The organism is Streptomyces sp. NPDC059255 (genome assembly GCF_042752355.1).
Taxonomy (GTDB): Bacteria; Actinomycetota; Actinomycetes; order Streptomycetales; family Streptomycetaceae; genus Streptomyces.
This window is the reverse complement of the sequence record NZ_JBHYZP010000042.1, coordinates 28,884-83,725: the sequence shown is the minus strand read 5'-3', so window position 1 is coordinate 83,725 and position 54,842 is coordinate 28,884. Positions and strand designations below refer to the sequence as shown.

General features: G+C 72.1%; 49 protein-coding genes and 1 pseudogene. 23 read left to right on the top strand and 27 right to left on the bottom strand.

The annotated features are described in order from the left end of the window. Positions 1-97: 97 nt before the first annotated feature. From ACFXKG_RS35060 to ACFXKG_RS35050, 3 genes are all read right to left on the bottom strand, one after another. A complete protein-coding gene (locus ACFXKG_RS35060; RefSeq protein ID WP_384847626.1) occupies positions 98-1,441 on the bottom strand; it encodes an ABC transporter substrate-binding protein in 1,344 nt (447 codons plus the stop codon). A 69-nt stretch (positions 1,442-1,510) separates the two neighbouring features. Continuing rightward, complete coding sequence (locus tag ACFXKG_RS35055) at positions 1,511-2,458, bottom strand: carbohydrate ABC transporter permease (protein ID WP_384847623.1); 948 nt, start codon at positions 2,456-2,458, stop codon at positions 1,511-1,513. A gap of 2 nt (positions 2,459-2,460) precedes the next feature. After that, the gene (locus ACFXKG_RS35050) at positions 2,461-3,384 is read right to left on the bottom strand and encodes a carbohydrate ABC transporter permease (protein WP_384847620.1); all 924 of its coding nucleotides are present in this window, start codon (positions 3,382-3,384) and stop codon (positions 2,461-2,463) included. A 320-nt stretch (positions 3,385-3,704) separates the two neighbouring features. Between ACFXKG_RS35050 and ACFXKG_RS35045 the strand changes: the two genes are divergently transcribed. Both ACFXKG_RS35045 and ACFXKG_RS35040 read left to right on the top strand, forming a co-directional pair. Then, positions 3,705-4,700, top strand: coding sequence for a LacI family DNA-binding transcriptional regulator (locus ACFXKG_RS35045; RefSeq protein ID WP_384847641.1), 996 nt, complete (start codon positions 3,705-3,707; stop codon positions 4,698-4,700). A 503-nt stretch (positions 4,701-5,203) separates the two neighbouring features. Further along, a complete protein-coding gene (locus ACFXKG_RS35040) occupies positions 5,204-6,061 on the top strand; it encodes an SMP-30/gluconolactonase/LRE family protein (RefSeq protein ID WP_384847617.1) in 858 nt (285 codons plus the stop codon). Positions 6,062-6,110: 49 nt separating this feature from the next. Here ACFXKG_RS35040 and ACFXKG_RS35035 read toward each other — a convergent pair whose 3' ends face one another. The 4 genes from ACFXKG_RS35035 to ACFXKG_RS35020 all read right to left on the bottom strand — a co-directional run bounded on the left by ACFXKG_RS35035 (position 6,111) and on the right by ACFXKG_RS35020 (position 11,078). Then, positions 6,111-6,701, bottom strand: coding sequence for a hypothetical protein (locus ACFXKG_RS35035; RefSeq protein WP_384847614.1), 591 nt, complete (start codon positions 6,699-6,701; stop codon positions 6,111-6,113). Positions 6,702-6,771: 70 nt separating this feature from the next. Continuing rightward, positions 6,772-7,677, bottom strand: coding sequence for a zinc metalloprotease HtpX (htpX, locus tag ACFXKG_RS35030; RefSeq protein ID WP_384847611.1), 906 nt, complete (start codon positions 7,675-7,677; stop codon positions 6,772-6,774). Between the two features lie 156 nt (positions 7,678-7,833). Beyond that, a complete protein-coding gene (locus tag ACFXKG_RS35025; RefSeq protein ID WP_384847608.1) occupies positions 7,834-9,582 on the bottom strand; it encodes a glycoside hydrolase family 6 protein in 1,749 nt (582 codons plus the stop codon). Further along, positions 9,579-11,078 (bottom strand): cellulose binding domain-containing protein, encoded by a 1,500-nt coding sequence (locus ACFXKG_RS35020; protein WP_384847605.1) that lies wholly within the window; start codon positions 11,076-11,078, stop codon positions 9,579-9,581. The genes ACFXKG_RS35025 and ACFXKG_RS35020 overlap by 4 nt, the downstream gene beginning before the upstream one ends. Positions 11,079-11,348: 270 nt before the next feature. On the opposite strand from ACFXKG_RS35020, the gene ACFXKG_RS35015 reads away from it, so the two are divergent. The 4 genes from ACFXKG_RS35015 to ACFXKG_RS35000 all read left to right on the top strand — a co-directional run bounded on the left by ACFXKG_RS35015 (position 11,349) and on the right by ACFXKG_RS35000 (position 19,065). Continuing rightward, a complete protein-coding gene (locus ACFXKG_RS35015) occupies positions 11,349-14,306 on the top strand; it encodes a glycoside hydrolase family 48 protein (RefSeq protein ID WP_384847638.1) in 2,958 nt (985 codons plus the stop codon). A 465-nt stretch (positions 14,307-14,771) separates the two neighbouring features. Beyond that, positions 14,772-16,328, top strand: coding sequence for a M4 family metallopeptidase (locus tag ACFXKG_RS35010; RefSeq protein WP_384847635.1), 1,557 nt, complete (start codon positions 14,772-14,774; stop codon positions 16,326-16,328). A 108-nt stretch (positions 16,329-16,436) separates the two neighbouring features. Next, entirely contained in the window at positions 16,437-17,927 is a 1,491-nt protein-coding gene (locus ACFXKG_RS35005) for an MFS transporter (RefSeq protein WP_384847602.1), read from the top strand. A gap of 112 nt (positions 17,928-18,039) precedes the next feature. Next, a complete protein-coding gene (locus tag ACFXKG_RS35000; protein ID WP_384847598.1) occupies positions 18,040-19,065 on the top strand; it encodes a glutathione S-transferase family protein in 1,026 nt (341 codons plus the stop codon). Between the two features lie 19 nt (positions 19,066-19,084). Here ACFXKG_RS35000 and ACFXKG_RS34995 read toward each other — a convergent pair whose 3' ends face one another. From ACFXKG_RS34995 to ACFXKG_RS34965, 7 genes are all read right to left on the bottom strand, one after another. After that, positions 19,085-20,317, bottom strand: coding sequence for an MFS transporter (locus ACFXKG_RS34995; RefSeq protein WP_384847595.1), 1,233 nt, complete (start codon positions 20,315-20,317; stop codon positions 19,085-19,087). 38 nt (positions 20,318-20,355) lie between these two features. Beyond that, positions 20,356-21,285, bottom strand: coding sequence for an ion transporter (locus tag ACFXKG_RS34990; protein ID WP_384847592.1), 930 nt, complete (start codon positions 21,283-21,285; stop codon positions 20,356-20,358). A gap of 231 nt (positions 21,286-21,516) precedes the next feature. Then, on the bottom strand, positions 21,517-22,548 hold the full coding sequence (locus ACFXKG_RS34985) for a hemolysin family protein (protein ID WP_384847589.1): 1,032 nt from the start codon (positions 22,546-22,548) through the stop codon (positions 21,517-21,519). Next, a complete protein-coding gene (locus ACFXKG_RS34980) occupies positions 22,545-23,879 on the bottom strand; it encodes a hemolysin family protein (protein WP_384847586.1) in 1,335 nt (444 codons plus the stop codon). Before ACFXKG_RS34980 ends, ACFXKG_RS34985 begins: the two co-directional genes overlap by 4 nt. A gap of 282 nt (positions 23,880-24,161) precedes the next feature. After that, positions 24,162-25,580 carry an LCP family protein gene (locus ACFXKG_RS34975; RefSeq protein WP_384847583.1) on the bottom strand — a complete coding sequence of 473 codons (1,419 nt, stop codon included), beginning with the start codon at positions 25,578-25,580 and terminating at the stop codon, positions 24,162-24,164. A gap of 115 nt (positions 25,581-25,695) precedes the next feature. After that, positions 25,696-26,658, bottom strand: a complete 963-nt coding sequence (locus tag ACFXKG_RS34970; RefSeq protein WP_384847580.1) for a M56 family metallopeptidase — start codon at positions 26,656-26,658, stop codon at positions 25,696-25,698. 3 nt (positions 26,659-26,661) lie between these two features. Continuing rightward, complete coding sequence (locus ACFXKG_RS34965) at positions 26,662-27,051, bottom strand: BlaI/MecI/CopY family transcriptional regulator (protein WP_384847632.1); 390 nt, start codon at positions 27,049-27,051, stop codon at positions 26,662-26,664. Between the two features lie 337 nt (positions 27,052-27,388). On the opposite strand from ACFXKG_RS34965, the gene ACFXKG_RS34960 reads away from it, so the two are divergent. From ACFXKG_RS34960 to ACFXKG_RS34950, 3 genes are all read left to right on the top strand, one after another. Beyond that, on the top strand, positions 27,389-27,964 hold the full coding sequence (locus tag ACFXKG_RS34960) for a TerD family protein (RefSeq protein ID WP_382888222.1): 576 nt from the start codon (positions 27,389-27,391) through the stop codon (positions 27,962-27,964). Between the two features lie 116 nt (positions 27,965-28,080). Continuing rightward, the gene (locus ACFXKG_RS34955) at positions 28,081-28,659 is read left to right on the top strand and encodes a TerD family protein (protein WP_365817565.1); all 579 of its coding nucleotides are present in this window, start codon (positions 28,081-28,083) and stop codon (positions 28,657-28,659) included. Positions 28,660-28,757: 98 nt separating this feature from the next. Further along, entirely contained in the window at positions 28,758-29,213 is a 456-nt protein-coding gene (locus ACFXKG_RS34950) for a TerB family tellurite resistance protein (protein ID WP_365817567.1), read from the top strand. Between the two features lie 108 nt (positions 29,214-29,321). Here the strand turns inward: ACFXKG_RS34950 and ACFXKG_RS34945 are convergent, their stop codons facing one another. Continuing rightward, positions 29,322-30,149: a YhjD/YihY/BrkB family envelope integrity protein gene (locus ACFXKG_RS34945; RefSeq protein ID WP_384847629.1), complete on the bottom strand. Its 828-nt coding sequence runs from the start codon at positions 30,147-30,149 to the stop codon at positions 29,322-29,324. 130 nt (positions 30,150-30,279) lie between these two features. Then, positions 30,280-30,636: a PRC-barrel domain-containing protein gene (locus ACFXKG_RS34940; protein ID WP_384847575.1), complete on the bottom strand. Its 357-nt coding sequence runs from the start codon at positions 30,634-30,636 to the stop codon at positions 30,280-30,282. A 186-nt stretch (positions 30,637-30,822) separates the two neighbouring features. Between ACFXKG_RS34940 and ACFXKG_RS34935 the strand changes: the two genes are divergently transcribed. Continuing rightward, entirely contained in the window at positions 30,823-31,311 is a 489-nt protein-coding gene (locus ACFXKG_RS34935; RefSeq protein ID WP_384847572.1) for a GNAT family N-acetyltransferase, read from the top strand. Between the two features lie 63 nt (positions 31,312-31,374). Here the strand turns inward: ACFXKG_RS34935 and ACFXKG_RS34930 are convergent, their stop codons facing one another. The 4 genes from ACFXKG_RS34930 to ACFXKG_RS34915 form a co-directional block, all read right to left on the bottom strand. Further along, a complete protein-coding gene (locus ACFXKG_RS34930) occupies positions 31,375-31,746 on the bottom strand; it encodes a VOC family protein (RefSeq protein WP_384847569.1) in 372 nt (123 codons plus the stop codon). Between the two features lie 92 nt (positions 31,747-31,838). Then, a complete protein-coding gene (locus tag ACFXKG_RS34925; protein WP_384847566.1) occupies positions 31,839-32,555 on the bottom strand; it encodes a phosphatase PAP2 family protein in 717 nt (238 codons plus the stop codon). Further along, complete coding sequence (locus ACFXKG_RS34920; RefSeq protein WP_384847563.1) at positions 32,552-33,175, bottom strand: phosphatase PAP2 family protein; 624 nt, start codon at positions 33,173-33,175, stop codon at positions 32,552-32,554. Before ACFXKG_RS34920 ends, ACFXKG_RS34925 begins: the two co-directional genes overlap by 4 nt. Further along, on the bottom strand, positions 33,172-33,864 hold the full coding sequence (locus ACFXKG_RS34915; protein WP_384847559.1) for a DedA family protein: 693 nt from the start codon (positions 33,862-33,864) through the stop codon (positions 33,172-33,174). The genes ACFXKG_RS34920 and ACFXKG_RS34915 overlap by 4 nt, the downstream gene beginning before the upstream one ends. Before the next feature lie 131 nt (positions 33,865-33,995). On the opposite strand from ACFXKG_RS34915, the gene ACFXKG_RS34910 reads away from it, so the two are divergent. Further along, complete coding sequence (locus ACFXKG_RS34910; protein WP_384847556.1) at positions 33,996-34,367, top strand: BlaI/MecI/CopY family transcriptional regulator; 372 nt, start codon at positions 33,996-33,998, stop codon at positions 34,365-34,367. Then, the gene (locus ACFXKG_RS34905) at positions 34,364-35,305 is read left to right on the top strand and encodes a M56 family metallopeptidase (protein ID WP_384847553.1); all 942 of its coding nucleotides are present in this window, start codon (positions 34,364-34,366) and stop codon (positions 35,303-35,305) included. Before ACFXKG_RS34910 ends, ACFXKG_RS34905 begins: the two co-directional genes overlap by 4 nt. 225 nt (positions 35,306-35,530) lie before the next feature. Here ACFXKG_RS34905 and ACFXKG_RS34900 read toward each other — a convergent pair. After that, positions 35,531-35,923, bottom strand: a pseudogene (locus ACFXKG_RS34900) (hypothetical protein); the annotation flags it as partial. A 364-nt stretch (positions 35,924-36,287) separates the two neighbouring features. Here ACFXKG_RS34900 and ACFXKG_RS34895 point away from each other — a divergent pair. The 3 genes from ACFXKG_RS34895 to ACFXKG_RS34885 all read left to right on the top strand — a co-directional run bounded on the left by ACFXKG_RS34895 (position 36,288) and on the right by ACFXKG_RS34885 (position 38,749). Further along, positions 36,288-36,605, top strand: coding sequence for a metalloregulator ArsR/SmtB family transcription factor (locus tag ACFXKG_RS34895; RefSeq protein WP_365820583.1), 318 nt, complete (start codon positions 36,288-36,290; stop codon positions 36,603-36,605). After that, positions 36,602-37,480: an SRPBCC family protein gene (locus ACFXKG_RS34890; RefSeq protein ID WP_384847549.1), complete on the top strand. Its 879-nt coding sequence runs from the start codon at positions 36,602-36,604 to the stop codon at positions 37,478-37,480. The genes ACFXKG_RS34895 and ACFXKG_RS34890 overlap by 4 nt, the downstream gene beginning before the upstream one ends. 150 nt (positions 37,481-37,630) lie before the next feature. Continuing rightward, a complete protein-coding gene (locus tag ACFXKG_RS34885; protein ID WP_384847546.1) occupies positions 37,631-38,749 on the top strand; it encodes an acyltransferase family protein in 1,119 nt (372 codons plus the stop codon). An 89-nt stretch (positions 38,750-38,838) separates the two neighbouring features. Here ACFXKG_RS34885 and ACFXKG_RS34880 read toward each other — a convergent pair whose 3' ends face one another. The 3 genes from ACFXKG_RS34880 to ACFXKG_RS34870 form a co-directional block, all read right to left on the bottom strand. Next, positions 38,839-39,294 carry a tellurite resistance TerB family protein gene (locus ACFXKG_RS34880; RefSeq protein WP_384847543.1) on the bottom strand — a complete coding sequence of 152 codons (456 nt, stop codon included), beginning with the start codon at positions 39,292-39,294 and terminating at the stop codon, positions 38,839-38,841. A 180-nt stretch (positions 39,295-39,474) separates the two neighbouring features. Beyond that, positions 39,475-40,020: a TetR/AcrR family transcriptional regulator gene (locus tag ACFXKG_RS34875; RefSeq protein WP_384847540.1), complete on the bottom strand. Its 546-nt coding sequence runs from the start codon at positions 40,018-40,020 to the stop codon at positions 39,475-39,477. A gap of 10 nt (positions 40,021-40,030) precedes the next feature. Further along, a complete protein-coding gene (locus ACFXKG_RS34870) occupies positions 40,031-40,612 on the bottom strand; it encodes a sugar O-acetyltransferase (RefSeq protein WP_384847537.1) in 582 nt (193 codons plus the stop codon). Positions 40,613-40,908: 296 nt separating this feature from the next. Here ACFXKG_RS34870 and ACFXKG_RS34865 point away from each other — a divergent pair, with 296 nt between their 5' ends. Continuing rightward, positions 40,909-41,610, top strand: a complete 702-nt coding sequence (locus ACFXKG_RS34865) for a dienelactone hydrolase family protein (protein WP_384847534.1) — start codon at positions 40,909-40,911, stop codon at positions 41,608-41,610. A gap of 39 nt (positions 41,611-41,649) precedes the next feature. Here ACFXKG_RS34865 and ACFXKG_RS34860 read toward each other — a convergent pair whose 3' ends face one another. Continuing rightward, a complete protein-coding gene (locus ACFXKG_RS34860; protein WP_384847531.1) occupies positions 41,650-42,528 on the bottom strand; it encodes a UbiA family prenyltransferase in 879 nt (292 codons plus the stop codon). 134 nt (positions 42,529-42,662) lie between these two features. On the opposite strand from ACFXKG_RS34860, the gene ACFXKG_RS34855 reads away from it, so the two are divergent. From ACFXKG_RS34855 to ACFXKG_RS34845, 3 genes are all read left to right on the top strand, one after another. After that, positions 42,663-43,715, top strand: coding sequence for a type III polyketide synthase (locus tag ACFXKG_RS34855; protein ID WP_384847528.1), 1,053 nt, complete (start codon positions 42,663-42,665; stop codon positions 43,713-43,715). An 87-nt stretch (positions 43,716-43,802) separates the two neighbouring features. Beyond that, positions 43,803-44,327, top strand: a complete 525-nt coding sequence (locus ACFXKG_RS34850) for an isoprenylcysteine carboxyl methyltransferase family protein (protein WP_384847526.1) — start codon at positions 43,803-43,805, stop codon at positions 44,325-44,327. Then, positions 44,324-45,358 carry an NAD(P)/FAD-dependent oxidoreductase gene (locus ACFXKG_RS34845; protein WP_384847523.1) on the top strand — a complete coding sequence of 345 codons (1,035 nt, stop codon included), beginning with the start codon at positions 44,324-44,326 and terminating at the stop codon, positions 45,356-45,358. Before ACFXKG_RS34850 ends, ACFXKG_RS34845 begins: the two co-directional genes overlap by 4 nt. Positions 45,359-45,367: 9 nt before the next feature. Here ACFXKG_RS34845 and ACFXKG_RS34840 read toward each other — a convergent pair whose 3' ends face one another. Further along, positions 45,368-46,624: a DUF4032 domain-containing protein gene (locus tag ACFXKG_RS34840; RefSeq protein WP_384847520.1), complete on the bottom strand. Its 1,257-nt coding sequence runs from the start codon at positions 46,622-46,624 to the stop codon at positions 45,368-45,370. A 303-nt stretch (positions 46,625-46,927) separates the two neighbouring features. Between ACFXKG_RS34840 and ACFXKG_RS34835 the strand changes: the two genes are divergently transcribed. Then, positions 46,928-48,406 carry an MFS transporter gene (locus tag ACFXKG_RS34835; RefSeq protein ID WP_384847517.1) on the top strand — a complete coding sequence of 493 codons (1,479 nt, stop codon included), beginning with the start codon at positions 46,928-46,930 and terminating at the stop codon, positions 48,404-48,406. Next, positions 48,403-49,011 (top strand): TetR family transcriptional regulator, encoded by a 609-nt coding sequence (locus ACFXKG_RS34830; RefSeq protein WP_384847514.1) that lies wholly within the window; start codon positions 48,403-48,405, stop codon positions 49,009-49,011. The genes ACFXKG_RS34835 and ACFXKG_RS34830 overlap by 4 nt, the downstream gene beginning before the upstream one ends. Before the next feature lie 50 nt (positions 49,012-49,061). Here the strand turns inward: ACFXKG_RS34830 and ACFXKG_RS34825 are convergent, their stop codons facing one another. Continuing rightward, the gene (locus tag ACFXKG_RS34825) at positions 49,062-50,813 is read right to left on the bottom strand and encodes a TIGR03767 family metallophosphoesterase (protein WP_384847511.1); all 1,752 of its coding nucleotides are present in this window, start codon (positions 50,811-50,813) and stop codon (positions 49,062-49,064) included. A gap of 1,292 nt (positions 50,814-52,105) precedes the next feature. Between ACFXKG_RS34825 and ACFXKG_RS34820 the strand changes: the two genes are divergently transcribed. Both ACFXKG_RS34820 and ACFXKG_RS34815 read left to right on the top strand, forming a co-directional pair. Beyond that, complete coding sequence (locus tag ACFXKG_RS34820) at positions 52,106-53,113, top strand: hypothetical protein (protein ID WP_384847509.1); 1,008 nt, start codon at positions 52,106-52,108, stop codon at positions 53,111-53,113. Positions 53,114-53,221: 108 nt separating this feature from the next. Next, positions 53,222-54,751: an amino acid permease gene (locus ACFXKG_RS34815; protein WP_384847506.1), complete on the top strand. Its 1,530-nt coding sequence runs from the start codon at positions 53,222-53,224 to the stop codon at positions 54,749-54,751. The last annotated feature ends 91 nt before the right edge of the window (positions 54,752-54,842 follow it).

Sequence of the window (54,842 nt, the reverse complement as noted above, 5' to 3'; positions counted from 1 at the left end):
CCCCGGGCGGCGGTTGTCCCACCCCCCGTGTCCTGCCTCCCGGGGGGGGGGGGGGGGGGGTTCCCCCCCCCCCCCCCCACCACCCGGACGTCCGGCGTTACTTGATGGTGAAGCCCTGCTCCGTGCCGTAGGCACGGGACTGCTTCTGCCAGGCGGCGAGGCCGTCGGACAGCGGTGTGCCGGAGACGTACGCCTTGCCGACGGTGTCGTTGAAGATCGAGTTCGCGTAGACCTGGAAGGGCAGGTACGTCCAGTCGGGCACGACCTCGGTGGCCGACTGGGAGAAGACCTTGTTGATCTCCTGGCCGCCGAAGTAGTCGAACTTCGTGTCCAGGAACTCCTTGGACGTCAGATCGGCGGTGGTGGCGGGGAACGCGCCGTCCTTGATACGGGACTTCACCCCCGCGCCGGCGGCGGCGTACTCGGTGAACGCGTAGGCGAGCGCCTTGTTCTTGCCCACCGAGGGGACGGCCAGGGAGCTGCCGCCGCTCTCCGCGCTGGCCTTCGCGCCCGCCTTCCACTGCGGCAGCGGGGCCACCCGCCAGTCACCCGACGCCGCGGGGGCGCCCGTCTTGAGGTTGGTGGGCATCCAGGCGCCGGTGGCCAGCGTGGCGATGGTGCCGTCGCCCAGTCCCTTGAACCACTCGTCGGTCCACGAGGTGACGGGCGCCAGCAGCTTGCCGTCGATGAGCTTCTGCCAGGTCTTCGCGTACGTGGTGCTGCCCGCGTCGGTGAAGTCGATGCTCACATCGGTGCCGTCCACCTTGTACGGCTTGCCGCCGGCCTGCCAGATGAGGCTGGTGGCGAAGCCCGACTCGCCGGTGTCGGCGGTGATGAAGACCTTCGGGTCGGCCTTCTGCAGCTTCTCGGCCGCCGTCACGTACTCGTCCCACGTGGTCGGGACGGCGATCTTGTGCTTGTCGAAGACCTTCTTGTTGTAGTACAGCGCCATCGGGCCGGAGTCCACCGGCAGTCCGAAGACGCTGTCGCCGGACGTGACCGCGTTCCACGGGCCGGGGGAGTAGGTGCCGCCGAGCTTGTCCGCGCCGTACGGGGCGAGGTCGGCGACGGACTTGGCGAGGGAGAACTGGCTCAGCGCGAAGTACTCGACCTGCGCCACGTCGGGGACGCCCTTGCCCGCCGCGATCGCGTTCTGGAGGGCGGTGTACTCGTCCTTCGAGGTACCCGCGTTGACGACCTTCACCTTCACCTTGGGGTGCGCGGCCTCGAACTCCTTCGCCACCTTGGGCATGGTGCTGTCCCAGGTCCAGACCGTGAGGTCGCCGCCCTTTTCGAGGGCCGCCTTCACGTCGTCGGCGTTCCCCGAGTCGGCGCCGCCGCCGTCGTCGGAGGACCCGCCGCAGGCCGTCAGGGTGACGGCGAGGGCGAGTACGGAGGCCAGACCTGCGCCGCGCACGGTCCGGCGCGCTGTGTTGAACATCAGAGTCATCTCACTTCGTTGTCAGAGAACTGCCGAAAGCTGGGGAATCTGGAAAGCTGGAAAGCCGGGTCACTCCTTGACGCTTCCGGCGGCGAGCCCCGACTGCCAGTACCGCTGGAGCAGCAGGAACGCGGCGATCAGAGGCACGATGGTGAGCAGGGAACCGGTGATCACCAGATTGAAGATGGCCTCGCCCCCGTTGGTCTGCGCCTGCGCGTTCCAGGAGTTGAGTCCGAGCGTGAGCGGGTACCAGTCCGGGTCCTTGAGCATGATCAGCGGCAGGAAGTAGTTGTTCCAGGTCGCGACCACGGTGAACAGCAGCACCGTGACGATGCCGGGGGCGAGCAGCGGCAGACTGACCGTGAAGAACGTACGGATCTCACTCGCGCCGTCGATCCGGGCGGCCTCCAGCAGCTCGGTGGGGATCGCCTCGGCGGCGAACACCCACATCAGATAGAGCCCGAACGGTGAGATCAGCGAGGGGATGATCACCGCCCACGGAGTGTCGGTCAGCCCCATCTTGCTGAACATCAGGAAGGTCGGGACCGCCAGCGCCGTACCGGGGACGGCAACGGCGCCGATCACCACGGCGAAGACACCGCGCTTGCCGGGGAACTCGAACTTGGCGAGGGCGTAGCCGCCGAGCACCGCGAGGAAGGTCGCGCCGCCGGCGCCCACCACGACGTAGAGCAGTGTGTTCAGCAGCCAGCGGACGAACACACCGTCGTTGTAGGTGAGGGTGTCCGCGATGTTCTGGAAGAACGCGAAGTCGCTGTCGAACCAGAGTCCGGAGGAGCTGAGCAGACCGTTCTGGGTCTTCGTCGAGTTGATGACCAGCCAGACGAGCGGTACCAGCGCGTAGACCAGGACCAGACCGGTCAGCACGGTGAGCAGCACGCTGCGGCGCGGGCGGTTGACGCTGTGCCGCTGTCCGGGGCGCGGGGTGCGCAGCCCGGTGACGGGACGGGGCGCGCGCTTCTCGCCGGGGGCAACGGTGGCGGGGACGGTGGCTCCCATCGTCACGCTTCCTTTCGCATGCCGCGGAGCTGTACGGCATACGCGATGATCATGGTGAAGATGCCCATGATGATCGCCACCGTGGCCGCGTAGTTGTGCTGCTGGCCCGAGAAGGCCAGCGAGTAGGTGTAGAAGTTCGGCGTGAAGTCCGTCGTGATCGTGTTGGGCGCCAGGTTCCGCAGGATGTTCGGCTCGTTGAAGAGCTGGAAGCTGCCGATGATCGAGAAGATCGTGGCGATGACCAGCGCGCCCCGGATCGCGGGCAGCTTGATCGCGCCGATGATCCTGAGCTGTCCCGCGCCGTCGATCTCCGCCGCCTCGTAGAGCGAGTGCGGGATCACCCGCAGCGCCGAGTAGAAGATCAGCATGTTGTAGCCGACGAACTCCCAGGTCACGATGTTGCCGATGGAGGCGAGCACCAGGCCGGAGGAGAGCGGGTCGGGCAACGAGACCCCGAAGGCGTCGTTGATGTTGCCGACCAGGCCGAAGCGGGTGCCGTACATGAAGCCCCACATCAGCGCGGCCACCACGGCGGGCACGGCGTACGGCAGGAAGATCGCGATCCGGAAGAAGTTCTTCCCGTAGAGCCTGCCGCTGTCGATGGCCAGCGCGACCAGCAGGGCGATCCCGAGCATGACCGGCACCTGGACGGCGAGGAAGAGGGTCACCCGGCCCAGCGCGGACCAGAAGTTCGGGTCTTCCAGGGCGCGTTGGTAGTTGTCGAAGCCGACGAACGAGGTGCCGCCGACGAGTTGGGTCCGGAAGACGCTCAGATAGATCGAATAGCAGATCGGCGCGATGAAGACGAGGGCGAAGACCGCCATGAACGGGCCGATGAAGCCCCAGCCGATCAGGGCCCGCCTGCGTCGCGGGCCCCGTGGGAGGGCGGGGCGCCCCGCTGTGGAGGGCGGTGACAACGTCGTCATGGCTGTTCCTCGCTGGTCGTCCTCGGCACCCGGCCGCCGGGTGGAAACGTCCGTATCGAGCCGTGGCCCGAAGCGGGCGCCGGCGCTGATGTTTACGTAAACATCGATGAGTGGGATGCTTGCATCGGCCCCGGCGGGGCGTCAAGATTTCGGCTGGTCTCAGTTGAATCAAGCAGGTCGCGGCGGTGACGGCGACGGGAAGCGCGGGAGTGGGAGTGGAGGAGACGGTGGACGGCGCCCGGCGGCCGGTGGAAGCGGACGAACGACCGCCGCAGGACGCGGCGGGCCCGGGGCCGCGGGGCCGGCGGCGCCGGGTGTCCATGGCGGACGTGGCCCGGCGGGCCGGCGTCTCCTCGCAGACCGTCTCCCGGGTCTCCAACGGCCACCCGGGCGTGGTCGACGCGACGCGCCAGGAGGTGCTGGCCGCGATGAAGGAGCTGGGCTACCGCCCCAACAGCGCGGCCCGCGCCCTGAAGAGCGGCGAGTTCCGCACCATCGGCATCATCCTGTTCACGCTCTCCACCACGGGCAATGTACGCACCCTCGACGCCATCGCCACCTCGGCGGCGCAGCAGGGGTACGCCACGACGCTGCTCCCGGTCGCCGTGCCGACCCAGGACCAGGTACGGGGCGCCTTCACGCGGCTGGGCGAGCTCGCCGTGGACGCCATCATCGTGATCATGGAGGTCCATCTGCTGGACGCCGCCACGGTCACGCTGCCCCCCAACGTCGGTGTGGTGGTCGCCGACTCGAACGCCGGGGACCGCTACAGCGTCGTCGACACCGACCAGGCGGGCGGCGCCCGCGAGGCGGTGCGCCACCTGCTCGGGCTGGGCCATACGACGGTCTGGCACCTCGCCGGGCCCGAGGAGTCCTTCGCCGCGCAGCGGCGGGCCGACGCCTGGCGGGCCACGCTGAGCGAGGCGGGGCGCCCGGTGCCCCCGCCGCTGCGCGGCGACTGGTCGGCGGAGTCGGGGTACCGGGCCGGGCTGCGGCTGGCCGCGGAGCCGGAGTGCACGGCGGTCTTCGCGGCCAACGACCAGATGGCGCTCGGCCTGCTGCGTGCGCTGCAGGAGTCCGGCCGCGCGGTGCCCGAGGAGGTGAGCGTGGTCGGCTTCGACGACATCCCGGACGCCGGTTCGTACATACCGCCGCTCACCACCGTCCACCAGGACTTCGCCGAGGTGGGACGGCGCTGCGTGGAGGGCGCGCTGCGCCAGATCAACACCCACGAGGAGGAGCGCGGCACCACCCTCGTCCCCACCCGGATGGTGGTCCGCCGGTCCACCGCGCCGCCGCCCCGTCCCGGGACCTGAGCCGGCCCCCCCGTGTAGGGCGGCAGGCCGCTCCCCCGAAGCGGCTGGTCCCGACCCGCTCGCCCGGTGGGACCGCGGTCGGCGGCAGGATCTCGTCGAGGGCCCTGTACGGCTGACCCGGTGGAAGGCGACCCGTATGCCGCGCGGGGTCGCACCGTCCGAAGTGACCCGCGCGGTCAGGGAGTCGAGGTTCTCGGGGCCCGGAAGATCGGGCTCGTACGGGCGCTGCGGGCCGCCCGGCGCCGGGTCGGGCGGCGGGACGCTGCCCGCCATGGCCCCGGCGGCGGGTGCCGCGGCCCCGGCCGGCAGCGCCGCGAGCGCCCCGGCCACGCACCCGCAGGACACGGAGCTGAGCCTGCTCGTCCACACCGCGGCCCCGGCGCGCGCGAGGAGCGCGCCTGCGGAAACCGGCCGCGCGCTGACCGGCCGGATCCCCGGAGGGCCCGCGCCACGACCCGTTAGCATGCGGTGATCACCACGGTGACCTGGCGAGAGGGGCGGGCATGCGCGCGGAGCAGTGGACCGGAGTCGTCACCTACCACGGGGAAGGGCCCGGATGGGACCCCGGGACCGGCCGGTTGAGGGTGGTCGACATGCTCGCCGGGGACCTGCTCACCTTCGGCGCCGACGGCGGCGAGGCCCCCGAGCGCCACCACCTCGGCGAGGTCGCCGCGGCCTGGCGGCCCCGCAGCTCCGGCGGTGTCGTCGCGGCCGTCGAGCGCGGCTTCGCGCTGATCGCGGCGGACGGCACGGTGACCCGCGGCGAGGAGTTGTGGAGCGATCCCGCCATCCGGATGAACGAGGGCGGCTGCGACCCGGCCGGCAACTTCTACTGCGGGTCGATGGCGTACGACACCCGCCCCGGCGCCGGCCGGGTCTTCCGGCTCACGCCCGGCGGCGAGACCTCCGTCGTCCACACCGGCGTGACCATCTCCAACGGTCTGGCCTGGTCCCCGGCGGGCGACTTCGCCTACTACGTCGACACCCCCACCCAGAGCGTCGCCCGGGTGACGGTCGATCCCGTGACCGGCCTGTTCGCCACCCCCGAGCCCTGGGTGAGCGTCGACCCGGCCGACGGAGCGCCCGACGGGATCACGGTGGACGACGAGGGCGGCGTGTGGGTCGCGCTCTGGGGCGGCTCCGCGGTCCGCCGCTACACCCCCCAGGGCGTGCTCGACACCGTGGTGGAGGTGAACGCCCGCCAGGTCAGCGCCTGCGCCTTCGGTGGCGACGACTACCGGCGGCTGTTCATCACCACCTCGCGCGAGAACGTGCCGGACGACGAGGACCCGGCGGCGGGCGCCGTGTTCGTGGTCGAACCGGGGATCGCCGGGCGCGCGCCGCTGCCGTACGCCGGATAAGCGGACGGGAGGAGCCGGGCGGAGCCGCAAGAAGCCCGGAGGACGCGGCTCACAGCCCTGGCGCGCCCCAGACGGGGAACCAGCGCGCGAGGTCGGGCTCGATCCGTAGATCGTCCCCGAGCACCGCTCTGACCTGCAGTTCCCGCTGATTGTCCCGCTTCTCGGCGCCGCCGGGCAGCGGGGCGAACGGATAGAACGTGCCGCGCTTGTAGAGATAGACCAGCGCCAGAGGCCGCCGCTCCGCGTCCCGGAAGCCGATCAGGGAGCAGAGCAGCTGCGGGCCGAAGCCGCCGTCCTGGAGCAGTGTGTTCACCGCGTGCAGATCGTTGACCAGGGCGGCCGTGTCATCGGGGGGCCGCTGTGAGAGCAGCCAGGTGTAGCCGTACGGGTCCTGGCTGAAGGTGACCGGCGCCCCGTCCCGCTCCCGCGCGGTGTCCGCGTCCAGCAGCTCCTGTACGTCCTGCCGGATCCGCGCGAATCCGCCGCCCTCGACACCCGCGAAGCACACCGAGCCGAGCCCGGTGGGCACGTAGCCCGCGCCCGCCTCCAGGGTGAGCGCGGCGGACGGGAGGGAGAAGAGCTGGTCGAGCTGGGGGCGGACGGGCTTGCTGCGGCCGAGAATGGTGTCGAGAAGGCCCACGGGACCAGCTCCTTCGCGGGTGGGCGGCCCGTGCGGACCAGGACGGGACCGGTACCGGTACCGGGACCGGTCACGGGCGGGCGAGTTCGGCGGAGATGCGGGCGAGCTGCTCCAGCCGCTGTTCGAGCGTCGGGTGCGAGGAGAGCAGCCGGCCGAGGCTCTCCTTGGAGGAGAACGCCGGGACGAAGTAGAACGCGTTGTACGGCTCCGCCTTCCGCAGGTCCTCCGTCGGGATCCGCGCCATCTGGCCGCTGACCTTGGTCAGCGCGGACGCCAGCGCGGAGGGCCGGCCGGTGAGCAGCGCGGCGGTCCGGTCCGCCGACAGCTCACGGTAACGCGAGAGCAGCCGGGTCAGCAGAAAGCCGATCGCATACACCACCGCGCTGACCAGCGGAATCAGCATGAGCACGATTCCGGCGGGGCCGGCGTTGCCGGCGTTCTTGGACAGCCCGCCCCACAGCGCGATCCGGGTGATCAGGCCCGCCAGCACCCCGAGGAACGAGGCGATGGTCATCACGGCGACATCGCGGTGCGCCACATGCGACATCTCATGGGCGAGGACGCCCTCCAGCTCCTCCGGCTCCAGCCGGCGCAGCAGCCCGGTCGTGGCGCAGATCAGCGCGGTGCGCTCGTTGCGCCCGGTGGCGAAGGCGTTGGGCATGTCGCTCTGCGCGATGGCGACGCGGGGCTTGGGCATGTCGGCCAGCGCGCAGATCCGGTCGACGGCGCCGTGCAGGGCGGGCGCCTCCTCGGGCGTCACCTCACGGGCGCCCATGCTGAACGCCGCGATCCTGTCGCTGAACCAGAACTGCGCGACGAACAGACCGCCGGCGAAGATCAGGATGATCGGCCAGGCGTGGTTCAGCACCGCCAGCAGCACACCGACCAGGACCACGTACAGCAGGCCGATCAGGAACATGGTGGTCACCATGCGTGTGGTCAGACCGCGGTCCGGGGTGTAGCGGTTCCGTGTCATCGTCGCCTCCACTCACTCTCTCTCCTGCTATTTTCCTCCTTTCCCAGGCAAACGGAATAAGAGCCACATATGGATGACGGAACCGGCGGACCCCTGTCAGGGGCCCGCCGGTCCGCTTCCGCGTGGGGGGAATCGAGCGGGTGTCGCGCGGGGGTGCTACAGCGCCGGGTAGGCGTTCTTCAGCAGCTCCTGGAACTGCGCGGAGAACCAGTCACCCGAGAGCGGCGCGTTGGGCAGGGCCCCCGACATGTGGTTGTTGTTGCGCGGGTTGCCCGTGTACGTCGGGTCGCACATCCGGTCGAAGCCCTTGCCCTGGTCGTTCGGGATGACCTTGCTCGCACCGTCGGACTCGCCCGGGGGCTTCATCCAGACGTACGCGTCGATCCCGGCGGCGGGAGCGGCCTTCGGTCGTTCGCCGAGCCCGGCTCCGGACTGGTTGCACCAGTTGCCCAGGTGGATCCTGCGGTCGTAGCGCCCGCCGTCCACATACGTGTCCACGGTGCTCTGCGCGCCGGGTCCGGCGGGCCGGGCGGAGCCGCCCCAGCCGTTGCGCGAGGTGTCGATCAGCATGCCGATGCCGGACTGGAAGCCGACACCCACCAGCTCCTGGCGGAACGCCTGGGCGAACGACTGCTCGTCGACGTAGCGGTTCCAGTCCACCCACTTCGACTCACGGACCGACTTGCCGGCCACGCTGTCGTTGATGGTGAAGTTGTTCTCCTTCGTCGCACCGTAGTTGGCGGTGTTGACGATGAACCCGGCGACCTTGTCGACCGTGCTGCCCTCGGCGGTCGCGGCCTGCTTGAAGATCTGCGCCGAGGCGTTGAAGTTGTCGTCCCAGCCGATCCAGCCGTGGTGTCCGGCGTCCACGTAGTTGTAGACGTTGGCGACGGCGCCCAGCTTGTTCAGGGCGTAACCGACGCCCTTGATGTAGTTGCCGTTCGCCTTCATCACGTCGCACTGGGGGGTGACGGTGGGCCGCGGCGAGACGTTGGTGACGAGGTTGGGCAGGGAGTCGATCTCGACGGTCGTCACGATCCGCAGGTTCGCGTACTTGGTGTCGGCGAGGATCGCGGCGATCGGGTCGATGTACTCCCGCTGGTACCGGGTGATCTCCGTCGGGCCCAGCTCGCCGTTGGAGGCGAGCGCGGCGCAGTCACGGCCCGGCAGGTTGTAGATCACGAGCTGGATGACGAACGGGTTGCCCGCCGCCTGCCGCAGCGCCTCGTCGAGGTGGGCGCGCAGCCCCATCCCGCCGTTCACGCCGTTGATGGCCGCGATCCGGTCCAGCCAGACCCCGGTCGGCTGGTTGGAGACCTTGGAGCCGCCCGGCTCGGCGGCCGCCTTGCGCGACCACTCCGGGTTCACGTACACCCCGGCGCCCGCGTACGGGTTGTCGACCCTGGCGCTCGGTCCGGTCGGCGGAGTGGTCGGCGGGGTCGTCGGCGGGTCGGTGGGGGTGCCGCCGCCCGGCACGTTGCAGGTGACGCCGTTGAGCTTGAACGTGGTGGGGACCGCGTTCGTGCCGGTGACATCGGCGTTGAAGCCGAAGGAGGCCGAGGCGCCGGTGGACAGTGTGCCGTTCCAGGAGGCGTTGGTGGCGGAGACCGCCGTACCGCTCTGGGTGATGGTGGAGCTCCAGCCCTGGGTCACCTTCTGGTTGCCCGCGAAGCTCCACTCCAGCTTCCAGGAGCTGACCGTGTCACCGGTGTTGGTGACGGCGACGGCGGCGGAGAAGCCGCCGCTCCAGGAGCTCTGGACCTTGTAGTCGACCGTGCAGCCGGCCGCCGCCGCGGCGGCCGGCCCTTCCAGCACGGTCGCCGTGCCGGTCGCGGCGGCGACCAGCGCCAGCGCGGCGAGCACCGCCGTCCGTGCTCGGCGCGGAGGGGTGATGGTGCGGCTCATGAGAGTCCCTTCAGATGGTCACGGAGTCCCACGCCGAAGGAGGTCGGCGTGCCGTTGTAGTCGCTGATCAGAGCGGGGCCCGAGGAACAGTCCCAGGTGTTCCAGGTCCAGCCGAGGTAGGACGCGCCCCGGCCGTCCAGCCAGGCCATCACCCGGTCGATGTACCCGTGCGAGCAGGTGTTCTCGCCGACCTCGCCCGCCACGAGGGGCACTTGGGCGAGTACCGGAGCGAGCTGTTCGTTCCAGCAGCTCTCGTTCGAGCAGGTGTTGAAGTTGTACGTGTGCCAGGCGGCGGCCGTGTTGCCCGCCGGATCGGACGGCCGGTACTTCAGCCACTGACGCATGTCGTTCGAGTAGGCGATGCCGGGGATCAGCACCAGGTTCTGGGCTCCGGTCGCCCGCACCGCGTCGAGCAGGGACTGCATCCCGGCGACCCGGAAGTCGATCCCGGGGCAGCTCCCGCCGTCGCGCCAGCAGGTCCACGCGGCGTCCAGGTTGGTGGTGGCGCGGTCCGGGAAGGGCTCGTTGAAGAGGTCGAAGACCACTGCCCGGTCATTCTTGAAGGTCTGGGCTACCGACGACCAGAACGCCGGTGTGTACTGCGCGTTCGGCATCGGCTTCTGGCAGGTCGCGTACTCGGTGTCCGGACAGTGGCTGTCACCGCCGGTGTACTTCCCGTGGGACCAGTGGAGTTCGACCACCGGTGTGATGCCGTGCGCCTCCAGCCCGGCCACGTACGCCTTGACCGCCGCGATGTAGTTCGCGCCGGAGTAGGCCGCGTTCACGTTCGGGAGCCCGAGCCAGCACTCCTCGTTGAGCGGGACGCGTACGGTGTTCACCTTCCAGTCCGCGATGGCCCGGACCGACGCGTCGTCCACGGGTCCGTCGAAGAAGCCGTAGCCCTGGACGCACATGAACTCACCGCCCGAGCGGTTGACGCCGAGCATGCGGCGGGTCGCGCCGTTCTGGTCGACCAGCTTGTTCCCCGAGACACGGAGCTGGGGCGGTGCGCCGCCCGGGGCGGGCGGGTCGGTGGGCGGCTCGGTGGGCGGTTCCGTCGGATCGGTCGGGTCGCCGGGCCCCGTGTCGCCCCCGCACGCCACGCCGTTGACCTTGAAGGCGGTGGGCGCGGGGTTGGACCCCGACCAGGACGCGGTGAACCCCGCGCTCACCGAGCCGCCGGTGGGGATCCCGCCGTTCCAGCTCTCGTTGACCGCGGTCACGGTCCTGCCCGACTGCGACCACTTCCCGTTCCAGCCCTGGGTCACCTTCTGCGTACCCGGGAAGTCGAAGGTGAGGGACCAGCTCTCGACCGGGGACCCGTGGTTGGTCAGTGTGACGTCGCCCTGGAAGCCGGCGTCCCACTGACCGGTGGTGCGGTACTCGACGGTGCAGCCGGCCGCGGTTCCCGACGCGGCCGCCTGCGTGGCGACTGTTCCCGAGACGGCCAGGGCCGTCGCGGCCAGCAGTGCACAGAGGCGCGGTGGTGCTCGCATGGAGCGACTCCTCGATGGCCCGCACGCCGCCTGACACGGCGTACGACTGATGGAAGCGCTCCCACTGGTTGGCTTCGACGTTAGCGCCGAAGTGGCGTGAGTCAACAGCCCAGTTGAATTCTTTTATCTGTCAACTCGCCCGGACGTGCGTCTTGTTCAAAGACTTGACAGGTGCACGGTCCCGCTCGACGCTTGGGAGCGCTCCCACTGGTTCGAGTCCCCTTCCCCCCACCCGCACCGGACCGCGAGGAGGACCCCTCCATGCTCGGCATGCTCGGCTCACGAGGCTCGCCACCAGGCGCGTCAACCCCGCCCAGAAGGGTCCGCGGGCCGCGCGGGCCCCGTCGGGTGCTCATCGCCCTCGCGGCCGCCCTCTCCCTGCCGCTCGGTCTGACCGCGGTCACCGGCACACCCGCACAGGCCGCCGCGGTCCAGTGCGGAGTCGACTACAAGACGAATGACTGGGGTTCCGGTTTCACCGCCGATCTGACGATCACCAACCGGGGCACGGAGGCCGTCTCCGGCTGGACCCTCACCTACGGGTACGCCGGCAACCAGACGCTCACCAGCGGCTGGAACGGCACCTGGTCGCAGTCCGGCAAGAACGTCACCGTCAGGAACGCCGCGCACAACGGCACCATCGCGCCCGGCGCCTCGGCCTCCGCCGGCGCCAACTTCACGTACAGCGGCACCAACGCCGCGCCCACCGTCTTCGCCGTCAACGGCGTGACCTGCACGGGCGCGCACCAGCCGCCCATCGCCGTACTGACCAGCCCGGCCCCCGGCGCGCTGTTCACCGCGGGCGGCACCATCCCGATGGCCGCCACCGCCGCGGCGGCCGACGGCGCGGGCATCACCAAGGTCGAGTTCTACAGCGACACCACGCTGCTCGGCACCGACACCACCTCGCCGTACACCTTCGACTACACCAATGTTCCGGCGGGCGACCTCTCGCTCTACGCCAAGGCGTACGACGGCCAGGGTGCCGCCGCCGAGTCCACCCCCGTCGGGGTACGGGTCACCGCGGGCCCCTCGATCGTCGCGACGCCCGGCCAGCTCGGCGTGCAGCAGGGGAAGACGGGCACCTTCGCCGTCAAGCTCTCCACCGAGCCGAGCGCGAACGTCAACGTCACCGTGGCCCGCACCGCGGGCAACACCGGACTGACGGTCACCTCGGGCTCCGCCCTCACCTTCACCCCCGCCAACTGGAGCACCGCCCAGCAGGTGACCGTCACCGCCGCGGCCACCGGCACCGGCGCGGCCACCTTCACCGCGAGCGCCACCGGACAGGCCAAGGCGGAGGTGACCGTCACCCAGCTCGCCGCGTCGACCACGTACGACGCCCGGTTCCTGGAGCTGTACGGCAAGATCACCGACCCGGCCGCCGGCTACTTCTCGCCCGAGGGGATCCCGTACCACTCCGTCGAGACGCTGATCGTCGAGGCGCCCGACCAGGGCCATGAGACGACCTCGGAGGCGTACAGCTACCTGATCTGGCTCCAGGCGATGTACGGCAAGGTCACCGGCGACTGGACCAGGTTCAACGGCGCGTGGGACATCATGGAGAAGTACATGATCCCCACCCACGCCGACCAGCCGACCAACAGCTTCTACAACGCCTCGAAGCCCGCCACCTACGCGCCCGAGCAGGATCTGCCCTCGCAGTACCCCTCACAGCTCAACAGCAACATCCCGGTGGGCAACGACCCCATCGCGGCCGAGCTGAAGAGCGCGTACGGCACCGACGACATCTACGGCATGCACTGGATCCAGGACGTCGACAACGTCTACGGATACGGCAACGCCCCCGGCAAGTGCGAGGCGGGCCCCGCCGATCAGGGCCCCTCCTACATCAACACCTTCCAGCGCGGGCCGCAGGAGTCGGTCTGGGAGACCGTCACCCAGCCCACCTGCGACGCGTTCAAGTACGGCGGCACCAACGGCTATCTGGACCTCTTCACCAAGGACGCCTCGTACGCCAAGCAGTGGAAGTTCACCAACGCCCCCGACGCCGACGCCCGCGTCGTCCAGGCCGCCTACTGGGCCTCGGAATGGGCCAAGGAGCAGGGCAAGGGAAGCGCCGTCTCGGCCAATGTCGCCAAGGCCGCGAAGATGGGCGACTACCTCCGCTACGCCATGTACGACAAGTACTTCAAGAAGGTCGGCGACTGCGTGGGCGAGAGCGCCTGCCCCGCGGGCAGCGGCAAGAACAGCTCGCACTACCTGCTCTCCTGGTACTACGCCTGGGGCGGGGCCACCGACGCCTCGGCCGGCTGGGCCTGGCGCATCGGCTCGAGTTTCAGCCACAGCGGCTACCAGAACCCCATGGCGGCCTGGGCGCTCAGCTCGTACGCCGATCTCAAGCCGAAGTCGGCCACCGGCCAGCAGGACTGGTCCACCAGCCTCAAGCGCCAGGTGGAGTTCTACCGCTGGCTCCAGTCCTCCGAGGGCGGGATCGCGGGCGGCGCCACCAACAGCTGGCAGGGCCGGTACGCGACGCCCCCGGCCGGGACCCCGACGTTCTACGGCATGTACTACGACGAGGCTCCCGTTTACCACGACCCGCCGTCCAACCAGTGGTTCGGCTTCCAGGCGTGGTCCATGGAGCGCGTGGCCGAGTACTACAACCGTACGGGTGATACCGCCGCCAAGGCGGTGCTGGACAAGTGGGTCACCTGGGCCCTGTCCAAGACCACCGTCAACCCGGACGGTACGTATCTGATCCCCTCGACCCTCCAGTGGTCCGGCAAGCCCGACACCTGGAACGCCACCAGCCCCGGCGCCAACACCGGGCTGCACGTCACCGTCGCGGACTACACCAACGACGTGGGCGTGGCCGCCGCGTACGCCAAGACCCTCTCGTACTACGCGGCGAAGTCCGGCCACGCGGCGGCGAAGACCACCGCCAAGGCGCTGCTGGACGGCATGTGGGACCACCACCGGGACGCGCTCGGCATCGCGGTCCCCGAGACCCGCGCGGACTACAGCCGGTTCGACGACCCGGTCTACGTCCCGAGCGGCTGGACCGGCACCATGCCGAACGGCGACCGGATCGACGCGAACTCCACCTTCCTGTCCATCCGGTCCTTCTACGAGAGCGACCCGGCCTGGTCGAAGGTCGAGGCGTACCTCAAGGGCGGCGCGGCGCCCACCTTCACCTACCACCGCTTCTGGGCACAGGCGGACATCGCGCTCGCCCTCGGTTCGTACTCCGACCTCTTCGAATAGCGCCACGGAGGGTGTGAGGAACAGCGCCACCGCATGACGGCGGAGGGTCCCGGCTGTCGCCCGCCGGGGCTCTCCGCGCCATGCGCGGTGGCGTGTTCACCGGGGGCGGCCTCAACCCCCGCCAGATCCCGTTCCATTACGACCGTTTGATGTATTTATGGCGTACAGAATTGACAACACGAGGTCAAATCCTGGTTTCTGATCTGTCGCAACGCGTCCCGTGGATGGCACTCTCTGGACGGCTCACCGCGCGTAGATCATCGCGGCGAGCCGGCTCCGCAGCACTCGCACACCTCTCAGCACCTTCGGGCGACGGACTCACCCCAGGCCGTCGCTTCCCCACAGGGGACCGCTCACCGGCGGTCCGACACTCTTGGAGACTGAGTGAGACTCGAAGCTTCCACCCCCCGCGCCACCACCCCCCGCAAGGCCGTCCGGCTGGCGGCGCTCGTCGCCTCCGCCGCCATGGTCGTGGTCGCGGTCCAGTCGGGCACGGCCAGCGCCCAGCCCGACCCCACCAGGGAGAGCGGCGCCACCGCCCTGGAGCTGACCCCCGCGCAGCGCGTCGAGGCCATCAGGTCCGCGCAGGCGGACACCACGAGCGAGGCGAGGACCCTGGGCCTCGGCGCCGCCGAGAAGCTGGTGGTCAGGGACGTCGTCAAGGACACCGACGGCACGGTCCACACCCGCTACGAGCGGACCTACCAGGGCCTGCCCGTGCTCGGCGGTGACCTCGTCGTCCACGAGAGCCCGGCCGACGGGCGGAGCGTCACCAAGGCGACCACGGCCCGCATAGCCGTGGCCTCCACCGACGCCGCGGTGGCCGCCTCCACCGCGAAGTCGAAGGCCCTGAAGGCCGCGTCGGCGGAGAAGACCGCGGACGCGGCGGCCGAGGACGCGCCCCGCAAGGTGATCTGGGCGGCCTCCGGCACCCCCGTGCTGGCCTGGGAGACCGTCGTCAAGGGCGTCCAGTCCGACGGCACGCCGAGCGAGCTGCACGTCGTCACCGACGCGGCCACCGGCGCCGAGCTGTTCAGGAACGAGGCCATCCGGACCGGCACCGGAACCGGCAAGTACAACGGCAGCGTCACGCTCGGCACCACCAAGAGCGGCACCACGTACAACCTCACCGACGGCGGGCGCGGCAGCCACAAGACGTACGACCTGAACCAGGGCACCTCGGGCACCGGCACCCTCTTCACCGACGCCGACGACGTCTGGGGCGGCGGCAGGCAGACCGCGGGCGTCGACGCGCACTACGGCGCCGCGGAGACCTGGGACTTCTACAAGAACGTCGTCGGCCGCAACGGCATCAAGAACAACGGCGTCGGCTCCTACTCGCGCGTCCACTACGGCAACAACTACGTCAACGCGTTCTGGAGCGACTCCTGCTTCTGCATGACGTACGGGGACGGCTCGGGCAACGCCAACGCGCTCACCTCGCTCGACGTGGCCGCCCACGAGATGACCCACGGCGTCACCGCCGCGACGGCCAACCTGAACTACAGCGGCGAGTCCGGCGGTCTCAACGAGGCCACCTCCGACATCTTCGCCACCGCGGTCGAGTTCTACTCCAACACCACGACCGACCCGGGCGACTACCTCATCGGCGAGAAGATCAACATCAACGGCGACGGCACCCCGCTGCGCTACCAGGACAAGCCCAGCAGGGACGGCGCCTCCAAGGACTACTGGTCGTCCACCCTGGGCAACCTCGACGTCCACTACTCCTCGGGCCCGGCCAACCACTTCTTCTACCTGCTGTCCGAGGGCAGCGGCGCGAAGACCATCAACGGCGTGAGCTACAACAGCCCCACGTACAACGGCGCCGCGGTCACCGGCATCGGCCGCGACAAGGCCATCCAGATCTGGTACAAGGCGCTCACCACGTACATGACGTCCACCACCAACTACGCGCGGGCGCGCACCGCGACCCTGAGCGCGGCGGGCGCCCTCTACGGCACGACCAGCGCCGAGTACAAGGCGGTCGGCGCCGCCTGGACCGCCATCAACGTCGCCTGACGGTCCGCCCCTCGGTGCTCCGGCGCCGAACCGGGGCGCGCCACCACGGGGCACGGTCCGCGCGTTCCTTGCGCGCGGACCGTGCCCCTTCGCCGTAGGGTGCGGTCCATGGCCGGACATAAAGGGCAGGACACGGATCCTCCCGCCCATCCCCCGGGGCCGCCCCGCCCCGCCGCGCCGGACCCGCGGCGGTGGAAGGCGCTGACGGTCTGCCTGGTGGCGGGGTTCATGACGCTGCTGGACGTCTCCATCGTCAACGTCGCCCTGCCCTCCATCCGCGAGGGGCTCAGCACCCCGGTGTCCGACCTCCAGTGGGTGGTCTCCGGATACGCCCTCGCCTTCGGCCTCTTCCTGATCCCCGCGGGCCGGCTCGGGGACGCCCGGGGGCGGCGGCCGGTCTTCATGTGGGGGCTGACCCTCTTCGTCCTCGCCTCCGCCGCCTGCGGAGCCGCCCAGTCCAGCCTCTGGCTGGTGCTCGCCCGGCTGGTGCAGGGACTCGCGGGCGGCCTGGTCTCCCCGCAGATCTCCGCCCTGATCCAGCAGCTCTTCGCCGGTCGGGAACGGGGCCGGGCCTTCGGCATGTTCGGCACGGTGGTGGGCATCTCGACCGCCGTCGGCCCGCTGCTCGGCGGCCTCATCATCCAGGCGGCGGGCGCGGAGGAGGGCTGGAGGTGGGTCTTCTACGTCAACCTGCCGCTCGGCGCCGTCTGTCTGGTGCTGGCCCACCGGCTGCTGCCCGACACCCCGTCGGCCGGCCGGGTCACCCCGCGTCAGCTCGACCCCGTCGGCGTGCTGCTCCTCGGCGGCGGGATCCTGGCGCTGCTGCTGCCACTCGTGCAGTCGCAGCAGTGGCACGGCGACGAGAAGTGGCTGCTGCTGGTGGCCGCCGCGCTGCTGCTGGCCGGCTTCGTGAAGTGGGAGTCCCGGTGCGGTACACGCGCCACCCAGCCGGTCCTGGACCTCTCCCTCTTCCGCGTCCGCTCCTTCCGGCTGGGCTGCCTGCTGATCCTGCTGTACTTCGCGGGGTTCACTACCGTCTTCTTCATCAGCACGCTCTACCTCCAGAGCGGACTGCACTACACCGCCCTCCAGGCGGGTCTGGCCATCACCCCCTTCGCACTGGGCTCGGGGGCGGCGGCCGGCCTCGGCGGGCGGCTGGTCGGCCGGTTCGGCCGGCCACTCGTCGCCGTCGGGCTGATCATGGTGACCGTCGGCCTCGCGGCCACCGCCCTCGCCGTACACCTGGTGCCGGGGCACAACGTCGGGTGGGCGATGGCGGCGCCCCTGCTGCTGGCCGGGGTGGGCAGCGGACTGGTCATCTCGCCCAACCAGACCCTCACCCTCGCCGAGGTGCCCGTGCCCATGGCGGGCAGCGCCGGGGGCACCCTGCAGACGGCCCAGCGGGTGGGATCGGCGGTCGGGATCGCCGCCGTGGGCTCCGTCTTCTTCGCCGAGGTGACGCCCGACGGCTGGGCCACGGCGTTCGACCACGGACTGGTCGTCTCGGTCGGGTTCGTGGTGGCGGCGCTGCTGGTCGCCCTCGCCGACATCGCCGTGGCCCGGCGTACGGAGAGACGGCGCGGCGCCCCGGCGCGCTGACGGCCCGGCACACCACCGGCCGGCGACGAGCCGCCGCGTACGAGAACCCGCCACCGGGCAGGAGAACCCGCCACCGAGCAGAAGTCCGCCACCGAGCAGGAAGGAACCAGAGATGAACGCACCCGCCGAGGCCGAGGGCAACGCCGCGTACGGGAAGAAGCCCTTCAAGCGGTCCAGGAGCCACTTCGCGGACCGGATCACCGCCGACGGCGCCGACGGCTGGCCCGTCGAGGCGGGCCGCTACCGCCTCGTCGTCAGCCGCGCCTGCCCCTGGGCGAGCCGCGCCCTCGTCTCGCGCCGCCTCCTCGGCCTGGAGGACGCCCTCTCGCTCGCCGTCGCCGACCCCATCCAGGACGACCGGAGCTGGCGCTTCACCCTCGACCCGGAGGGCCGGGACCCCGTACTGGGCATCCGTTATCTCGCCGAGGCGTACGACGCCCGCGAGCGCGGCTATCCGGGCGGGGTCAGCGTTCCCGCGGTCGTGGACGTGCCCAGCGGCCGGCTCGTCACCAACGACTTCCAGCGGATCACCCTGGACCTGGCCACCGAGTGGACGGCGCTGCACCGGAGCGGCGCGCCCGACCTCTACCCCGAGCCGCTGCGCGACGAGATCGACGAGGTCATGGAGGGCGTCTACCGCGACGTCAACAACGGGGTGTATCGCGCCGGATTCGCGTCCGGGCAGAGCGAGTACGAGGACGCCTACCGCGCCGTGTTCCACCGGCTCGGGCTGCTCTCCGAACGGCTCGCCGACCGCCGCTACCTGGTGGGGGACACCCTCACCGAGGCGGACATCCGACTCTTCACCACGCTCGTGCGCTTCGACGCCGTCTACCACGGGCACTTCAAGTGCAACCGCTCGAAGCTGGCCGAGGACCCGGTGCTGTGGGCGTACGCCAGGGACCTGTACCAGACCCCCGGGTTCGGCGACACCGTCGACTTCGACCACATCAAGCGCCACTACTACCAGGTGCACACCGGTATCAACCCGACCGGCATCGTGCCCCTCGGCCCCGATCTCTCCGGCTGGCTGACGCCGCACCACCGCGCGGAGCTGGGCGGCCGGCCGTTCGGCGACGGCACCCCGCCGGGCCCGGTGGCGCCGGGGGAGGAGATCCCGCCGGCGGGACGCCCCTGAGGCGCGCCCGGCCCCGGCGTCAGCCCCCGGCGTCCCCCGTGCCCTCGCCGCCGGGGACGTCGGAGGCGCCGGGAGCCCCGGGCGGATGGCGCAGCACGTACAGGCCGACGCAGGCCGCGAGCACCACCACGCACGCCGAGAACGTCAGCCCCGCGCCCGTGAGCCCGAGCCACAGGGTCAGCGCGCCCACCCCGACGACGGGCAGGGAGATCCCCGTGTAGGCGACGACGAAGAAGGCGGAGAGCGTGGCGCCCCGGTGTTCGGGCGGCGCCACGGCGCTGACCGCGCTCATCCCGGCGCGGAACGCCAGCCCCTGGCCGAGTCCGCCGCAGAGCGCGCCCACGACCAGCAGCGGCAGCGACCGCGCCGCCAGCGAGCCGGCCACCAGCAGCAGCCCGGCCACCAGGACCAGACAGCCCCCGGGCAGCGCCGCGCGCGCCCCCAGCCGCCCCATCAGCGCCTGTCCGGCAGTTGAGGCGAGGAAGGCGGAGAAGACGACCGCGCCCGTCACCGCCAGGTTGTGCACCGACAGGGTCTGGGCCACGAAGCTCGGCGCGACCGCCGTGAACAGCCCCAGCAGCGCGAACCCGGCGAACGCGGCGAGCGCCGAGGGCACGAACACCCCCCGGATCCCCGGCGGCAGCGAGAGCCCCCGCGGGCGGAGCCGCGGCCGGTGGGGGGAGGCGACCGTCTCCGGGAGGAACCAGGTCAGTACGGACGCGACCGCCACCAGCGCCAGGTGGGTCACGAACGGCAGGGCCAGCGGCCACGGCGCGTACTGGGCGAGGATCCCGGACAGCAGCGGACCGCAGCCGAGCCCGCCCATGTTCGCCGCCGTCGCGGCCAGCCCGGCCCGCGCCTCCCGCCCGGGCGGCGCCAGCTCCAGCACACAGGCGGTGGCCGTACCGCTCAGCAGGCCGGCGGCGAAGCCGGAGAACAGCCGTCCCGTGAAGAGCAGCGGCAGCCCGCCCTCGAAGAGGAAACACAGGGCGCTGGCCGCCGAGAGCCCCAGCGCGAGAAGGAGTACGGGCCGCCGCCCCACCTGGTCGGAGAGGTCCCCGGCCAGCAGCAGTACGGCGATCACCCCGACGGCATAGACGGCGAACACCACGGTCACCATCAGCTCGGAGAAACCGAGTTGCTCCCGGTAGAGCCCGTACAGCGGCGTGGGCAGCGTGGTGCCCGCCATCCCGACGGCGAACACCCCCGCCGCCACCGGATATCCGAGGCGTCGGTGTCCGCGAACCGCCATACGACCTCCGCCCGAACGTCCGATCGGACGCTTTCCCCCTATGAAGGGCCACGCGGGACGGACGCGCCAGGCGGGGACGTCCGGAGGAGGGGGCGGTCGTGCGCGCCCGCGGTCGCGAGCTGGGCCTCGACCTCGTCCAGCGCGCGGCGCGCGGCGGCGATCCGGGCGAGCAGCACGGCCTGCGCCTGCTCGGGGCCGCCCGCCGGGACGGTGGTCTCGTGCGCCTGCTCGTGCTCCTCCTCCAGTTCGCGCGCCTCCTCAAGGGAGTTGATGACCACGCCGATCAACAGGTTGACCAGGAGGAACGACCCCAGCAGGACGAACGACGCGAAGTAGACGATGGCCCAGCGGGAGACCTCCAGACCGCCGCGTACCGCGTCGCCCAGCCCGTCGAGGGTGATCAGCAGGAAGAGCGTGAGCGCCGCGCGGCCGAGCGAGCCGTAGTGCTCGGGGTCGGAGCGCGCGAAGAAGACCCAGCCGAGCATGGCGTACACGTACAGCAGCAGCGCGCCCACCAGCACGAAGCTCGCGGTCCCCGGCAGGCTCTTGCCCACGGCGACGATCACGATGCGCAGCTGCGGCAGGAAGCGCGCCGCGCGCAGCACCCGGGCGAGCCGGAGCAGCCGCAGGAGCGTCGTGTTCTCCCGGGCGAACGGCGTGAGGGCCAGCGAGACGACCGCCAGGTCGAAGACGTTCCACGGATCGCGGAAGAACTCCTTGGGGCGGTCCGCGTAGGAGGCGGCGCGCAGCAGGATCTCCGCGGTGAAAGCGGCGAGGAAGAGATGCTCGGCGAGCTTCAGTTCGGCGCGCCACTGGTGTACGGCGCCGCTGTATGTCTCGATGCCGAGCAGGCACGCGTTACCGACGATCAGGCAGAACACCGCGCTGCTGAAGGCGGTGGACTCCACGAGGCGCCGGCTGCGCGCGGCGAGAGCCACCGGCTCTAATCGACTCGTCCCGTCGTACATCAGAGGACACTCGTTTTCTTGCGCGTGCGCAGGCAAAAAGGGCAGGTGAAAGGTGAGGCGAGAGGGCAGGCGAAAAGGTCGGGCCGAAAGGGCGGGTCGAAAAGATCAGGTGACAAGGATAGGAGGGAGCGGCCGGTGCCCGGGGCGGGGCACCGGCCGCTTGTCGCGCCGTCCTGCCGTTCGGAAGGGGACGGCGCGGGCGGATGGCCGCGCGGATGGTCCGCGCGGCGGTTACGCGGCGGTCGGCGGGCCGGTGGCGGGGCCGACCAGTTCCTCCAGGACGTCCTCCATGGTGACGAAGCCGATGACGGTCCCCTTGTCCCCGGTGACGGCGGCGAGATGCGTGCCGGCGGTGCGCATGGCCGTCATCGTGTCGTCGAGCGGGGTGTCGATCTCGACCCGGACCACCGTGTGCAGCGCGCTCCGCGGGAACGGCTCGGTGCGCTCGTCGACGCCGAGGGCGTCCTTGATGTGCAGATAGCCGAGGATCGTGGCGTCGGGCCCGGTCACCGGCAGCCGGGAGAAGCCGGAGGACGCGGCGGCGCGCTCCAGTTCCCGCGGGGTGATCCGGTGGTCGACGGTGACCGTACGGCTCAGCGGGACCATCACCTCGCCCACCGGCCGGGTGCCCAGCTCCAGCGCGTCACGCAGCCGCTCCCCGTCCGCCGGGTCGAGCAGCCCCGCCTCGCTGGAGTCGGTGACCAGCCGGGCGAGTTCGTCGTCGGTGAAGACGGAGGCGACCTCGTCCTTCGGCTCGACCTTCAGCAGCCGCAGGATGGAGTTGGCGAACGCGTTGATCCCGAAGATCACCGGGCGCAGCGCGCGGGTCAGCCAGACCAGCGCGGGCCCGAGCGCGAGCGCGGTGGGCGCCGGGGCGGCCAGCGCGATGTTCTTCGGCACCATCTCGCCGACGAGCATGTGCAGATACGTCGCCAGGGTCAGCGCGATCACGAACGCGATCGGGTGGATCAGCGCCTCGGGCACCCCGATCGCCTCGAACGGCGGCTCCAGCAGGTGCGCTATGGCCGGCTCCGCGACGGCGCCCAGCACCAGCGAGGAGATGGTGATCCCGAGCTGCGCGGTGGCCATGGCCGCCGAGAGGTGCTCCAGACCCCACAGGGTGTTCTTGGCGCGCCGGCTGCCCTTGAGGGCCAGCGGCTCGATCTGGCTGCGCCGTACGGAGATGAGCGCGAACTCGGCCCCGACGAAGAACGCGTTGGTGAACAGGGTGAGCACGCCGATGGCGAGCTGCAGGCCGGTCATCGGGCGTCCTCCGTGATCTGTGCGGCGCGGGCGGGGGCGGTGATGCCGACCCGGTCCGCGCGGTGGTGCTCGACGCGCAGCACGGCGAACCGCCAGCCGTCGATCTCCAGGGTGTCGTCGGGCACGGGCAGCCGCTCCAGACGGGTCGCGAGCAGCCCGGCGAGCGTCTCGTACGGGCCCTCCGGCGCGGTGAAGCCGATCGTTTCGAGCTGGTCGAGCCGGACGGAACCGTCGGCCTTCCACACCTCGCGGCCCTCGGCGTCCGGCTTGCCGGGGAGCAGGTCCGGGGTCTCGTCCGGGTCGTGTTCGTCGCGTACCTCGCCGACGACCTCCTCCACGATGTCCTCCACCGTGGCGACCCCCGCGGTCCCGCCGTACTCGTCGATGACGACGGCCATGGTCCGCGACTCGCGCAGCCGCCGCAGCAGCCGGTCCACCGGGAGGGAGTCGGGCACCAGCATCGGGCTGGTCGCCAGTTCGGTGACGGGGGTGTGGTCCCGCCGGTCCTCGTCCAGGGCCAGCACGTCGCGGATGTGGATCGTGCCGATGACCTCGTCGAGGCTGTCCCGGTAGACGGGGAAGCGCGACAGGCCGGTGGCCAGGGTGAGATGGGCGGCGTCCGTGGCGGTGGCGTGTGCCTCCAGGGCCCGGACGTCCACCCGCGGGGTCATCACGTTCTCCGCGGTCAGATCGGCGAGGTGCAGGGTCCGTACGAACAGCTCCGCGGAGTCCGCCTCTATGGCGCCCTCCCGCGCGGAGTGCCGGGCCAGCGCGACCAGTTCCTCGGGGGTACGGGCGGACGCCAGCTCCTCGGCGGGCTCCAGGCCGAAGCGCCGTACCAGCTTGTTCGCCGTGTTGTTCAGGTGCCGGATCAGCGGGGCGAACGCGGCGGTGAAGCCGCGCTGCGGGCTCGCCACGACCTTGGCGACCGTGAGCGGGCTGGAGATCGCCCAGTTCTTCGGGACGAGCTCACCGACGACCATCAGCACGACGGTGGAGAGCGAGACACCGAGCAGGGTGGCGACCGTGGGGACCGCGCCGCCGGGCAGGCCAATGGCCTCCAGCGGCCCGCGCAGCAGGGCGGCGAAGGACGGCTCGGCGAGCATGCCGATGACCAGAGAGGTCACCGTGATGCCGAGCTGGGCCCCGGAGAGCTGGAAGGTGAGCCGCTTGGCCGCTTCCAGGGCGCTCGCGGCCCCGCGCTCACCGGCGGCGGCGGCGCGCTCCAGCTCGCCCCGCTCGATCGTGGTCAGGGAGAACTCGGCCGCCACGAACACCGCACAGGCGAGGGTGAGCGCGAGGGCGAGCAACAGCAGGAGCACTTCGGTCACCGTGCCACCTCCGTCCCCTGGCTCGGCGGGACGGGAATGGCACGGTTCGTACTGGGAGGCTCACCCATTGCGGGACCGCAGCTCCTTCTCGGATCAGTTGGTTCGACTCGTATGTTCTTACGGCGAGACGACGGGGAGGTGCCCCGTCGCTCAATGGTAAAGGAATAGCAAAGCGACGCAATGTGGCGTACGCCACCCGTCACGGCGTTCGGCACGCCATTCGTCACGCCACCCGGCACGGCGTCCGTCATGGCCGGAGGCTCGTCCGCCGGGCCGGCGCGATCATCTGAGGGCCTTGAAGTCCTGGCCCACGGTCAGGGTCACCACGCCCGGCGTGGCGTCCGCGTCCTGCCGTACGGCGCTGCCCGGCAGCCGGGAGGCCAGCATCTCGGCCCCCGCCTTCTGGTCCTGCGGGTAGCCGACCGTGGTCTTCTTCGCGGATTCCGGAGCGTTCCCGACCGACGAGACCGTGAAGCCGGCCGTACGGAGCGTGTCGGCGACCTCGGCGGCCCGCCCCTGGGTGCCGGTGCCGTTGAGCACCTGTACCCGCACCGTGGTCGCGTAGACCGGGTTCTCCGTCGCCGCCGCCAGCTTCTCCTTGTCGGTCTCCTTGTCCTGCGCCATGGCGGTGAACAGGTTCCCGGCGTACGGATACTGCCAGACGACATTGGCCTTGTCCGTCGGGACGTCGGCCTCGCGGGGATAGTTCGGCACGGTCAGGAACGTCAGCCGGTCGCTCGGGACGGCCTTGATCTCGTTGGCGAGGGCGGTGAGCGGCTTGATGCCCGCCAGCGCCTCGTCCGTGGTGAGGGACTTGGTCGCCGAGTCGAGGAACCCGTAGAGCGCGTTCGGGCTGGTCAGCTTCTCCTGCGCCTTGGCCGCCACGGCCTCCATGAACTCCTGCTGCCGCCCGATGCGCCCGAGGTCGGAGCCGTCGCCGACGCTGTAGCGGGTACGGACGTACCCCAGGGCCTTCTCGTCCCTGACCGTCTGGCAGCCCGCCTCCATCTCCAGATGGGCCTTCTTGTCGTTGATCGCCGTCTCCGGGCAGACCTCGATGCCGTCCAGCGCGTTGACCATGCCCTTGAAGCCCTGGAAGTCCACCGACATGAAGTGGTCGATGCGCAGCCCGGTGTTCTGCTCCACGGTCTTGATGGTGCAGGCGGCGGCGTCGGCGACCTCGCCGCTGGACCCTCCGATGGCGAACGACTCGTTGATCTTGAAGTGGTGCGGCTCCGACGTGGTTCCGTCGCCCTTGTCGCAGGACGGGATGTTCACCCAGGAGTCGCGCGGGAGGGAGACCACCGTGGCCCACTCCCGGTTGGCGGCGAGGTGCATCACCATCAGGGTGTCCGACTGCATGGTGGTCAGGCCCTTGCCGTACTTGCCGTTGTCCCCGTCGCGCGAGTCGGAGCCCACGACCAGGATGTTCTTCGAGCCCGGGCTGGAGTTGACCGGGCGGTCACCGCCGATCTTCCCGTCGATGTCCGCGGAGTGGATGTTCCCGTCGAGGTTCTGGTAGATCCAGGTCCCGGCGCCGGCCACGCCGATCAGCGCCACGGCGAGCACACCGCCGGTCCAGACGGCTATTCGCCCCCGCCGGGTCAGTCTGGAGCGGCCCGCCTTGCGGTCCGTTCCCCGGGCGGCACGCCGCCCGCTGCCCGCCGGGCGGCCGCGCCGTCCCCTGGATTGACTGCCCACGCTGGTCCTCCGTGCCCCGTACCCCGCTCCGTCCAGCTTCGGACGGGCCGGTTCGCCGCCCTGTGCGACGCGTGCACTCTACTGCTTCTACAGGGGTGTAGAAGACGCCAGGTCGTCACAGGGGTGTCGCGGCTTCGAGGACCAGGAAGAGCGCCGACGCCGCGTTCAGCGCGGAGACGGTCGACGCCGCTGTTCCCGCGGCGGCGACATACGCGGCCATCCCCGCCCGGGTGAGCGCGGGCGGCCAGCTCCTGCGTGGCGGCACGGGGCCCAGCAGCGCCGCCACCCGGCGCGGCACGGGGCCCGTCGAGGCGAACGCCGCGAGCCCCGGGGGCGACATCTGGCGGGAGATGAGCGCGGCCTTGCCCACCGCGCGTGCCGTCGTGCGCCGGTCGCCCGTCGCGTACGCCGCCTCCTCGTCCGCCCAGCGCTCGGTGCTGTACGTCACCGCCTCCGCCAGCGGCCGCAGGAACGGGTTGGCGCACCCCGCCAGCCGTACGGCCAGCAGCAGCCGGTGGTGGCGTCCGGCGAGATGGGCGTGCTCATGGGCGAGTAAAGCGGCCCGTTCTCCCTGGTCGAGGCAGGACAGCAGGCCCGTGGAGACGACGATCCGGCCGGGGGAGCCGGGCAGGGCATACGCGTACGGCAGCTCGTCGTCCAGGACGGCGAGCCCGGGCGCCGCGGCGTACGCCGACGCGTACCCGGGCAACTCCCGCAGCCCGGCCAGCGCGCGATGGGCCCGCGCGCGGAACCGCAGATGGCGCCGTACGGTCTGCGCGCACGCCACGACGACCAGGAGCAGCGCCACGATCGCGGTCTTGCCGGCCACCTCGTCGTACGGCACGGCCTCGCGCACCTCCGGATCCGACCAGCTGTCCGGCAGCGGGTTCCCGGGCAGCTGCGCGGTCCCGACGACCACGAGCAGCCCGAGACAGAACGTGCTGCACGCGGCGAGGACCACGGCGACGGAGGTCAGCAGCCACGCGGCGCTGCGCGGGTGCAGATGCTGCTCGGCCAGGCGGGCGATCGGCAGCGCGGTCAGCGGCAGGACCAGGGGGAGGAAGACGAAGACACCCATCGGTCAATTCTCCGCTTCGCCCGCGGCCGACCGGTCCGTCCCGGGGGCGGTGGTGTTGTCGGTGGCGTCGGCCGCGCTGAGCAGTGAGCGGAGCACCCGCTCGTCGTGGGGCGAGAGGGCCGACACGAAGCTGGAGAGCACCGCGTCGCGGTCGTCCCGCTCGTCGAGCAGTCGGCGCATGCGCAGCGCCGTGAGCCCCGCCTCGTCCGCCACCGGCGTCCACAGGAACGAGCGGCCGGAGCGGGTGCGGGTCACGGCCTGCTTGCCGAGGAGGCGCGTGAGGATCGTGATCACCGTGGTGTAGGCCAGCTCGCCGTCGAGCCGCTCCTGCACCCAGGTCGCCGCCACCGGGGTGGTCGCCGAGCCCAGGACGGCCAGCACCTGCGCCTCCAGCTGCCCCTGACCGCGCCTGCGTGTACGGGAGCCCCGGTCGTCGAGGTCCCGGCGCTCGCCGAGGCCGCGGCGCTCGCCGGCGTACCCGGCGTGCCCGGTCTGCCCGACGGGCCCGGTGTTTCTGGTGTTCCCGGCGTTTCCGACCACGGAAGTGGCCTCCTCCCACGCTGCCGCCCCAGCCGCCCTGGCGCCGGGGCATCCTAACCACCAGCTCATTTCTACAGTGCTGTAGATTTACGATGGTGTCATACGGCGCCGTGGCCGCCGGTGCGTCCCGTACGTCCTGTGTGCCCGGTTCCCGACATCTGCCGGTTCCGCACGGACGAAAGGAAGCAACATGGGTGTGAGCCTCGCCAAGGGCGGCAACGTCTCACTGAGCAAGGAGGCTCCCGGTCTGACCGCCGTTCTGGTCGCTCTCGGCTGGGACGTACGGACCACCACCGGGGCCGACCACGATCTGGACGCCAGCGCCCTGCTGTGTGACGGTTCCGGCAAGGTCGTCTCCGACCAGCACTTCGTCTTCTACAACAACCTCAAGAGCCCGGACGGCTCCGTCGAGCACACCGGTGACAACCTGACCGGTGAGGGCGACGGCGACGACGAGACTGTCAAGGTCGACCTCTCCGCCGTGCCCGCCGGCGTGTCGAAGATCGTCTTTCCGGTGTCGATTCACGACGCCGAGTCCCGCGGCCAGAGCTTCGGTCAGGTGCGCAACGCGTACATCCGGGTGGTCAACCAGGCGGGCGGCGCCGAGCTGGCCCGCTACGACCTGAGCGAGGACGCCTCCACCGAGACCGCGATGGTCTTCGGCGAGCTGTACCGCAACGGCGCGGAGTGGAAGTTCCGCGCGATCGGCCAGGGGTACGCGTCCGGCCTCGCCGGGATCGCCGCCGACTACGGCGTCAACGTCTGACCCGCGCGTCCGGGCCCGATCCCGCGACCCCGCACCCGCATCCGGCCCCGGTCCCCGACGACCGCGTCAGGACCCCGTGCCGGGGCCGCGCCGGCACCAACCACCAGGAGTGAACGATGAGCGTCAACCTCTCCAAGGGCCAGCAGATCAGCCTGACCAAGTCCGGTGGCGGTGAACTCACGACCGTCCGCATGGGACTCGGCTGGCAGGCCGCCAAGAAGGGCTTCTTCGCCCGGCTGACCGCCAGCGAGATCGACCTCGACGCCTCGGCGCTGCTCTTCGCCGGCAAGGAAGCCGTCGACGTCGTCTTCTTCCAGCACCTGACCAGCGACGACGGCTCCGTGCGGCACACCGGCGACAACCGGGTCGGCGGCGCCGGCCAGGGCGGCGACGACGAGTCGATCGTCGTGGACCTCCAGCGGGTCCCCGTCCACGTCGACCAGATCGTCTTCACGGTGAACTCCTTCACCGGCCAGACCTTCGAAGAGGTCGAGAACGCCTTCTGCCGGCTCGTCGACGAGACCAACGGCCAGGAGCTGGCCCGCTACACGCTCACCGGCGGCGGCGGCCACACCGCCCAGATCATGGCCAAGGTGTTCCGCTCCGGCGGCGGCTGGGAGATGTCCGCCATCGGCAGCCCCGCCGAGGGGCGCACCTTCCAGGACCTGATGCCCGCCGTCGCGCCGCACCTCTGACCCCGGCCGGTCCGGCCGGCCGGACCGCCGTGCACCATCTGTCAGATCCATCCAACCGTCCGTCCATCCGACCCACCCGACCGACCAGGAGTAGTCACGTGGCCCTGTGGGACCGCATCAAGGATTCCGCGTCATCGATGCAGACGCAGCTCAACGCGAAGAAGAACGACCTCAAGAGCGGCGCCTTCCGGGACGCCAGCATGGCCATGTGTGCCCTGGTCGCCGCCGCGGACGGCTCCATCGACCCCTCGGAGCGCCAGCGGGTCGCCGCGCTGATCATGACGAACGACGTGCTCCAGAACTTCCCCGCGGAAGACCTCCAGACACGGTTCAACGACTACTGCCAGAAGCTCACCGCCGACTTCGACTTCGGCAAGGTCGGCGTGCTCCAGACCATCGGCAAGGTCGCCAAGAAGCCCACCGAGGCCCGCGCGGTCATCCAGATCGGCATCGTCATCGGCGGCGCCGACGGCGACTTCGACGACAGTGAGCGTGCCGTCGTCCGCGAGGCGTGCTTCGCCGTGGGCATCGCGCCGAGCGAGTTCGACCTCTGACGGCCGTTTCCTCCGAAGCCCGATGAACCGGGGCGTGCCGCGCGATGTCCGGCACGCCCCTTCGCGTCAGCGGTCAGCAGCTGGCGGCCGGTGACCAGCCGCCGGTCGTCAGCCGTCGTTCGTATCGCGGGCCGGGTCCGCGCCGGGGGCCGGTCCCGCCGCGGCGAGTGCGCGGCGCAGCCGCTCATGGGTGCGGTTCTCGTGGAAGAGACGGCCCACCAGCGAGCCGCCGTAGACGACGAACCCGACGCCGACGAGCCAGGACTGGAGCACCAGCACCGTACCGAACGGGCCGTACGTGACGGCGTTCGAGGCGATCAGCGGCGAGAAGACGACCCGGGAGAAGATCCGGAGCCCCAGCAGGCCCAGGGCGGTCGCGACGGCGCCCGGTATCAGCGCCCGCCAGCGCACCCGGCCGGCGAGCAGCACCCGCTGGGACCACCAGAAGAAGAGGAACGTCAGGACCAGATCACCGGCCGTGCCGAGCGTCAGCACGACGACCGAACTGGACGTCACCGGCGTATTGACGAACACCACCAGGAAGGCGACGAGCGCCGCCAGCCACACCACGTGGCGCCACATCGTGTGCCAGCGGGCCGTCGGCAGCTCCCAGATCCGCTCGTACCCCGTCTGCACGGCGCCGCCGAAGGTCAGTCCGAACACGGCGAGCGCGGCGAGCCCGAAGGCCGTCGTCCGCTGCAGCGCCTGCCCCGGCCGGCCGAACAACTGCTGGATCTCCTGCTGCGACGACGCGGAGACCCCGAGCCCCTGCCCCAGCCAGCGGGCGAAGCCCTGCCCGCTCGCAGGGTCCGCCGCGGCGACCAGGATCAGCAGCGGCACCAGGGTCAGAAAACCCAGCGCGGCGAAGCTCATGGCCCGGTGCATCAGCTCCGTCTCGCGCCCGCGGTTCCAGGTGAGCACGGCGAGCGATGCCATCCTGCGGGGCAGGGCGGTGAACCGGTGCCTCTCCCGCCGCCCACCGAAACGTTGCCGGGTCATGTCCCGTCCCTACCCCGGTACCGGGTGCTCCCGCGCTGCGCTGCGCCGACGGCCCCCGGATGGCTCCTCAGCGCCGGCCGAGCCTGCGCTCGCCGCCCGCGCCGGTGTTGTAGGGAAGCCCGTAGTGGGCGAAGATCCCGGGCTCCATCTCCGCGAGCAGTTCGCCGTCCGTGTCGATCGAGGGGGCTTCCTTGGCCAGCCTCCTGTCCCACGGGACCTTCAGGTACCCAGGACCGACCGTGGCCTCGGCCAGCGGTACGAAGACCAGCCGCCGCTTGGTCGGCAGCCCGACCGTGACCGCGGCGAACGACGGGGCGTCCGTCGCCGTGTCGACATATACGGCTTCCAGCGAGCCGATCTTCCGCTTCTCGGCGTCGACCACGTCGTGGCCCCGCCACTCCCGGATGTCATCCGCTTCGAACATGTCCGTCCCGCCTTCTCGTTCGTCGGCCGCCGGGTGGTGCGGCGTCGGCCGCTCCGCTCACGTGTACCCCAGATTTCCAGGGCCGGCGCCGGATCTCCGGCGCGAACCGCCGATGCCCCCGCCGAAAGCCTGCGGTCGCGCGAAAACCGCTGGTCGTCGTGTGGGGGCGACCGGCATCATGTCCCCATGCTGATCAGGGAAGCCACCCCCGAGGACTGGCCCGCCATCTGGCCTTTCTTCCACAAGATCGTCGCGGCCGGCGAGACGTTCACCTATCCGACCGGGCTCAGTGAGACCGACGGCCGTGACTGGTGGCTGATGACGGCCCCGAACCGTTCCGTCGTAGCCGTGGACGACACCGGTACGGTCCTGGGCACGGCGAAGATGAACGTCAACCACATGGGCAACGGTTCGCACATCGCCGGTGCCAGCTACATGGTCGACCCGGCGCACGCCGGACGCGGCGTGGGCCGGGCGCTCTGTACGTACTCCGTCGACTGGGCCCGCGCCGCAGGCTTCCGCGCGATGCAGTTCAACGCCGTCGTCGAGACCAACACGTACGCCGTGAAGCTGTACCACTCGCTCGGTTTCGAGATCCTCGGCACGCTCCCCGAGGGATTCCGGCATCCCACGGAGGGCTATGTCGGCCTGCACATCATGCACCTCAAGCTCTGATCCGGCTCCGGGCCCCGGTCCGGCGGCGCGGGGGGCGCTTCCGGAGGCCGGGGCGCCGGGAGGTCAGCGCTCCTGCAGGACGGAGAGGATGTTCCCCGCCGGGTCCGTGAACCACGCGATGTACGGGCCGCCGCCTCGGAAGACGCCCTTGTCGTCCGCGTCCATCCCCGGGTAGCGCTGGAGGCGCACGCCCCGGGCGGTGAGTTCCTCGACCGCCGCGTCGATGTCGGCCACCGGGAAGTTGAGGATCGTGAACGTCGCCGGGGTGTGGTCGGGCTTGGGATAGACGAGCACCGTCGTGCCGCCGGCCAGCCGCAGGCGGAGCAGGCCGTACTCCTCGGTGACCTCCAGTCCGAGCGTCTCGCCGTAGAACCGCCGGGCCTTGCCGATGTCGTCGACGGCGAACCCGCTGAACGCCTCGCTCCTGCCGAACATGGCTCTGTCCTTCCCTCGCGTGCTTCGTTCGCGTCGTACGGGTTGTAGGGGGCGTATGGGTCGCAGGGGTAGGCGTTTCCGGCACCCCGGACTCATCGGCCGCCCGGCACCGCCCCGAAACGCCCCCTCGCGACCAGGGCCGCCCCCAGACCGAGCCAGAAGCCGGCGAACAGCCAGCCCCCGAGCACATCGGTGACCCAGTGCACCCCGAGAAAGATCCTGCTCAGCCCCACGGCCACGGCCCAGCAGCCTAGGACCACCATGAGCGGATACGCCGCGAACGGCCACCCGGCGGACCGCGGGTGCGCGCGGGCCCGGCGCCGGCTCGCCCGGGCCACGCCCCAGATCAGCGCCCCCGCCACCAGCGCCGAGGTCGTGGTGTGCCCGGAGGGGAACGCGTACCCGGACGCGTGCGTGGCCCAGTCGTCCACCGGGGGCCGCGGCCGGGCGATCGTCAGTACGAGGCCGTACCGCACGGCCTGTCCCGTGAGCAGGAACAGCAGCGCCGCGACCGCCCCGTACAGCCGTCGCCGGACGCCGCTCCCGGCGAGCACTCCGGCCACCACGGCACCCAGATAGGGGAAAACCCCGGTGCCGGTGGCGGTCACCGCCCTGGCCAGCGCCGTGGCGACCGGCGGACGGTGGCGCACCGACCAGTCGAGCGCGCTCCGGTCCACCGGGAACGGGGCGCCGTGACGGCCGGCCACGGCCACGGCCAGCGCGGCGAAGGCCAGGGCGCAGAGCGCGACGGCGACGGCCGCCGGCGGCGGCAGCCGGGCCGGCCGGGGGAGGGCCCCCCGCGCGCTCACCGTTTGGCCACCAGCGGTGCGAACCGGGTGGTGCCCAGCCGCTCGGCCACCGGCGCGGTGGCCCGGCGCGCCCCCGCCATCAGGGCCCAGGTCACGCCCGCCCCCACGGCCAGCCCGAGCATCACGTCATGCGGATAGTGCGCCCCGACCCAGACCCGCGAGGCCGCCATCGCCACCGCGGCCGGGACGGCGAGCGCGGCGAGCCGGCGGTCCGTGAAGAGCAGTGTGGCGGCGACCGCCGCCGCGAGCACGGCGTGGTTGCTGGGCAGCGACCAGTCGCCCAGGGCGGGACAGGCCTCGACCGTGGCCGTGTGCAGGGTCTGGCAGGGCCGCTGTTCCCGCAGTAGCGCCTTGAGTCCCGTACTGACGACGAAGCCCGCCAGGACGACCAGGGGCGCGGCCAGCGCCAGCGCCGCCCGGGCCGAACCGCTCGGACGGGCCCGCCACCACGCGGCCAGCAGCAGGGCGCCGAAGAGGAGGAGCCCGTACGTCGACCAGACGGAGACCGCGGTGTCCAGCCAGCCGGGGGAGCGGTGGGCCATGTCGATGACGGAGGTGTAGAGCCCGTCGTCGAACCACCGGTCGCCGTGGGGGAGCGCGGCGGAAGGGGACGCCGTCACCGCGACCCCTCTTCCGCCGAGGGGGCCACCGGTGTGCCTTTCCCGGCCGTCCGGCGGGAGCGCCGTACCTCCAGGGCCACCGGGACCAGGGAGACGAGCACCACGAGCGCCACGAGGGGCAGCAGATAGCGCTCGACATCGGGCACGGAGGAGCCGAGCGCGTACCCGGCGAGGACGAGGCCGACGGTCCAGAGCACGCCGCCCGCGACCTGCCAGAGGGTGAAGACCCGGGCGGGCACGTTCAGCGCGCCGGCGAGCGGGTTGAGCACGGTCCGTACGAGCGGCACGAAACGGGCCAGCACGATCGCCTTCGCGTGGCCGTACCGGTCGAGCAGTTCCTCCGCGCGGGCCGCCGCCTCGTGCAGCTTGCGGGCCCGGCTGCGGGCGAGCAGGGCCCGCCCGCCGCGCCGGCCGATCCAGTAGCCGGTCTGGGCGCCGATCAGCGCCCCGGCGACCGAGGCGACGAGCACCTGCCCCAGCGCGAGGTGCGCGGAGCCGTGGCCGCCGGGGACACTGAGCAGCCCGGCGGTGAACAGGAGCGAGTCGCCGGGGAGGAAGAAGCCGACCAGGAGCCCGGTCTCGGCGAAGAGGACGACGGCGATGCCGAGGGCACCGAACGCGGCGAGCAGGGACCCCGCGTCGAGGAGGTTCACGGCCTGCGGCATCGTCGCGAACGCGGATACGGCCATAGAAGAGCTGCTCCCATAATGGTGGACAGGGATGTCCTGCATGACGATCTGATGGACTGCGGATCTGATTGACTACAGATCTGTAGACGGTCTACTTCACTGTAGACGAAAGAAGTGGGAGGAGCGTTCCCATGGGCGAGGAGAGCCCGGAACGGCGTCCGGCGGGCGAGCTGGAAGCCGGTGTGCTGGCGGCGCTGTGGGCCGCGGACGGGCCGCTCACGCCGGGCAGGGTCCAGGAGGAGCTCGGCGGGTCGCTCGCCCGCACCACCGTCACCACCATCCTGTCGCGGCTGTACGAGAAGGGCAGCGTCACCCGCGTCAGGGCCGGGCGCGGCTACGCGTACACCCCGACCGAGGACGCCCCCGGACTCACCGCCCGCCGCATGCACTCCGAGCTGGCCAAGGACGAGGACCGCGGCGCGGTCCTGGCCCGGTTCGTCTCCCAGCTCAACGACGAGGACGAGCAGCTGCTCCGCTCCCTCCTGGACGGCGGTGCCGCGTGACCTCCGTCGTCTGGGTGCCCCTGCTGATGCCCTTCCTCGCCGTGCCCGCCGCGCGCCGGGCCGCCGCCCTCCTCGCCCCCCGTCACGCCGCGTGGCTGCTCACCGCCACCGCGCTCGTGCTGGCCGCGAGCAGCACGGCCGCGCTGGCGCTGCTCGTCGTCCCGGGCGCGTCGTACGTCCCCGTCGTGGCCCTGCTCGGCGAGCTGGTCCGGCCGCTGGCGGCGGGCCCGCCCGCGATGACCGTCGCGCTCGCCTCGGCCGCCGGCGGCCTGCTGCTGTGGCGTACGGGCGTACTGGCCTCCGCGGTCCGCCGCAACCGTGCCGAGCTGCGCCGGGCCAGGGCGGCGGCCGGCGGCGGGAGCGCCGAGCTGGCGGTCCTGCGGGACGCGCGGCCCGACGCGTACGCGCTGCCCGGCCGCCCCGGCCGGATCGTCGTGACCACCGGCATGCTGCGCGCCCTCGAACCGGCCGAGCGCGAGGCGCTGTTCGCCCACGAACGCGCGCACCTGCGCGGCCGCCACCATCTCCTCCTCCAGGCCGCGCAGCTGGCCGCGCTCTGCCATCCGGCCCTGCGGTCCCTGCGCGAGCCCCTCGGCTACGCGCTGGAGCGCACCGCGGACGAGGCCGCCGCGGCGGCCGTCGGTGACCGGCGTCTCGCGGCCCGCGCCATCGGCCGCGCCGCCCTCGCCACCCGCGGCGCGCCGGCTCCGGCCAGGCCGCGCGCCGTCCTGGCCGCCGCCGCGGGCCCGGTGCCCCGGCGTGTCGCCGCGCTGCTGGGCGCCGGGGGGAGCGGCGCGCCGCCCCGGCCGACGGCGGGCCGCCTCGTCGCGGGCGCGCTGCTGCTCTGCCTCGCGGTGTCCGGCGCCACGGCACTGGGCGCGGCGGACGACCTGCACACGCACATCGAGATCGCCCAGGGCGAGATCCCCGCGCGCTGACCGGCGCCCGCGCTCCCAGGCGGCGGTTCCCGCTCTCCCGGCGGCGGTTCCCGCCCGCCACCCGCTCAGGTCCCCGACAAGCTCTCAGCCGAACAGCCGGCCCAGTTGCAGGGTGTCGCCCGGGGAGCCGCCGGGCGCGCGGTACTCGTGCAGCGCCGCCGGGTGCGGGGACCAGAGCGCCGGTTCCAGACGCGCCGGTCTCTCCGGCACCGGCTCGTGCGCGCCGAGCGACGGCAGCGCCCGGTCCATCCGCAGCGCGTCGACCGACTCGGCGAGCAGTTCGTACTCCGTCGTGTCGTCACGGGTGGCCACGCGGATCAGCCGGCCCGCGGCGAGATGCTCCGCGATCATGTCCTGGTGCGCGACGTCGTCCCGCCAGGCGCGGAGCGTCGTCGGCACGTCCGGCACCCCCCGGGCCACCGGCGCGAGCGCCTCGGCCGGAAAGTGATGGCTGTCGGGGCTGGGGTCGAGTCGCTCCGCGATCCAGGTCGCGCGATCCCGCAACCACCACAGTGCAAGTGCCAGAGTGGGGGCGCGATAGGTGCCCAGAGGGACGCCGATGCGCTGTCCGCCGCAGATTCCGTACGCGGTGACATGGCACAGGAATTCGTCATGCACGGCCGCTCTCCTTGCGCCGTTCTGTGAGGCCGGGTGGCCTGGGCCGCAGTGCTGGGGAGGTGCTCGGGCGGTGCTGGGGATGGTGCCGGGGCGGTGCGGTGGGGGGACGTGCGCGGTGGAGCGCCGGGCGGACCCGCGAAGCCGTTCTCCCGTGCTGAGGGAGATGCCCCTTCTGCGGCTCGATTGCCCGAACTTCCAACTATGAGTGGTGCGCTGACGCGCTGTCACCATGAGATTCCGGACAGAATTCGGGCCGTACGGAACGCGGGGCCGTGCGGAACGCCGGCGGTACCGGACACCGGCCGTACGCGCCCCGCCTCTACATGCCCGATCGGCTATATTTCCGGCGAGGTATATTGAAGTCATGCCCATACCGTTCGACGTTCTCGCGGAGCCCAACCGGCGGAAGATCCTCGATCTCCTCCTGGAGCGCCCGTACACGGTGGGCCAGCTCACCGAATCCCTCGGGCTGAGCCAGCCGGGCACCTCGAAGCATCTGAGGGTGCTCCGCGAGGCCGGACTCGTCCGGGTCCGGCAGGAGGCCCAGCGCCGCTGGTACGAGCTGCGGCCCGAGCCCCTCGCGGAGCTCGACGCCTGGCTCGCCCACTACCGCCACCTGTGGTCCGGCGCGTTCGACGCGCTCGAACGGCATCTCGACGCGATGGAGGACGACCCCACATGAACACGACACCGCACGACGCCACGCTGACCACGTCCGACGGCCGCAGCGCCCTGCGGATGGAGCGCAGGCTCCCGCACCCGCCGGAGAAGGTCTGGGCCGCGCTCACCGACCCTGCCGCCCTCCGTGCGTGGTTCCCCGCCGAGGTCACGGTGGAGCTCACCCCGGGCGGCGCGATGACCTTCCGGTTTCCCGGAGCGGGGGCCGACGAGCCCGGTCTGACCGGCACGGTCACGGATGTCGAGGAGCCCCGCCTCTTCGCCTTCACCTGGGGCACGGACCACCTGAGCTGGACCGTCACCCCGGACGGCGAGGGCTCGCTCCTCACCCTCGTGCACACCTTCGGTGACCGGCCCGGCGCCGCGAGCTTCGCCTCCGGCTGGCACCTCTGCGTCGACGCGCTCGCCCGGCTCCTCGGCGGCGTCACCGCCACCCCCGCCCCGGAGCGCGGCGCGCTCCACGAGGCGTACCTCGGCCGGTTCGGCCTGGACCGGGGGACGGTCGAGTCCGCCGAGCCGGCCGAGCCCGGCGGTGCGGACCGGCTGGTCCGCTTCGAGCGGCAGCTCGTCCGGCCCTCCGAGACCGTCTGGGCGGTGCTCTCCGCCGGGATCGAACCGGTGGCCGGGCTCCCCGTCCCCGTGGGCTTCACCGCCGGGACGGCACCGGAGGGCCCGGTCACGGAGGTGCGGGCGCCCCGGTCGCTGACGTACGCCGTGGCGCCGCACTCCGCGGTGACGTGGGAGCTGGGCGAGGGCACGGGGCACGGCGCCCGCCTCGTCCTCACCCAGACCGGCCCCGCGGGATGGGACACGGATGCCGCGCTCGCCGCATGGCGGACCCGTATCGAACAGCTCGCGGTCGCACTCGTGAACTCCTGACGCGTACGGCCGTTCTCCGCCCGCGTGCCACCCGGTGGACAGGCGGGCCGGGCGCCTGGTTATGGTGCCTTCAATGTTTGCTTCGCAGTTTCCCCCCACGAACTTGCCAAGAGGCGTCCGCGCCGCCCCGGGTTCCCTCCGGGAGGCAAGGTGACCCAGACCACCGGACAACTCGCCGACCGGACCGGGGCCGTACGGTCCCGTCCGGACGCGGACGCGGAGGCGGCGCCGGCGCCGCCTCCGGCCCCCGCCAGGAAACGGGACTCCTTCTTCGACAACGCGAAGTACCTGGCGATCCTGCTGGTCGCCGTCGGGCACGCGTGGGAGCCGCTGCGGGACGGCAGCCGCGCCGTCTCGGCCCTCTACATCGTCGTCTACAGCTTCCACATGCCGGCGTTCATCCTCATCTCCGGCTATTTCTCCCGCAGTTTCGACTACCGCCCCGACCGGGTGCGCCGTCTGATCACCGGCATCGCCGTGCCGTACATCGTGTTCGAGGTCGCCTACAGCCTCTTCCACCGGTACACCGCGGACGACCCCTCCATGCCGGTCAGCCTGCTCGACCCGTGGTACCTGACCTGGTTCCTGATCGCCCTGTTCGTCTGGCGGATCACGGCCCCGATCTGGCGGGTCGTCCGCTGGCCCGTTCCCGTCGCGCTCTGCGTCGCGGCGCTCGCCACCACGTCACCCGACATCGGCGACGATCTCGACCTCCAGCGGGTCCTTCAGTTCCTGCCGTTCTTCGTGCTCGGCCTGCAACTCAAGCCCGAGCACTTCCAGCTCGTCCGGCGGCGCGAGGCGCGGCTGCTGGCCATCCCGGTCGCCGCGCTGGCCGTGGTCTTCGCGTACTGGGCCGTCACCCGGATGAACATGGCCTGGTTCTACCACCGCGACAGCGCCGAGGAACTGGGCGCCCCGTGGTGGAGCGGCGTCCTGATGACGTTCGCCCTGTTCGGCTGCTCGCTGGTGATGACCGCCTGCTTCCTCGCCTGGGTCCCGGGCCGCCGCATGTGGTTCACGGCACTGGGCGCGGGCACGCTCTGCGGCTATCTGCTCCACGGGTTCCTCACCCAGGGCGCGGGCACCTGGGGCTGGTACGACCCGGCCTGGCTGCATACCCCGCAGGGCGCGGTCTTCGTGACGCTGCTCGCCGGAGCCGTCGTCACCCTCCTCTGCACGCGACCGGTCCAGCGGCTCTTCCGCTTCGCCCTGGAGCCCCGGATGGAGTGGGCGTTCCGGAAGGATCCAGCGGAGCGGCACGGAAAGTAGCGCCACTCCCGCACCGGCGCCACTCCCGCACCACCCATCCCGAGCAGGCGCGGGGCGGAGGCCGGCCGGCCTCCGCCCCGCGGCCGGACTCAGAGGTCGAACTCGTGCGGCGGCAGGTCCAGCGCGAAGCACGCCTCACGGACGATGGCCTGCTCGGTCTTGTCGAAGTCGCCGTCGGCGCCGCCGATGACGATGCCGATCTGGACGACCGCCCGCGCCTCCGCGGGCTTCTTCTTGGCCTTGGCGATCTCCTGGAGAATGGTGACCTTGCCGAACGCGAAGTCGGCCGTGAGCTTGTTGAGATAGTCGTCGAAGCGCCGCTGGAGGTCCTCCGCCGGGAAGTTCTGCAGCACCTCGTTGGAGGCGATCAGCGAAGCCACCCGCTGCCGCTCCGTCGGGTCGACGGAGCCGTCCGCGGCGGCGACCAGGGCGCACATGGCCATGCTCGCGTCGCGGAAGGCGCCGCTCTTGAGATCGTTCTTCTTCGCCATGAGCTGCGTCTGCATCGTCGCGGCGGATTCCTTGAACCGGTCCCACAGGGCCATTCGTTCATCTCTCCTCAGGTGTCACACAGAACCAATCCGACAACGTCCGGGACCGCCGTCGCGTGCCCGTGCGGGCGATCCGGTTCAACCCGTACCGCCGGGGCCCCGGTTCTGTGCCGGTACGGCCGGATTCCGGCCGGTCCTGTAGGCGCTGCGCCACGGGTCGCCCGGTGGCCGCCGTCAGGCGGTGGTGATGCGCGTGACCGCCCGGCGGGTCAGTGCGCGGCTGTGCGGTGCGCCGTTGTTCAGGGCGCGGTGCAGGGTGAGCCCCTCGATCAGCGCGTCGAGCTGGCGTGCCGTGTCGGGGTCGAAGTGCCGTTCCAGCAGCTGTCTGCTGCGGCCCATCCAGGCCTGCGTCAGCTCCTGGTACTCAGGGCGCCGGGCGGCGAGGGTGTAGAGCTCCTGGGTCAGGACGAGGTCGCGGCGGGGGCCCTCGGAGAGCGTGTGCACCAGGTCGGTGACGGCCTCGCGGGCCTGTTCCGGGCTGTCCGCACGGCCCAGGTGTTCCTCGAAGACGGCCACGACCCGGTCGGCGAAGCGCGTGAAGGCTTCGCGCAGCAGCTCGTCCATGCCGCCGAAGTGGTACGTCATCGAGCCGAGGGGGACGGCGGCGCGGGCGGCGATCTTGCGGTGGGAGACGCCGGCCACGCCCTCCTCCGCGATGTGGTCGAGAGCCGCGGCGAGGATGCGCTCGCGGCGCCGCGGGTCCGCGTGTCCGGTGGCCACCTGGTGTGCCTCAGAGGGTGCGGATCGGCCGGGCGGGACTGCCGACGGCGACGACGTTCGCGGGGATGTCCTTGGTGACCACCGCGCCGGCGCCGATGACGCTGTTGTCCCCGATCGTCACGCCGGGGCAGACGATGACGCCGCCGCCGAGCCAGACGTTGTCCCCGATGGTGATGGGGAGCGCGGCTTCGAGCTTGTCGCGCCGTGGCGCCGGTTCCAGCGGGTGCGTGGGGGTGAGGAGTTGGACGTTCGGCCCGATCTGGCAGTCCTCCCCGACGGTGATCGCCGCGACGTCCAGCGCGGTCAGGTTGTAGTTGACGAACGTGCGGGCCCCGATGGTGATGTTGCTGCCGTAGTCGACGTACAGCGGCGGCCGTACATGCGCCTGATCGCCGACCCCACCCAGCAGTTCGGCCAGTAGGGGTCCGGCGGTGCGGGCGTCCTCGGTGTAGGCGGCCTGGTACCGCGCCGCCAGGCGTACGGCCCGCTGCTGCCGCTCGGCGATCTCGGGGTCGTCGGCGATGTAGAGATCCCCCGCCAGCATGCGGTCGAGGTGGGTGCGCGGATCGCCCGCGAAGTAGTCCGTCGGCATGACGGCGACCCTACCGCCCGAAGCGTACGAACGTACACTCCGGGGTGGCGTCTTCGGCCAGGCCGGCGCCGGGCGGCCCGGTGACGTACGGGCCGCTCCTACCGGAACGGACCACGGACCGGGTGCCCCGCCGGAGCGGCGCGCCGCCCCGGCCGCGCCCGCTTCCCTACGATCCCCTGGCAACGACCCACCCGTCCGTGACCACGGCCCGATCCACCCGGGCCACCGGTCCTGGGCGTTCGGCCCCCGGTCTCCGACCCCGGGCCGCCGATCCGCCGTCAGTTGGGAGCAGCACCATGCCGACCGAACCGACCCTCCAGAACGTCTCCTTCCCGAGCGCCGGGACCACCGCCTACGGCTATCTCGCCGTACCGCCCGCCGGACACGGCCCCGGCATCGTCGTCATCCAGGAATGGTGGGGCCTGACCGCCCACATCAAGGACATCGCCGACCGCTTCGCGCAGGCCGGCTATGTCGCCCTCGCCCCCGACCTGTACGGCGGCCAGGTCGCCCACGACTCCGGCGAAGCGGTGCGGCTGATGACCGAACTGCCCACCGCGCGGGGCGTCGAACTGCTCTCCGGCGCGGTGGGCTACCTGCTGGACCGGCCCGAGACGGAGGGCGGCACGATCGGAGCGGTCGGCTTCTGCATGGGCGGCGGCTTCGTGCTCGGCCTCGCCGCCGCGGACCCGCGGGTCTCCGCCGCCGTGCCGTTCTACGGCGTCAACAAGGACGGCGTCCCGGACTTCTCCGGGCTCAAGGCGGAGATCCTCGGCCACTACGGGGAGCGGGACGACACCGTGCCGGTCGCCACCCTCGACGAGCTCAAGGCCACCATCGAGGCGCAGTCCGGCATCGTGCCCGTCTTCCATGTCTACGAGGGCGCCGGTCACGCCTTCTTCAACGACGGCCGCCCCGAGGCGTACCACGCCGAGGCCGCCGGGCGGGCGTGGGACCGTACGCTCGCCTTCCTCGGCGCCCGGCTCGGCGCCGCCTGACCCGCGCCCGCCCGGCGGGGGAGCGGGGCCGACGGCGCCTCAGGTGAGCGCCGTCCCCCGCCACAGCAGCAGCACCACATCGACCGCCGCGACGACGACGGCGGCCAGGAACGGCGCCTTCGGCCGGTGGCGCCCCAGCAGCGCGCCGCCCGCCGCGGCGACCAGCGCCACCACCAGGGCGAGCACCCCCGCTCCGCCGGGGCGGCCCAGCGCCAGCAGCGCCGTGGCCGCCACCAGCGGGGCGGGCAGCAGCAGCCGGACGCCCGAGGGGCCCAGCCGCTGCGGCCAGCCGCGCACCCCGGCCGCCAGGTCGTCCGCGATGTCCGGCAGCACATTGCCGAGGTGCGCCCCGACCCCCACCAGCGCCGCCGCGGCCACCACCCACCAGGCCGGCGGCGGCCGCCCCGGCAGACCGAGCGTCACGAAGGCGGGCAGCGAGGCGAACCCGACGGCGTACGGCAGCCAGGACGCCGCCGTCGCCTTCAGGCCGAGGTTGTACGCCCAGCCCGCGGCCACCCCCACCAGATGCACCGCCCCCGCGAGCGCCCCGTACAGCAGGGAGAGGGGTACGCACAGGGCCAGCGCGATCAGCGCGGCGCCGCGTACGGTGCGCGCGGTCACCGCCCCGTCCGCCACGGGCTTGGTCCGCCGGCCCGCCGCGACGTCCCGCGCCGCGTCGGCCGCGTCATTGCTCCAGCCGATGGAGAGCTGCCCCGTCAGCACGGCCGCCGTCGCGAGGACACAGCCGGGACCGTCCTGTCCGGCGGCCACCGCGAGCCCCGCCACCAGCAGCGTCACCGCGGCCGTCGGCCCCGGGTGACACGCCCTCGGCAGCGCCCCCGCGGAGCGCGGCCACCACCCCGGCGCCCCGCCGAGGGAGCCGCCGACCGTGATGCCCGCTTCGTCCCTCGCGTCCATCCGCCCATCGTAGGGTCCCCCGCGGCCCCGTCCACCGGGCCGCCACCGGAGGGGCCGTACAGGCGACTTCACGTGTGGCGCGGCGGTGCGGGGGCAGGGATTTCACGTCAGTCGCCCCCGACCTCGGACCGCAGATGACCCGCATCGCAGCCGTCCACGGAGCCCTGGCTCCGCATCAGCACAGCCAGCAGGACCTCACGGACACCGTCGCCGCCTGCTGTCTGCCCGCGGGGGCCGACCGCCGGGTGCTCGACCGGCTGCACCGGGCGACCCGCGTGACCTCCCGTCATACGGCCCTGCCCCTCGACCGGTACGGCGCCCTCGACGACTTCGGCACGGTCAACGACGCCTTCATCGGAGCGGCGGTCCCGCTGGGCATCGAGGCGGTCGGCGGCGCGCTGGACGCCGCCGGGCTCTCCCCGCGCGATGTCGACCTGCTGATGTTCACGTCCGTCACCGGCATCGCCGCGCCGTCCGTGGACGCCCTCCTGGTGGGGCGGCTCGGGCTGCGCCCCGACGTCAAGCGCGTACCGGTCTTCGGCCTCGGCTGTGTCGCGGGGGCGGCCGGCATCGCCCGGCTGCACGACTACCTGCTGGGCCACCCCGACGACGTCGCCGTCCTGCTCTCCGTGGAGCTGTGCTCGCTCACCTTCCAGCGGGACGACCTCTCCACGGCCAACCTCGTCGCCTCCGGGCTCTTCGGCGACGGGGCGGCGGCGGTCGTCGCCTGCGGGGCCAGGCGCCGCGCCACGGGGCCCCGGGTCCTCGACGCCCGCGGCCATCTCTACCCGGACACCGAACACGTGATGGGCTGGGACGTCACCGGCTCCGGTTTCCGGATCGTCCTGGACGCGAGCGTTCCGGACGTCGTACGGAAGAACCTCGCGGCCGACGTGGACGGCTTCCTCGCCGGCCACGGGCTGGGGCGCGAGGACATCACCGCCTGGGTGTGCCACCCCGGCGGCCCCAAGGTCCTGGAGGCGATCGAGGACGTCCTCGAACTCCCGGCCGGAGCCCTGGACCTCACCTGGAACTCCCTGGCCGCCGTGGGCAACCTGTCCTCGTCCTCGGTGCTGCACGTCCTGCGCGACACCCTGGCCGAGCGGCCGCCCCCGGCCGGCACGGCGGGGCTGCTGCTCGCGATGGGGCCCGGATTCTGCTCCGAACTGGTCCTGCTCCGCTGGTAGCCGCACCACGAGTGGTAGCCGCACCACGAGTGGTAGCCGCACCACGAGTGGCAGCCGCACCACAGGGAGAGAAAGACAGGGAAGAAGATGATCTGGTACACCGCGCTCGTCCTGGCCGTCGGCGCGGAGCGCGTCGCCGAACTGGCCGTCGCCCGCCGCAACGCCCGCTGGAGCCTGGCGCGCGGCGCCGTCGAACGGGGGCGGGGGCACTATCCGCCGATGGTCGTCCTGCACACCGGGCTGCTGTTCGGCTGCCTCGCCGAAGTGGCGCTCGCCGACCGGCCGTTCGTACCCGCCCTCGGCTGGACCATGCTCGCCGTCGTGGTCGCCGCGCAGGGGCTGCGCTGGTGGTGCGTGCGCACCCTGGGGCCGCGCTGGAACACCCGGGTCCTGGTGGTGCCCGGGCTCCCGCTGGTGACGGCCGGCCCGTACCGGCTGCTGCGCCACCCCAACTACGTGGCGGTGGCGGCCGAGGGCGTCGCGCTGCCCCTCGTGCACGGTGCCTGGCTGACCGCGCTGGTGTTCACCGTCCTCAACGCCGCGCTGCTGACCGTCCGGACCCGGTGCGAGAACAGCGCGCTGCGGATGGCCGGGGCGGGCGCCCTGCCGTGATCGACCTGCTGGTGGCCGGTGGCGGTCCGGCCGGACTCGCCACCGCCGTCCACGCCGCCCTGGCCGGACTGGAGACCGTGGTGATCGAGCCGCGCGCCACCCCGGTCGACAAGGCGTGCGGCGAGGGCGTGCTGCCCAGCGGCGTGCGCGCGCTGGCCGCCCTCGGCCTCGAAGGGCCCGGCGGACCCGGGGGCCACACCCTGCGCGGGATCCGGTACGTCCGGGGCGCGGAGCGCGCGGAGGCCGCCTTCGACGCGGGCCCCGGCCTCGGCGTACGCCGCACCGCCCTGCACGCGGCGCTGGCGCGGCGGGCCGAGGAGACCGGCGTACGGATCGTCACCGGCCGGGTCGGCGAGATCGAGCAGCACGCCGACGGGGTGACCGCGGGCGGCCTGCGGGCGCGCTGGCTGGTGGCCGCGGACGGCCTGCACTCACCGGTACGGCGCCGCCTCGGCCTGGAACTGCCGGGACGGGGCCCCCGGCGCTACGGGCAGCGGCGGCACTACCGTGTCGCGCCGTGGACGGACTTCGTCGAGGTCCACTGGTCGGCCACCGGCGAGGACGGTGAGGCGTACGTGACGCCGGTGGCCCCGGACCTGGTGGGGGTCGCCGTACTGAGCACGGTCAGGCGCGGCTACGACGACCACCTCGCCGCCTTCCCCGAACTGCGGGCCCGGCTCGCGGGAGCGCCCGCCGGAGCCGTGCGCGGCGCGGGTCCGCTGCGCCGCCGGGTACGCCACCGGACGGCGGGGCGGGTGCTGCTCGTGGGCGACGCCGCGGGCTACGTCGACGCGCTCACCGGCGAGGGCATCGCCCTCGCGCTGGTGTCCGCCCGGGTGGCGGTGGGCTGCCTGCGGGCCGGGCGGCCCCAGGCGTACGAGCAGGCGTGGCGCGCGCTGACCCGCCGCCACCGGCTCTTGACGGAGGGGCTGCTGAGGGTCGCGGGCCGCCCGGCGGGCGCCCGGCTGCTGGTCCCGGCGGCGGCGCGGGCGCCGTCGCTCTTCACGGCGGCGGTACGCGCCCTCCAGTGACCGCCCCGGTCAGGGGGAGAGGTCGGCCGACGGATCCGCCGGCGGCGGCGCCAGCGCGGCCACCGATCGGGGCAGCACATGCGCCAGGTAGTCCTCGATCGTCGCCTCCAGACCGATGTCGCGCCCCGCCGCCTCCGACAGGTACCAGCGGTGCTCCAGCACCTCGTGGTAGATCTGCGCCGCGTCCATCTCACCGCGCAGCTCCAGCGGTACGGCCCGTACCGTCGGCCGGAACACGTCGCGCACCCAGCGGTGCGCCAGCACCTCGGGCCTGGCCCCCAGCGGATCGCCGGGGGCGTAGTCGTCCTCGCCCGCCATCCAGCTCTCCAGGTCGTTGAGGAGCCGCCGAGCCTGGTTCTCCTCGGCGTCCAGCCCGGTCAGCCGCAGCAACTGGCGCTGGTGGTGGCCCGCGTCCACGACCTTCGGAAGGAACGTCACGGTGTCGCCCTGAGGGGAGCGTTCGATCTGCATCTCCGCCACGTCGAAGCCGAGATCGTTGAGGCGGCGGATCCGCCGGTCGATGTAATGGCGCTTGTCCACCGGGTACACCGACTCCCGCGTCACCTCGTGCCACAGGTCCTCGTACCGCCGTACGATCGCGGCGCCGAAGGGCACCGGGTCGACGGAGGGGTGGAGCGCGCCCGACGCCTCCAGGTCCATCAGCTCCCCGGCGATGTTGACCCGGGCCAGTTCGATGTCGTACTCGCGCTGTCCCCGGCTGAGGTTCTGCTGGAGCTGACCGGTCTCGGCGTCCACCAGATAGGCGGCGTACGCCCCGGCGTCCCGCCGGAAGAGCGCGTTGGACAGCGAGCAGTCGCCCCAGGCGAACCCGGCGAGATGGAGCCGTACGAGCAGCACGGCCAGCGCGTCCATGAGCCGCTTGACCGTGCTCGGGCGCATCGTCGACTCGAACATCGAGCGGTACGGCAGCGAGCCCTTGAGATGGCGGGTGATCAGCGTCGGCTCCAGCGGCGCGCCGTCCGCGTCCACCCGGCCGGTCACCACCGCCACCGGGTCCACGGCGGGGATGCCGAGCCGGTGCAGATCGCGCAGCAGACCGAACTCGCGCACCGCGCCCCGCTCGGATATCTCCTTGACCGCCACGATCTCGGGGCCGGCCGACGCGAAGCGGACCACATGGCGCGAGATGCCGCGCGGCAGCGCGACCAGGCACGCGTCGGGCCACCGGTCGAGCGGGATGTTCCAGGGCAGGTCGAGGAGTACGGCCGGCTGCTCCGGATTGGTCGCGCTGATCTGGAGCGCCATCGTGCCTCCCACGGCGGTCGTCGGGCGGGCACCGGATCCCCGGCGGCCGAGGACAGTGTGCCGGGTCGGATCGCGTCCCCCCAAGGCAGGATGGGGTGAACGCTTGTGCACCTTTGGTCTGGCGCGGGGGTGCACAGACGTTTACCGTGGGGGTGAACGCCTGTGCACCCTGCCGACTCGCGCGTACCCCTCGCGCATGACCCTCGCGCATGTCTCCCGCGCATGTCCTTTGCGCGTACCCGCCCCATGGCGCGCGTATCGGTCCGTGCAGCCCCCCGCCGGCCCCTCACCGTACGGAGCGAGATGTCCGAAGCCATACCCGCGGCCGGTCCCGCCGGACCGCCCGCCGAGGCCCCGCACCCCCGGTTCCTCGTCGCCGTCCTGGCGTTCTGCGGGGTGGTCGTCGCCGTCATGCAGACACTCGTCGTCCCGCTGCTCCCGCACGTCCCCGCGCTCACCGGCGCCACCCCGACCGCGGCGAGCTGGCTGGTCACCGTCACCCTGCTCACCGGCGCCATCTGCACCCCCGTACTCGGCCGGGTCGGCGACATGTACGGCAAGCGCCGCGTCCTCATCGCCTCCCTCGGCGTGCTGGCCGCCGGGTCCGTGCTGTGCGCCGTCAGCTCCCACATCGGCGTACTGATCGCGGGACGGGCGCTCCAGGGCGCCGCCCTCGCCGTCGTCCCGCTGGGCATCAGCATCATGCGCGACGAACTGCCGCCCGAGCGCGTCCTGGCCTCCGTCGCCCTGATGAGCTCGACCCTGGGCATCGGCGCGGCCGTCGGACTGCCCGTCGCCGCGCTGGTCGTCGAGCACTACGACTGGCACACCATGTTCTGGGCGTCGGCCGCGCTCGGGCTGCTCGACATCGCGCTCGTCCTGCTCTGCGTACCGGAGTCGCCCCGGCGCTCGCGCGGCCGGTTCGACGCACTGGGCGCGCTCGGCCTGTCCGCCGCGCTGGTCAGCCTGCTGCTGGCGGTCACCCAGGGCGGCGACTGGGGCTGGACGTCGGCCCGCACGCTCGGACTGCTGCTCCTCGCCGTGGTGACCGGGCTCGTCTGGGGCCGTTACGAGCTGCGAGTCACCTCACCCATGGTCGATCTCCGGGTCTCCGCGCGCCCCGCGGTGCTGCTGACCAACATCGCGGCCCTGCTCATCGGCTTCGCCTTCTACGCCAACTCGCTGTCCACCGCCCAGATGGTCCAGGAACCGAAGGCCACCGGCTACGGCCTGGGCGCCTCGATCGTCGTCAGCGGACTCTGCCTGCTGCCCGGGGGCCTGACGATGGTCGCGCTGTCGCCCGTCTCCGCGCGGATCTCCGCCGCGTACGGTCCGCGGACCACCCTCGCGATCGCCTCCGGCATCCTCGCCGTCGGCTACGCGGTGCGCTTCTTCACCAGCCACCGGCTCTGGACGATCGTCCTCGGCGCCACCGTCGTCGCCGCGGGCACCGCGATCGCCTACTCGGCCCTGCCCGCGCTGGTGATGCGCGGGGTGCCGGTGAGCGAGACCGGGGCGGCCAACGGCCTCAACACCCTGATGCGCTCGGTGGGGCAGGCGTGCTGCAGCGCCGCCGTGGCCGCCGTACTCGCCCGGATGACCTTCGACGCCGGCGGGCGCACCGCCCCCACCCTCGGCGCCTATCTGCTGGTCTTCGTCCTCGCGGGCACCGCGGCGCTGCTCGCGCTGGCCGTCACGCTGTGTCTGCCGCGGCAGCCGGACGCCGCCACCGGTAGGGTCGGCCGGGACCGTGCGAAGTCGCTGGCCCAGGAGGGCGCATGAACGGGCGGGCAACGGACCCGCGGGCCACCGCCGCGTCGGAAGCCGGCGCCGGTGCAGACGTCGATGCCGACGCCGGGACGGGCCGGGCCGCGATCCTGCGCGCCGCGCGGCGCGCGTTCGCCTTCCGGCCGTACGCCGAGGTGACGCTGCGGGGGATCGCCGCCGACGCGGGCGTCAGCGCCTCCCTGATCGTCAAGCACTTCAGCACCAAGGAACGGCTGTTCAACACGGTCGCGGACTTCGGTCCCGCCGCCGACCAGCTCTTCGCCGCGCCCCTCGGCGAACTCGGCCGCCATCTGGTCCTCACCCTGGTGCGCAGCCGCCGCGAGCAGCAGGGGGACCCGCTGCTGCGGGTGGTGTTCGCACTGGGCAACGATGACGAGCGCGCCCTGCTGCGGGAACGCTTCGACGAACAGATCACCCAGCGCCTCGCCGGCCTGCTGACCGGCCGCGACCGCACCCTGCGCGCCGAGCTGATCGCCGGACAACTGCTGGGCCTCGGCGCGGTGCAGAGCCTCTACCGCTCCGGCGCCGGCGGCCGGACGACCCCGGAGGGGATCGCCGACCTCTACGCCCCCGCCGTCCAGCGCCTGATCGACGGCTGACCTGCGCTCCGGCTGACCGGCCCCGTCGGCGGTCGGCCGGTCCGTCCGCGTCAGCGCGTCAGCAGCAACTCGGTGTTGCGGTCCGTCGACGTGCCCGCCGGAGCGGTGGTCGAGCCGGGCGCGTTGTGCGACAGCTCCCGGTAGAGCGCCGCCAGCCCGGTCTGCGAGAGGTCCCCGAAGTCCGTACGGTGCGGCGCGGACGACTCGATCAGGGTGGTGAACAGCGACAGCGTGCCGTCGTTGTTGTCCGCGATCTCGATGACCCGGGCGAGCTGCGGGAAGTCGATGTGCGACGCCGTGGAGATCTCCCAGAAACCGCCGCGCGGCGCGATCGCGTTGCGGTGGCTGTGCCCGTTCACCCAGGCCAGCACCTGCGGACTGCGCCCCAGCAGCGCCAGCACCTCGTCACCGCTGTGCCGCGCCTCGCCGGGGTGGGCCGGGTCGGGGTGGGTGTTGGTCATCGTCCAGCTGTTGTGGTGGCTGAAGACCACGACGTAACCGTCCCGGAGCTCCTTGAGCGTCCGCTTCAGCCAGTTGAACTGCGCGGTGTTGAGCGATCCCGTGAAGTGCCCGCCCCGGTCGGTGGTGTCGAGGCTGATCCCGGTGACGTTCTCGCCCATCGGGAAGGTGTAGTAGAGCGTGTCGCCGTCGAGGTTGGCCGCGGTGTAGCCGTGCCCGGCCGGCCCCGCCCCGGCGCGCGCCGGATCGAGGTGCGCCTTCAGATAGTCGCGCGGGCCGAAGGGCGCCCGGCCCGGGTCCGGTGTGATCGTGCGCATCCGCCGCTTCGAACGGCGCAGCAGGTCGATCAGCTTGGCACCGGAGGGGTCGCCGCCCTTCGAGAGCAGCTTCAGCATCTCCTTGGCCTCGGCGTCCGGGATGCCGTACAGCTTCTTCGAGCCGACGGCGAAGTCCGCGAGGAATCCGCTCCGGTCGGCCATCGCGCCGCTCGCCAGCCCGTCGTGGTTGCCGACGGTCGAGTACCACGGGATGCGCAGCCCCGGGCTGTTGACCGAGCGGACCGCGGCGGCGAGGAATCCGTCGACACGGGGGTAGCCGAGCCGCTTGTCGGTGTCGCGCAGGCCGTCCTCGGGGTGCCAGAACAGCCGCTCGCCGGAGTTCTGCACCCCCTCGTAGCGGCGCGGGTCGCCCGTGTTCGGGGTGACGCGGCCGCCGCTCATCACCGTGAGGAACCAGTCGAGTTCCGCGTGCGAGTTGTTGTCCGTGTTGTCCCCGGTCGTCACGGCGAAGGAGAGCGGCGCCCCCGTCGCGGGACCCGTCCTGAGCGCGTTGATCTGCTCGATCAGCGCCACCGCGCCCGGGACCGTCAGGGCCTCCTGCGGGCGCCACCCGGAGAGCTGCTGCGAGCGCAGATACTCGGTGCGCACGGGGTGCTGGACATCCACCAGGTGCAGATCGGTGAGCTGTACGAAGGAGCTGAGCACGGTACGCCGTCCGGCGCGGCCGGCCCGCGGGGCCGCCAACTGCTCCCGTACGACCCGGCGCCAGCCGGGACCGTCGCCGAGCCGGCGGAACGCGGCGGCCGTGTCGCGCGGGGTGGCGACCGTGTCCAGCGTGGTACGGGCGGGCGCGGCAGGCGCCCGGACGGGGGCGGCGGTGGCCGTCGGGGCCACCGGGCCACGGGGGCCCGGCACGGCGGCCTCCGCGGAAGCCGCGGACGCCGCCCCCGAGTTGCCGCCCGCGCCGAGGGCCAGCCCGATCCCCGCCGAGACACCGACCGCTCCGGTCGCGGTGAGGAAGGAACGGCGGTCGACGGCGGTGACTGCGGAGCGTATGCGTGTCATGATCCGGTCTCCCGAGTACGAGCGCGTCGGCAAGCGTGCCGGGGACGGCCCCTGGCTGCACCTTGATGCTTGACATCGGGCGTGGCCTGGGAGTGAACGACGCTCCAACGTCCGACACCCATCTCCACACAGGGATCACCGCGGCGGTGAAGCGTCGCCGGGCCCTCGGCCGCAGGACCGGAAGCGGTCACTCACCGTTCACCGCGCGGGGAAGGGCGTCCCCTCGCGGCCGGCCGCGGGAAGCCGGGGAAATACGCCCCGCGCGGGACGCATAGGTCGCCGGAGAGCGGGCACACGCCTTTCGACAGGACCACGCTCACGGCCCTTCCCCCTCGGCCGCCTGAGCCTTCCCGGCCCCATCGGCGCACCCCCTCGCCGGTGGGGCCGCCCCTTTGGCGCGCCCCCGTCGCAGGCTCTGTATGCCATCCGCGCGCGGGCGCGCGCCCTTGCGTGCGGTCACGGGGGAGAGCCGGTGGCATGTGCCGTCGTGTGCGCCTGCAATGAGGCTCCCCGTATACGGTCCTCCCAGGTCGGTGCCGGTGCGCGGCCTCGTCCGGGGGTGCGGTCCACGGGGCGCGCGGCGGGGCGCGGGACATCTTCCCGGCTACGGTGCGTACTTCATAGATTCCGGTTGGGTCACAGTTCCGCGTGGACGGCGTGGCCTGTTCGACTGCTCGGACGGGCCGGCCCTCCCCGCCGTGTGCGCACCCCGGGGGCCGGTGGGAACGGGCCCGGGGTCGGAAGTGGCGCAGGTCACGGCGGTGCAGGTCGGAGCGGTCGCGGGGGCTTCCCGGGACCGGGCGCGCCCGGTGCGGACCGATCCGTACCGGCTCCGCCGATGTCCTCCCGTTACGTCACCCGCCCCGCGCGCTCCGGACGGCCCGAGCGGACCCCGCGTCACCTCGCTTGATCAACGGAGAGTTGCGAAAGATCAGCAAAGTGTTCGAGGGGGCGGATCGAGGCCCCTACACTGATCGCCGCAGCGGCAGGGTGGGCTCGATCAGCCCGCCCTTTCGGTGGGCGCGGTACGACCACGCCTTCGCAGTACCCAGCCGGAACGTTTCACCCCCCACTGTCCTTGAGGATCTATGTCGATCATCCATTCATCCGGGCGCCCCGTCGGCGGTCTCCCGGACCACGGCGCCGCCCGTCGCCTCCGGGTCCCGGGGCCACCAGGGACGGGGGCGGAGGGCCGGTGCTAGGGACTCCCGTTCGGATCTCGCCGGGCTCGCGCGGGCCCCTGCGGGGCCCCACAGGCGGATACGGCCCAACAGGCGGACGGAGCACCACTGATGGCGAGTGACAACTTCCGCCCCGTCTACCACCCGGCAGGCCACGACAACGATCTGCGCGCCGCCGTGCAGGAGTTGCGCGCCGGGCGCTGGGTCTCGATGCGCAACCTCCTCGCCGAGACCCGTGACTGGTCCCTGTGGACCCAGCGCACCCAGATACTGGCGGCCGTGGCCGCCGGATCCGACGCCGTACGGGCCTGGCGGAGCGAGGAGCCCGACAGCACCGCCGCCCTCGTCATGCACACCCGCGTCCTGGTCGAACGCGCCGTGCGCGCCCACCGCGAGGGACACGCGCGCACCCAGGAGCTGTGGCAGCAGGCGTGGGAGGCGTGCGGCACCGCCGCCCGGCAGGCCCCCGCCGACCCGGTGCCCTGGATCTGTCTGCTGGCGCTGTCCCAACTCGACACCGAGCAGCGGCTGGAGGAGCACCGGCTGCCGCCCCCCGGCCCGATGCTCTTCCCCGGTCCCTGGGCACTGCTGGCCGAGGTGGACAAGCGCGATCCGTACAACCGCGAGGCGTACCACCGCATGCTGCAGTTCGTGTACGCGCGGCGGTCCGACGGATCCCTCTCCGAGGCGGTCAACTTCGTGCAGTGGGCCGCCTCCTCCGCCCCCGAGGGATCGTCGCTGCACGCCATGCCGCTGTTCGTCAGGACGGAGCGCTACCGTCGCGACAACGGCCATGAGAAAGCCCTCGACCTGCACTGGGTCACGGAGGACGCCACCCGCGACGCCCTGCGGGCGCTGAACCTCTGGTTCGACCACGCCGTCCTGGCCGAGGCGTCGCTGCTCGACCTCAACCAGCTCGCGCACGCCCTGTGGGGCGCCCTCCAGTTCAGCGAGGCGGCCCGGGTGTTCGAGGCGCTCGGCCCGTACTACGTCTCCCTGCCCTGGGCGTACCGTACGCGCCGGCCCGGCGACGCCGCCGAGGCCGAGGATGTGTTCCTGCGGGCCCGCAGCCGCTGCCTCAGCGCCGTTCGCGAGCCCCGGAAGGGCCGCTCCGGCTGATCCACCGCCCCGTACCGCGCACCGCCCTCTCCCCGCGGCCGGTCCCCCTCCGTCCGCCCTCTCGCCCCCGTCCCCACCCCTTTTGTGTTTCTCCCCGGAGGTAGTTCCATGTCCGTTTCCCCGCCGACCTGGTCGAAGACCGAGCCCGCGCCACCGGTGGACGAGGAGAAGCGGCTGCGCGAGCTCGGTTACCAGCCGGTGCTCGCCCGCCGGATGGGCGGCTTCGGCAACTTCGCCATCAGCTTCTCCGTCATCTCCATCCTGTCCGGCTGCATGACGCTCTACGGGTTCGGCATGGGCACCGGCGGCCCGGCCGTGATGCTCTGGGGCTGGGCCGGCGTCGGACTCTTCGTCCTCTGCGTCGGCATGGCGCTCGCCGAGGTCACCAGCGCGTACCCGACCTCGGGCGCCCTCTACTACATGGCCGACCGGCTCGGCGGACGCAAGTGGGGCTGGTACACCGGCTGGCTCAACCTGCTCGGACTGCTCGGCGCGATCGCCGGAATCGACTACGGCGCCGCGCTGTTCACCGGAGCCTTCCTCAACCTCCAGTTCGGTTTCAGCCCCACCCCCGGCTGGACCTTTGTCATATTCCTCTGCATTCTCTTCCTGCACGCCGTGCTGAACCTCTTCGGTGTCCGGCTGGTCAGCGTCCTCAACTCCATCAGCGTGTGGTGGCACCTGATCGGTGTCGCCGTCATCGTCGGCGCGCTCGCGATCATCCCCGACAGCCACCAGTCGCCCTCCTTCGTCTTCACCGAGTTCGTGAACGACACCGGCTGGCAGAACCCGCTCTACGTCGCGGCCATCGGCCTGCTGCTCGCCCAGTACACCTTCTGCGGCTACGACGCCTCCGCCCACCTCTCGGAGGAGACCTCGAACGCCTCCGTCACGGCGGCGCGCGGCATCGTCCGGGCCATCTGGGTCTCCTGGATCGCCGGGTTCGCCCTGCTGGCCGGCCTCACCTTCGCCATCCAGGACTACGCGGGCGCCCAGAACAGCGCCACCGGCGTGCCGCCCGCGCAGATCCTCATCGACGCCCTCGGCACCAGCGGCGCGACCGCGCTGCTGCTGCTCGTCATCGTCGCGCAGCTCTTCTGCGGCAACGCGGAGGTCGCGGCGGCCAGCCGGATGGTGTTCGCCTTCAGCCGCGACAACGCGCTCCCGGGCTCCGCGCTGTGGCGGCGCGTCAGCGGCCGTACGCAGACCCCGGTCCCCGCGGTGTGGCTGTCGGTCATCGTCGCGGGCGTGCTCGCCATACCGTCCCTGTACTCGGCGACCGCGTACGGCGCGGTCACGGCCATCAACGTCATCGGCATCACCCCGGCGTACGCCATCCCGATCTTCCTCAAGCTGCGCGCCAAGGGCCGCTTCGAACCGGGCCCCTGGAGCCTGGGCCGCTGGTCCAAGCCCATCGGCTGGATCGCCGTGGTGTGGGTGGCCCTGGTCACCGTGCTCTTCTGCCTTCCGCAGACCAACCCCGTGACCGTCGACTCGATGAACTACGCGGTGATCGCCCTCGCCGTCGTCCTGGCGCTGGCAACCGTCTGGTGGTACATCGCCCGCGGCTCGTACAGCACCCCGCAGGCGTACGGCAACGCCCGCGAACAGTCGGAGATCTCCGAGGGCATCGTCTGATCGCCGGACGTTCCCGGTCCGTCCCCGAGGGGGTGGTGGGGTGGGCGGGGCGCCCCGACCCACCGACGCCCAGCCCGATCGAGCCGTGATA

Coding starts and splice junctions, on each gene's coding strand:
- ACFXKG_RS35020 (WP_384847605.1), bottom strand. CDS start 11,078: ATGCGAGCACCACCGCGCCTCTGTGCACTGCTGGCCGCGACGGCCCTG.
- ACFXKG_RS34970 (WP_384847580.1), bottom strand. CDS start 26,658: ATGGGTGTCTTCGTCTTCCTCCCCCTGGTCCTGCCGCTGACCGCGCTG.
- ACFXKG_RS35060 (WP_384847626.1), bottom strand. CDS start 1,441: ATGTTCAACACAGCGCGCCGGACCGTGCGCGGCGCAGGTCTGGCCTCC.
- ACFXKG_RS34855 (WP_384847528.1), top strand. CDS start 42,663: ATGACCCGCATCGCAGCCGTCCACGGAGCCCTGGCTCCGCATCAGCAC.
- ACFXKG_RS34820 (WP_384847509.1), top strand. CDS start 52,106: ATGGCGAGTGACAACTTCCGCCCCGTCTACCACCCGGCAGGCCACGAC.
- ACFXKG_RS35050 (WP_384847620.1), bottom strand. CDS start 3,384: ATGACGACGTTGTCACCGCCCTCCACAGCGGGGCGCCCCGCCCTCCCA.
- ACFXKG_RS35055 (WP_384847623.1), bottom strand. CDS start 2,458: ATGGGAGCCACCGTCCCCGCCACCGTTGCCCCCGGCGAGAAGCGCGCG.
- ACFXKG_RS34890 (WP_384847549.1), top strand. CDS start 36,602: ATGAACACGACACCGCACGACGCCACGCTGACCACGTCCGACGGCCGC.
- ACFXKG_RS34990 (WP_384847592.1), bottom strand. CDS start 21,285: ATGTACGACGGGACGAGTCGATTAGAGCCGGTGGCTCTCGCCGCGCGC.
- ACFXKG_RS35015 (WP_384847638.1), top strand. CDS start 11,349: ATGCTCGGCTCACGAGGCTCGCCACCAGGCGCGTCAACCCCGCCCAGA.
- ACFXKG_RS34985 (WP_384847589.1), bottom strand. CDS start 22,548: ATGACCGGCCTGCAGCTCGCCATCGGCGTGCTCACCCTGTTCACCAAC.
- ACFXKG_RS34865 (WP_384847534.1), top strand. CDS start 40,909: ATGCCGACCGAACCGACCCTCCAGAACGTCTCCTTCCCGAGCGCCGGG.
- ACFXKG_RS34850 (WP_384847526.1), top strand. CDS start 43,803: ATGATCTGGTACACCGCGCTCGTCCTGGCCGTCGGCGCGGAGCGCGTC.
- ACFXKG_RS35045 (WP_384847641.1), top strand. CDS start 3,705: ATGGCGGACGTGGCCCGGCGGGCCGGCGTCTCCTCGCAGACCGTCTCC.
- ACFXKG_RS34895 (WP_365820583.1), top strand. CDS start 36,288: ATGCCCATACCGTTCGACGTTCTCGCGGAGCCCAACCGGCGGAAGATC.
- ACFXKG_RS34955 (WP_365817565.1), top strand. CDS start 28,081: ATGAGCGTCAACCTCTCCAAGGGCCAGCAGATCAGCCTGACCAAGTCC.
- ACFXKG_RS35000 (WP_384847598.1), top strand. CDS start 18,040: ATGAACGCACCCGCCGAGGCCGAGGGCAACGCCGCGTACGGGAAGAAG.
- ACFXKG_RS34995 (WP_384847595.1), bottom strand. CDS start 20,317: ATGGCGGTTCGCGGACACCGACGCCTCGGATATCCGGTGGCGGCGGGG.
- ACFXKG_RS34910 (WP_384847556.1), top strand. CDS start 33,996: ATGGGCGAGGAGAGCCCGGAACGGCGTCCGGCGGGCGAGCTGGAAGCC.
- ACFXKG_RS34815 (WP_384847506.1), top strand. CDS start 53,222: ATGTCCGTTTCCCCGCCGACCTGGTCGAAGACCGAGCCCGCGCCACCG.
- ACFXKG_RS34860 (WP_384847531.1), bottom strand. CDS start 42,528: ATGGACGCGAGGGACGAAGCGGGCATCACGGTCGGCGGCTCCCTCGGC.
- ACFXKG_RS35010 (WP_384847635.1), top strand. CDS start 14,772: ATGGTCGTGGTCGCGGTCCAGTCGGGCACGGCCAGCGCCCAGCCCGAC.
- ACFXKG_RS34835 (WP_384847517.1), top strand. CDS start 46,928: ATGTCCGAAGCCATACCCGCGGCCGGTCCCGCCGGACCGCCCGCCGAG.
- ACFXKG_RS34840 (WP_384847520.1), bottom strand. CDS start 46,624: ATGGCGCTCCAGATCAGCGCGACCAATCCGGAGCAGCCGGCCGTACTC.
- ACFXKG_RS34945 (WP_384847629.1), bottom strand. CDS start 30,149: ATGGCATCGCTCGCCGTGCTCACCTGGAACCGCGGGCGCGAGACGGAG.
- ACFXKG_RS34960 (WP_382888222.1), top strand. CDS start 27,389: ATGGGTGTGAGCCTCGCCAAGGGCGGCAACGTCTCACTGAGCAAGGAG.
- ACFXKG_RS34940 (WP_384847575.1), bottom strand. CDS start 30,636: ATGTTCGAAGCGGATGACATCCGGGAGTGGCGGGGCCACGACGTGGTC.
- ACFXKG_RS35005 (WP_384847602.1), top strand. CDS start 16,437: ATGGCCGGACATAAAGGGCAGGACACGGATCCTCCCGCCCATCCCCCG.
- ACFXKG_RS34880 (WP_384847543.1), bottom strand. CDS start 39,294: ATGGCCCTGTGGGACCGGTTCAAGGAATCCGCCGCGACGATGCAGACG.
- ACFXKG_RS34935 (WP_384847572.1), top strand. CDS start 30,823: ATGCTGATCAGGGAAGCCACCCCCGAGGACTGGCCCGCCATCTGGCCT.
- ACFXKG_RS35040 (WP_384847617.1), top strand. CDS start 5,204: ATGCGCGCGGAGCAGTGGACCGGAGTCGTCACCTACCACGGGGAAGGG.
- ACFXKG_RS34825 (WP_384847511.1), bottom strand. CDS start 50,813: ATGACACGCATACGCTCCGCAGTCACCGCCGTCGACCGCCGTTCCTTC.
- ACFXKG_RS35025 (WP_384847608.1), bottom strand. CDS start 9,582: ATGAGCCGCACCATCACCCCTCCGCGCCGAGCACGGACGGCGGTGCTC.
- htpX (WP_384847611.1), bottom strand. CDS start 7,677: ATGACACGGAACCGCTACACCCCGGACCGCGGTCTGACCACACGCATG.
- ACFXKG_RS34870 (WP_384847537.1), bottom strand. CDS start 40,612: ATGCCGACGGACTACTTCGCGGGCGATCCGCGCACCCACCTCGACCGC.
- ACFXKG_RS34830 (WP_384847514.1), top strand. CDS start 48,403: ATGAACGGGCGGGCAACGGACCCGCGGGCCACCGCCGCGTCGGAAGCC.
- ACFXKG_RS34930 (WP_384847569.1), bottom strand. CDS start 31,746: ATGTTCGGCAGGAGCGAGGCGTTCAGCGGGTTCGCCGTCGACGACATC.
- ACFXKG_RS34915 (WP_384847559.1), bottom strand. CDS start 33,864: ATGGCCGTATCCGCGTTCGCGACGATGCCGCAGGCCGTGAACCTCCTC.